The 57,218-nt window shown below is 67.1% G+C and carries 48 protein-coding genes (2 of these 48 running past the window's edge); 15 read left to right on the top strand and 33 right to left on the bottom strand.

What is annotated here, in order from left to right:
• The 4 genes from J2X70_RS03565 to J2X70_RS03580 form a co-directional block, all read left to right on the top strand.
• Nucleotides 1-350: the 3' end of an EAL domain-containing protein gene (locus J2X70_RS03565; RefSeq protein WP_088100900.1), read on the top strand. It extends 2,224 nt beyond the left edge of the window; 350 of the gene's 2,574 nt are visible here — the last part of the coding sequence; its start codon lies beyond the left edge, outside the window; its stop codon occupies nt 348-350.
• A 79-nt stretch (nt 351-429) separates the two neighbouring features.
• Nucleotides 430-1,200, top strand: a complete 771-nt coding sequence (locus tag J2X70_RS03570; RefSeq protein WP_032975499.1) for an SDR family NAD(P)-dependent oxidoreductase — start codon at nt 430-432, stop codon at nt 1,198-1,200.
• A gap of 49 nt (nt 1,201-1,249) precedes the next feature.
• Nucleotides 1,250-1,816 (top strand): elongation factor P-like protein YeiP, encoded by a 567-nt coding sequence (yeiP, locus tag J2X70_RS03575; RefSeq protein WP_006363947.1) that lies wholly within the window; start codon nt 1,250-1,252, stop codon nt 1,814-1,816.
• Nucleotides 1,806-2,339, top strand: coding sequence for a hypothetical protein (locus J2X70_RS03580; RefSeq protein ID WP_309908969.1), 534 nt, complete (start codon nt 1,806-1,808; stop codon nt 2,337-2,339). The genes yeiP and J2X70_RS03580 overlap by 11 nt, the downstream gene beginning before the upstream one ends.
• 73 nt (nt 2,340-2,412) lie before the next feature.
• Here the strand turns inward: J2X70_RS03580 and J2X70_RS03585 are convergent, their stop codons facing one another.
• From J2X70_RS03585 to J2X70_RS03600, 4 genes are all read right to left on the bottom strand, one after another.
• Complete coding sequence (locus J2X70_RS03585; RefSeq protein ID WP_088100901.1) at nt 2,413-3,123, bottom strand: MliC family protein; 711 nt, start codon at nt 3,121-3,123, stop codon at nt 2,413-2,415.
• 83 nt (nt 3,124-3,206) lie between these two features.
• Complete coding sequence (locus tag J2X70_RS03590; RefSeq protein WP_309908971.1) at nt 3,207-3,599, bottom strand: nuclear transport factor 2 family protein; 393 nt, start codon at nt 3,597-3,599, stop codon at nt 3,207-3,209.
• Nucleotides 3,580-6,744, bottom strand: a complete 3,165-nt coding sequence (locus J2X70_RS03595; RefSeq protein WP_309908973.1) for a multidrug efflux RND transporter permease subunit — start codon at nt 6,742-6,744, stop codon at nt 3,580-3,582. Before J2X70_RS03595 ends, J2X70_RS03590 begins: the two co-directional genes overlap by 20 nt.
• A gap of 21 nt (nt 6,745-6,765) precedes the next feature.
• A complete protein-coding gene (locus tag J2X70_RS03600) occupies nt 6,766-7,914 on the bottom strand; it encodes an efflux RND transporter periplasmic adaptor subunit (RefSeq protein WP_059064094.1) in 1,149 nt (382 codons plus the stop codon).
• Between the two features lie 130 nt (nt 7,915-8,044).
• Between J2X70_RS03600 and J2X70_RS03605 the strand changes: the two genes are divergently transcribed.
• Nucleotides 8,045-8,761, top strand: coding sequence for a response regulator (locus tag J2X70_RS03605; protein ID WP_309908975.1), 717 nt, complete (start codon nt 8,045-8,047; stop codon nt 8,759-8,761).
• A complete protein-coding gene (locus tag J2X70_RS03610; RefSeq protein WP_025874770.1) occupies nt 8,761-9,828 on the top strand; it encodes an ATP-binding protein in 1,068 nt (355 codons plus the stop codon). Before J2X70_RS03605 ends, J2X70_RS03610 begins: the two co-directional genes overlap by 1 nt.
• Here J2X70_RS03610 and J2X70_RS03615 read toward each other — a convergent pair.
• The 3 genes from J2X70_RS03615 to J2X70_RS03625 form a co-directional block, all read right to left on the bottom strand.
• Nucleotides 9,806-11,638 (bottom strand): DUF4105 domain-containing protein, encoded by a 1,833-nt coding sequence (locus J2X70_RS03615; protein ID WP_309908976.1) that lies wholly within the window; start codon nt 11,636-11,638, stop codon nt 9,806-9,808. The genes J2X70_RS03610 and J2X70_RS03615 overlap by 23 nt on opposite strands.
• 40 nt (nt 11,639-11,678) lie before the next feature.
• Nucleotides 11,679-11,978, bottom strand: a complete 300-nt coding sequence (locus J2X70_RS03620) for a DUF2388 domain-containing protein (RefSeq protein ID WP_032975508.1) — start codon at nt 11,976-11,978, stop codon at nt 11,679-11,681.
• Between the two features lie 62 nt (nt 11,979-12,040).
• Nucleotides 12,041-13,429, bottom strand: coding sequence for an FAD-binding oxidoreductase (locus J2X70_RS03625; RefSeq protein WP_309908977.1), 1,389 nt, complete (start codon nt 13,427-13,429; stop codon nt 12,041-12,043).
• Between the two features lie 169 nt (nt 13,430-13,598).
• Between J2X70_RS03625 and serA the strand changes: the two genes are divergently transcribed.
• Nucleotides 13,599-14,840, top strand: coding sequence for a phosphoglycerate dehydrogenase (gene serA / locus J2X70_RS03630; RefSeq protein ID WP_032975510.1), 1,242 nt, complete (start codon nt 13,599-13,601; stop codon nt 14,838-14,840).
• Nucleotides 14,841-14,915: 75 nt separating this feature from the next.
• On the opposite strand, the gene J2X70_RS03635 is transcribed toward serA, so the two are convergent.
• On the bottom strand, nt 14,916-15,530 hold the full coding sequence (locus tag J2X70_RS03635) for an NUDIX hydrolase (protein ID WP_099783846.1): 615 nt from the start codon (nt 15,528-15,530) through the stop codon (nt 14,916-14,918).
• Nucleotides 15,531-15,662: 132 nt separating this feature from the next.
• On the opposite strand from J2X70_RS03635, the gene J2X70_RS03640 reads away from it, so the two are divergent.
• From J2X70_RS03640 to mtnC, 5 genes are all read left to right on the top strand, one after another.
• Nucleotides 15,663-17,138, top strand: coding sequence for an amino acid permease (locus tag J2X70_RS03640; protein WP_025874781.1), 1,476 nt, complete (start codon nt 15,663-15,665; stop codon nt 17,136-17,138).
• Nucleotides 17,139-17,235: 97 nt separating this feature from the next.
• A complete protein-coding gene (locus J2X70_RS03645) occupies nt 17,236-18,663 on the top strand; it encodes an amino acid permease (protein ID WP_032975512.1) in 1,428 nt (475 codons plus the stop codon).
• A gap of 430 nt (nt 18,664-19,093) precedes the next feature.
• The gene (locus J2X70_RS03650) at nt 19,094-19,735 is read left to right on the top strand and encodes a methylthioribulose 1-phosphate dehydratase (RefSeq protein ID WP_059064090.1); all 642 of its coding nucleotides are present in this window, start codon (nt 19,094-19,096) and stop codon (nt 19,733-19,735) included.
• Nucleotides 19,736-19,826: 91 nt separating this feature from the next.
• Complete coding sequence (locus J2X70_RS03655) at nt 19,827-20,384, top strand: acireductone dioxygenase (protein ID WP_025874787.1); 558 nt, start codon at nt 19,827-19,829, stop codon at nt 20,382-20,384.
• Nucleotides 20,385-20,387: 3 nt separating this feature from the next.
• Complete coding sequence (mtnC, locus tag J2X70_RS03660) at nt 20,388-21,083, top strand: acireductone synthase (protein ID WP_099842389.1); 696 nt, start codon at nt 20,388-20,390, stop codon at nt 21,081-21,083.
• Nucleotides 21,084-21,232: 149 nt separating this feature from the next.
• On the opposite strand, the gene J2X70_RS03665 is transcribed toward mtnC, so the two are convergent.
• From J2X70_RS03665 to J2X70_RS03690, 6 genes are all read right to left on the bottom strand, one after another.
• Nucleotides 21,233-23,851 (bottom strand): glycoside hydrolase family 2 protein, encoded by a 2,619-nt coding sequence (locus J2X70_RS03665; protein ID WP_309908982.1) that lies wholly within the window; start codon nt 23,849-23,851, stop codon nt 21,233-21,235.
• A gap of 101 nt (nt 23,852-23,952) precedes the next feature.
• A complete protein-coding gene (locus J2X70_RS03670) occupies nt 23,953-25,179 on the bottom strand; it encodes an AGE family epimerase/isomerase (RefSeq protein ID WP_099842387.1) in 1,227 nt (408 codons plus the stop codon).
• On the bottom strand, nt 25,176-26,171 hold the full coding sequence (locus J2X70_RS03675; RefSeq protein ID WP_105163976.1) for a carbohydrate kinase: 996 nt from the start codon (nt 26,169-26,171) through the stop codon (nt 25,176-25,178). Before J2X70_RS03675 ends, J2X70_RS03670 begins: the two co-directional genes overlap by 4 nt.
• Nucleotides 26,172-26,178: 7 nt before the next feature.
• On the bottom strand, nt 26,179-27,492 hold the full coding sequence (gene fucP, locus J2X70_RS03680) for an L-fucose:H+ symporter permease (RefSeq protein WP_025874796.1): 1,314 nt from the start codon (nt 27,490-27,492) through the stop codon (nt 26,179-26,181).
• Between the two features lie 75 nt (nt 27,493-27,567).
• Nucleotides 27,568-28,617, bottom strand: coding sequence for a LacI family DNA-binding transcriptional regulator (locus J2X70_RS03685; RefSeq protein ID WP_025874798.1), 1,050 nt, complete (start codon nt 28,615-28,617; stop codon nt 27,568-27,570).
• 96 nt (nt 28,618-28,713) lie between these two features.
• Nucleotides 28,714-31,152, bottom strand: a complete 2,439-nt coding sequence (locus J2X70_RS03690) for a GH92 family glycosyl hydrolase (RefSeq protein WP_248148789.1) — start codon at nt 31,150-31,152, stop codon at nt 28,714-28,716.
• 1,066 nt (nt 31,153-32,218) lie between these two features.
• Between J2X70_RS03690 and J2X70_RS03695 the strand changes: the two genes are divergently transcribed.
• Together J2X70_RS03695 and J2X70_RS03700 are read left to right on the top strand one after the other, a co-directional pair.
• Entirely contained in the window at nt 32,219-35,296 is a 3,078-nt protein-coding gene (locus J2X70_RS03695; protein WP_059064082.1) for a TonB-dependent receptor, read from the top strand.
• Between the two features lie 163 nt (nt 35,297-35,459).
• The gene (locus J2X70_RS03700) at nt 35,460-35,654 is read left to right on the top strand and encodes a heavy-metal-associated domain-containing protein (protein WP_025874804.1); all 195 of its coding nucleotides are present in this window, start codon (nt 35,460-35,462) and stop codon (nt 35,652-35,654) included.
• A 77-nt stretch (nt 35,655-35,731) separates the two neighbouring features.
• Here the strand turns inward: J2X70_RS03700 and cueR are convergent, their stop codons facing one another.
• From cueR to hisS, 19 genes are all read right to left on the bottom strand, one after another.
• The gene (cueR, locus tag J2X70_RS03705) at nt 35,732-36,184 is read right to left on the bottom strand and encodes a Cu(I)-responsive transcriptional regulator (protein ID WP_025874806.1); all 453 of its coding nucleotides are present in this window, start codon (nt 36,182-36,184) and stop codon (nt 35,732-35,734) included.
• A 12-nt stretch (nt 36,185-36,196) separates the two neighbouring features.
• Nucleotides 36,197-38,698 (bottom strand): heavy metal translocating P-type ATPase, encoded by a 2,502-nt coding sequence (locus J2X70_RS03710; protein WP_309908988.1) that lies wholly within the window; start codon nt 38,696-38,698, stop codon nt 36,197-36,199.
• A 178-nt stretch (nt 38,699-38,876) separates the two neighbouring features.
• Nucleotides 38,877-41,834, bottom strand: coding sequence for a TonB-dependent receptor (locus J2X70_RS03715; RefSeq protein ID WP_309908990.1), 2,958 nt, complete (start codon nt 41,832-41,834; stop codon nt 38,877-38,879).
• A 381-nt stretch (nt 41,835-42,215) separates the two neighbouring features.
• Nucleotides 42,216-42,947, bottom strand: a complete 732-nt coding sequence (locus tag J2X70_RS03720; protein WP_309908992.1) for a copper homeostasis protein CutC — start codon at nt 42,945-42,947, stop codon at nt 42,216-42,218.
• Nucleotides 42,944-43,942 (bottom strand): N(4)-(beta-N-acetylglucosaminyl)-L-asparaginase, encoded by a 999-nt coding sequence (locus J2X70_RS03725; RefSeq protein WP_059064083.1) that lies wholly within the window; start codon nt 43,940-43,942, stop codon nt 42,944-42,946. Before J2X70_RS03725 ends, J2X70_RS03720 begins: the two co-directional genes overlap by 4 nt.
• Nucleotides 43,943-43,994: 52 nt before the next feature.
• Complete coding sequence (locus J2X70_RS03730; protein ID WP_032975527.1) at nt 43,995-45,017, bottom strand: glucokinase; 1,023 nt, start codon at nt 45,015-45,017, stop codon at nt 43,995-43,997.
• An 84-nt stretch (nt 45,018-45,101) separates the two neighbouring features.
• Nucleotides 45,102-45,386 carry a hypothetical protein gene (locus tag J2X70_RS03735; RefSeq protein ID WP_025874818.1) on the bottom strand — a complete coding sequence of 95 codons (285 nt, stop codon included), beginning with the start codon at nt 45,384-45,386 and terminating at the stop codon, nt 45,102-45,104.
• Nucleotides 45,387-45,440: 54 nt separating this feature from the next.
• Complete coding sequence (locus J2X70_RS03740; protein WP_309908996.1) at nt 45,441-47,030, bottom strand: calcineurin-like phosphoesterase family protein; 1,590 nt, start codon at nt 47,028-47,030, stop codon at nt 45,441-45,443.
• A 159-nt stretch (nt 47,031-47,189) separates the two neighbouring features.
• Nucleotides 47,190-47,810, bottom strand: coding sequence for a bifunctional phosphoribosyl-AMP cyclohydrolase/phosphoribosyl-ATP diphosphatase HisIE (hisIE, locus tag J2X70_RS03745; protein WP_025874822.1), 621 nt, complete (start codon nt 47,808-47,810; stop codon nt 47,190-47,192).
• Entirely contained in the window at nt 47,800-48,576 is a 777-nt protein-coding gene (hisF, locus tag J2X70_RS03750) for an imidazole glycerol phosphate synthase subunit HisF (RefSeq protein WP_049464459.1), read from the bottom strand. Before hisF ends, hisIE begins: the two co-directional genes overlap by 11 nt.
• Entirely contained in the window at nt 48,570-49,304 is a 735-nt protein-coding gene (gene hisA, locus J2X70_RS03755) for a 1-(5-phosphoribosyl)-5-[(5-phosphoribosylamino)methylideneamino]imidazole-4-carboxamide isomerase (protein WP_134832459.1), read from the bottom strand. The genes hisF and hisA overlap by 7 nt, the downstream gene beginning before the upstream one ends.
• Nucleotides 49,301-49,903, bottom strand: coding sequence for an imidazole glycerol phosphate synthase subunit HisH (gene hisH, locus J2X70_RS03760; protein WP_025874829.1), 603 nt, complete (start codon nt 49,901-49,903; stop codon nt 49,301-49,303). The genes hisA and hisH overlap by 4 nt, the downstream gene beginning before the upstream one ends.
• Nucleotides 49,900-50,973 (bottom strand): bifunctional histidinol-phosphatase/imidazoleglycerol-phosphate dehydratase HisB, encoded by a 1,074-nt coding sequence (gene hisB / locus J2X70_RS03765; RefSeq protein ID WP_309909001.1) that lies wholly within the window; start codon nt 50,971-50,973, stop codon nt 49,900-49,902. The genes hisH and hisB overlap by 4 nt, the downstream gene beginning before the upstream one ends.
• Complete coding sequence (hisC, locus tag J2X70_RS03770) at nt 50,970-52,064, bottom strand: histidinol-phosphate transaminase (RefSeq protein WP_309909003.1); 1,095 nt, start codon at nt 52,062-52,064, stop codon at nt 50,970-50,972. Before hisC ends, hisB begins: the two co-directional genes overlap by 4 nt.
• Nucleotides 52,061-53,356 (bottom strand): histidinol dehydrogenase, encoded by a 1,296-nt coding sequence (gene hisD, locus J2X70_RS03775; protein ID WP_309909005.1) that lies wholly within the window; start codon nt 53,354-53,356, stop codon nt 52,061-52,063. Before hisD ends, hisC begins: the two co-directional genes overlap by 4 nt.
• Nucleotides 53,353-54,264 (bottom strand): ATP phosphoribosyltransferase, encoded by a 912-nt coding sequence (gene hisG, locus J2X70_RS03780; protein WP_309909007.1) that lies wholly within the window; start codon nt 54,262-54,264, stop codon nt 53,353-53,355. Before hisG ends, hisD begins: the two co-directional genes overlap by 4 nt.
• A 34-nt stretch (nt 54,265-54,298) precedes the next feature.
• Entirely contained in the window at nt 54,299-54,607 is a 309-nt protein-coding gene (locus J2X70_RS03785; protein WP_282280152.1) for a YerC/YecD family TrpR-related protein, read from the bottom strand.
• Between the two features lie 164 nt (nt 54,608-54,771).
• Nucleotides 54,772-55,041: a hypothetical protein gene (locus J2X70_RS03790; RefSeq protein WP_309909010.1), complete on the bottom strand. Its 270-nt coding sequence runs from the start codon at nt 55,039-55,041 to the stop codon at nt 54,772-54,774.
• Nucleotides 55,042-55,064: 23 nt separating this feature from the next.
• Nucleotides 55,065-56,462, bottom strand: a complete 1,398-nt coding sequence (gene hisS / locus J2X70_RS03795) for a histidine--tRNA ligase (RefSeq protein ID WP_025874842.1) — start codon at nt 56,460-56,462, stop codon at nt 55,065-55,067.
• Nucleotides 56,463-56,601: 139 nt separating this feature from the next.
• Here hisS and J2X70_RS03800 point away from each other — a divergent pair, with 139 nt between their 5' ends.
• Nucleotides 56,602-57,218: the 5' portion of a helix-turn-helix domain-containing protein gene (locus J2X70_RS03800; protein ID WP_033830968.1), read on the top strand. The gene runs 136 nt beyond the window's last position; 617 of the gene's 753 nt are visible here — the first part of the coding sequence; its start codon is at nt 56,602-56,604; the stop codon falls past the right edge of the window.

Here is a 57,218-nt window from a genome sequence, read left to right on the forward strand (position 1 = left end):
CCTTCGCCCGCCTGCGCGAAATGGGGGTGATGCTGACCATCGACGACTTCGGCGAAGGCTACAGCGCCCTGAACTACCTGCGGCGCCTGCCCATCCATGGACTGAAGCTGAGCCAGCTGTTTGTCGAAGGCATTCCCCGCAACCGTTCGGATGTGGCGGTGTGCGAGGCGGTCTGCGCGATCGCGCGCAGCCTGGGCCTGGGCGTGGTCGCCGAAGGCGTGGAGACCGAGCCACAACGGCAGTGCCTGCTCGACCTGGGGGTGACCGTCGGCCAGGGTTTCCTGTTCGCCCATGGCCTGCCCGCCGCCGACTTCGAGCGTCGCCTGCGCCGCGCCCGCGAACTGGGCTGAGGCCGGCGGCGCAGTGCACAACGGCGGCTGCCGTCGCTTCCGTTAGAATCGGCGGTTCTTGAACCTGCAGGACCGTGCAATGCAGCTGTCTTCCGTACGTGCCGTGATCACTGGCGGCGTTTCCGGCCTCGGCCTGGCCGTGGCCCAGCACCTGGTTGCCGAGGGCGGCAAGGTCGCCCTGTTCGACCTCAACGACGCCAAGGGCGCGGCCGCTGTTGCCGGCCTGGGGCAGGACAACGCCCGCTATTTCAACGTCAACGTCAGTGATGAAGCGTCCGTGTCGGCGGCCATCGACCAGGCCTGCGATTTCCTCGGCGGCCTGAATGTCGCCATGAACTGCGCCGGCATCCTCGGCGCTGGCCGCGTGCTGGGCAAGGAAGGCCCGATGCCGCTGGCCGGGTTCCAGGGCACGGTGATGGTCAACCTGGTCGGCAGCTTCAATGTCGCCAAGGCCGCAGCCAACCGCATGCAGCACAACGAGGCCGGCGTGGACGGCGAGCGCGGCGTCATCATCAACACCGCCAGCGTTGCCGCCTACGAAGGCCAGATCGGCCAGGCCGCCTACTCCGCCTCCAAGGGCGGCGTGGTGGCGATGACCCTGCCGATGGCCCGCGAGCTGTCGCGCTTCGGCATCCGCGTCAACACCATCGCGCCGGGCGTGTTCTGGACGCCGATGGTCGATGGCATGCCCGAAGCCGTGCAGGAATCGCTGGCCGCCTCGATCCCGTTCCCGTCGCGCCTGGGCAAGCCGGAAGACTTCGCCAGCCTGGTCGGCCACATCCTCGGCAACACCTACATCAACGGCGAGACCATCCGCCTGGACGGCGCCACCCGGCTCGCTCCGAAGTGATTCCCCCCGGGCGCCGGGACGGCGCCCTCCCCCAACGACCAACATCATCATGAAAGCCAACGACATCAAGAAGGGCAACGTCGTCGAGTTCAACAACGGCGTCTACCAGATCCGCGACATCGAGCGCAGCTCGCCGCAGGGTCGCGGCGGCAACGTCCGCTTCCGCTTCATCATGTACAGCGTGCCGGGCGGCAACAAGCTCGACGCCAGCTTCGATGCCGACGACAACCTGGTCGAAGTCGAACTGCTGCGCCGCCAGTCCACCTACTCGTACAAGGACGGCGATGCGTTCGTGTTCCTGGACGACGAGGACTACACCCCCTACACCCTGGACGCGGATGTGATCGGCGATGACGCCGGCTACATCACCGACGGCTTGACCGGCATCTACGTGCAGGTGATCGACGAGCAGCCGGTGGCCATCCAGCTGCCGGCCTCGGTGGTGCTGGAAGTGATCGAGACGCCGCCGGAACTGAAGGGCGGCACCGCCACCAAGCGCCCGAAGCCGGCCAAGCTCAACACCGGCATCGAGATCATGGTGCCGGAGTACATCGTCAACGGCGAGCGTGTGCTGGTGAACACCGCCACCGGCGAATTTGCCGGCCGTGCCGATTAACCGCGCTGCGCTGATCGCCTGCCTGTCCCTGCTCGTGGCGTGCTCGCCGCGGGCAGCGGACAGCACCGGTGACGTCGCGGCGGACGCGGTGACGCAGCCCCCCGCAGCGGACACCGCTGCCGCTGCGGTTGCACCGGCTGCAGATGAAGCAGATGCTGCGGCGACGCTGGCAGGTAGCCCCGAGGAGGAGCAACAGGCGCGGGCTGCGGCCGGTTGCAGCGTCCCCGACGACGTCGCTTTCGTGCAGGACATCCGCATCTACTGCGGCATGCCGGCCGATGTGCAGGCCTTCATCGAACGGGAGAACAGCTGCCAGCATTTTGCCGGCGAAGAACCCTACGACGACGCCCGTCGTCGCGAGCTGGAGGCCGCCATCGCCAGGTTCTGCGACGATCGAGAGAAGATCTTTGCCGACCTGGTGGCCCGCCATCGCGATGACTGCGCGATCCGGCAGGCGTTGATCGGCGTGAACCTGCGCTACGACCTGTCCCCCGCTCTGGATCTGAAGCCCTGCGAGGGCTGACGCAGAAAAGGGGACGGAGGGGATGACGTCGTTCATGGCACAAAACAACGTCATCCCCTCCGTTCCCTTTTTTTTATTTGCCGCCGAAGTTGCCGCAGCCGTGGTACTGGCGCGTGCCCACGGCCAGCATCGCCTTGGCTTCGAATGTCTCGCCACTCATGCCGTCCTGGCAGGTGGTGCGCTGGAAGCTCAGCTTGATGTCGGTGCCATCCGCCGCCTTGCCCACCCAGCCATCCGCACCCTCGGTCGGTTTGGCGACGGTGAAACGGCGCTCGCCGTAATCCACGTCCACCTGCAGGCCCGGCGTATCGCCGTCGACGACGGCAAGCCAGCCCGGCTCGTTGCCGGTGGCACGGAACGCCGCGTTGCCGGCACTGCCATCGCCCTCGGTCGCTTCCACCGCGCCACACTCACGGTCCGCCTCGCCCTTCAGGCTGAGCAGCGCGTCGTCACTGCCACGGGTCCAGAAGCTGTTGCCCTTGCCGTCGCCATACTTCGCACCGGAGGCTGCACGTTCGGAGGACATCGCGAAACTGCGCCCGCCAATCACAACCGTCGCTGCGTCCTCTCCGTTGAAGGTCGCGCGCACATCAAGGTCGCCGCAGCGATAGAGGGTTTCGTTGCCGGCGCCATTGACGCCGCCGTCAGCGTCGGCGGCCACCGGTGCCGGTGCCGGCGTTGCGGCCGCATCGCCTGCATTACTGGCGGCCGGCGTCTGGGCCGGCTGGCAGGCGCTCAGCGCGAGGCCGAGGGAGGCAGCCAACAGACTGGGAATTACACGCATGGCTCGACTCCTTGTCGAAACTACAGAGACCCTGGACCCTACCATCTGCACGCAAACGGGGCCTGAAAGCCGCATGACCCTGTTCAGCCTGCCAGCACCGCCATCGACAGCAGCTGCGCGCCGCTGGCACTGGAAGCGCTTGTCCAGACGCGCAACAGGGGCAAGCGCTGCATGTGTTCGCGTCCCCGCCAATGCACATGCAGCTGAACATCGCCGGACAACAACGCCAGGCGTCCACACAGCAGCGTTTCAACTGCATGCACCTGCAGCGCAAGAATCTGCAGGCGCCCTTGCTGCCAGTCCCTCAACCAGGGCAGCTCGAGCACCCGCCCGCCCTGCCCATCCATCATGAACAACACCGGTGACAGCAGCGCAGTGGCTGCGCCATGGTCGCCGTCCAGCAGCGCATCCCGCAGCTGCTGCTCCAACACGCGCAGCTGCGCCTCGTACAGGCCCTCAGGGTTCCTGCTTTCCATCCACCTGTTTTCCATCCACGCTCCCTCCCGGCGTCGGCCGGCGTCGGCGCAGGCGCTGAGCAAGCCACTGCTGCGCCCCCTGCACCACCACATAGAACACCGGCACGAAGAACACGGCCAACACGGTCGCACTGACCATGCCGCCGAACACACCGGTACCGATGGCCTGTTGCGTTTCCTTTGAAGCCCCCTGCGCCAGCATCAGCGGCACCACGCCCAGCGCGAACGCCAGCGAGGTCATCACGATCGGTCGCAATCGCAGGCGTGCTGCTTCGATGGTCGCCTCGACCAGACCGCGTCCCTGCTGTTGCAGTTGGCGGGCGAATTCGACGATCAGGATCGCGTTCTTCGCCGAAAGTCCGATCACCGTGATCATGCCGACCTTGAAGAACACGTCATTGGGCATCCCGCGCAGCAACACCGCAGCAACAGCGCCGAGCAGGCCCAACGGCACCACCAGCATCACCGCAAGCGGGATCGACCAGCTCTCGTACAACGCCGCCAGCACCAGGAACACCACCAGCATCGACAGCAGCAGCAACCACGGCGCCTGTGCGCCGGACTCACGCTCCTGCAGCGACTGGCTGGTCCACTGCAGGGCAAAACCCGCTGGCAGCTGCTGGGCAAGGCGCTCCATCTCGACCATCGCCTGGCCGGTGGACACGCCGCCGGCAGGTGCACCGGACAGATTCAATGCCGGGAACCCCAGGTAACGCTGCAGCTGCAGCGGCGCCTCGGTCCAGTGTGGGGTGACCAGTTCGGACAGCGCCACCATGCCGCCTTCGCTGTTGCGGACATACAGCTTCAGCACGTCCTCCAGCTCCATCCGGTACGGCGCATCGGCCTGCATGATCACCTGCTGCATGCGCCCACGATTGGGAAAATCGTTGACGTACTGCGAGCCCATTGCCGCCGACAACGTGGCACTGATGTCGGTGAACGCCACGCCCATCGCTTCGACCTTGGCGCGATCGATGTCCAGCCGGACATTGCTGCCCGCCGGCAGGCCATCGGCATTCACTTCGGCCAGCAACGGACTTGCCTCTGCCAGCTTCAACAGCTGCTGCAGGGCAGCGCGCAGCTCGGCCTGGCCCTGTCCGGTACGCGCCTGCAGCGCCAGCGAGAAGCCGGAGGAACGGCCAAGGCTGTCGATGGCCGGCGGCATCACGCTCATCACCTCGCCTTCCGGGACCGTTGCCATGGCCTGCTGCGCCGCCTTCACCTCGTCCGATGCGGTGCTGCCGCCGCGTTCACCCCAGTCCTTCAACATGGTGTAGGTCAGCGCCGCACTTGGGCCGGAACCGGAAAAGCTGTAGCCGAGGATGGCCTGGTTGGACGCGATCGCCGGCCGCGAGGCGACATGCTGTTCGTAGGCTTCGACCACCGCCAGCGTACGCTCGGCGGTTGCTTCGGCCGGCAGCTGGATGGAGGTCATGAAATAGCCCTGGTCCTCTTCCGGCAGGAACGCACCCGGCAACCAATGCAGGCCGATCAGCAATGCCACCAGCAAGGCAGCGAACAGGCCCATCACCCGGCCACTGCGCCGCAGTACGGCCGCCACGCCCTGCTGGTAACGCCCGGTCATGCGCTCGAAGCCGCAGTTGAAAGCACCGAAGACGCCGCCGCGGCCATGGTGACCACGTGTGCCCTGCCGCAGCAGCGTCGCGCAGAGCGCCGGGGTCAGGCTCAGCGCCAGCAGTGCCGAGAACAGGATGGACACCGACATCGCCACGCTGAACTGGCGGTAGATCGCACCAACCGAACCACTGGCCAGCGCCATCGGGATGAACACCGCCGTCAGCACCAGGGTGATGCCGATCACCGCACCGGTCAGCTCACGCATCGCCTTGATCGTGGCCTCGCGCGGCGGCAGCCCCTCTTCGGCCATGATCCGCTCCACGCCCTCGACCACCACGATCGCGTCGTCAACAATGATGCCGATCGCCAGCACCATGCCGAACATGGTCAATACGTTGATCGAGAACCCCAGCGCCAGCATCACCGCGAAGGTGCCCAGCAGCGCGATCGGCGCGACCAGGGCGGGGATCAGCGTATAGCGCCAGTTCTGCAGGAACAGGTACATCACTGCAAACACCAGCAGCATCGCCTCGATCAGGGTCTGCAGCACCTTCTGGATCGATACTTTCACGAAGGGCGCGGTATCGAACGGAATGCTGGATTCGACACCCTGCGGCAGCAGCGGCTGCAGGTCGGCCATGCGTTCGCGCACCGCCGTGGCAGTACGCACCGCATTCGCACCGGGGCGCAGCTGCACGCCGGCGGCCGTCGCCGGATAGCCATCTTCGCGCGTGCCCCAGGCATAGCTCTGCGCGCCCAGTTCGACCCGGGCAACGTCGCCAAGCAGCACGCGCGAACCATCGGCACCGGCGCGCAGCACGATCGCCGCGAACTGCCCGGGCGTGGACAGCTGGCCTTCGGCACTCAAGGGCACGGTGATGCGCTGGCCGGGAACACCGGGCGAATCGCCGATGCGGCCCGGCGAGATCTCCAGGTTCTGCTGCTCGATCGCGCTGGCGACATCGCCCATGGTCAGGCCGTAGCCGGTCAGGCGGGTCGGGTCCAGCCAGATCCGCATCGCCTGTTCGGCACCGAACAGCTGCACGCGGCCGACGCCGTCGATGCGTCGCAGCTCCTCGATGATGTTGCGCGCCATGAAATCGCCCAGCGCCGCTTCGCTGACACTGCCATCGGGTGAGCGCAGGCCCACCAGCATCAGGAACCCGGAGTCGGCCGCCTCCACGAACAGGCCGTTCTGGCGCACGCTGCGCGGCAGGCGCGGCTCGATCGCCTTGATCCGGTTCTGCACGTCCACCTGCGCCAGCTCAGGATCGGTGCCGGGCTTGAAGGTGGCGGTGATCGACGCTTCACCGGAGGTGTCCACGGACGATTCGAAGTACAGCAGATGCTTGACGCTGGACAGCTCGCGCTCGATCAGGCCAACCACCGCATCATTCAATGTCTGCGGGCTGGCGCCGGGATAGCTGGCATAGATGCTGACGCTGGGCGGTGCGACCGCCGGGTAGCGCTCGACCGCCAGCCGCGGAATGGCCAGCACGCCGGCCAGGATGACGAAGATCGCCAGCACCCAGGCAAATACCGGGCGATCGATGAAGAAACGGGCCATGTCGTAGGTTCCTGGAAGGGCTCAGCCCTGGCGTTCGGATGTCGGCGGTGCGCTGGCACTGGCGACCGGCACCTGCCAGTCGCGCGGATCGACCAGCACGCCTTCCTGCAGGCGCTCCTGGCCTTCCACCACCACCTTCTCGCCGGCCTTCAGGCCGTGCCGCACCAGCCATTGCCGGTTGACGCTGCCGTCCACCTCCAGCGTGCGGATCACCGCCTTGCCATCGGCGGCGATGACCCAGGCATAGGCCTGGCCACCGGCGCTGCGCAGCACTGCCTGCTGCGGCAGCAGCAACGCGCTGGCCGGCGCACCACGCGGCACCCGCGCACGCACGTACATGCCCGGCAACAACTGCCGCTCCGGGTTGTCGACCAGGATGCGCAGGATCACATCGCCGGTGCGAGCATCGACATTGACACCGGAGAACAGCAGCCGGCCGCGCTCGGGCAGCGGCGTACCCGCCGCGCCGATGATCGTCACCGGCAACTCGCCGTCCACCGCGCTGCGCTGCAGGGACTGCAGCTGCGAAGCAGGCTGGCGCACGTCCACGTAGACCTGGTCGATCTGCTGCACCACCGCCATCGGCTCGGCATCGGCGACGCCGACCAGCGCGCCTTCGGTCACCAGCGCCTGATCGATGCGGCCATCGATCGGTGCGCTGACCGTGGCGTAGCGCAGGTCGAGCTGGCGTCGCGCAAGGATCGCGCGCGCCTCATTGACCGCCGCCCGGGCCTGCTCATGCTCGGCACTGGCATCGTCGCGGTGCTGCTGGCTGACCGCCTGTGCGGCCGCCAATGCCTGCAGCCGCTGTGACTGCACCCGGCTGCGACCCAGTGCCGCCTCGCTGCGCTGCAGGGCAGCCAGCGCCGAATCGACGTCGGCGCGGAACGCCGCCGGGTCGATCTGGAACAGAGGCTCTCCGGCATGCACCTCCGCGCCCTGCTCGAACATCCGGCGCTGCACGATGCCGCCGACCTGCGCACGGATCTGCGCGGTGCGCACCGCCGCCACCCGACCGGGTAGTTCATCATCGCGCTGCACCACCTGCGGGCCAACGGTGACCACGCTGACACGCGGCACGGCTTCGACGGTGGGTTCGGGGCGGGAGCAGGCCGTCATGGCCAAGGCGAAGGCCGCGACCAGCGCGACCGGAGTCCTGAAGGTTCTCATTGCTGTGCACAGTGCCGCAGACGCGGCTGAGGAATCATGAAGCGCGCAGTGTGCGTGGCGATGATGGGGTTTCGATGGAGGAACTGTGGAGATACGATGGAGGACAAGCACCTTCCGGCCTCGCCTTGCCATGCATGCCTCCCCTGCCCTCGCGGCGCTGGTCCTTATCGTCGAGGACGAAGCCGAGATCGCCGACATCCTTGCCGCCTACCTTGAACGCGAGGGCCTGCGCACCCTGCGTGCGGCCGATGGCCAGATCGCCCTGGACCTGCATCGCAGCATGCGCCCGGACCTTGTGCTGCTGGACGTGCAGCTGCCGCGACTGGATGGCTGGAGCGTGCTGACCCAGCTGCGCCAGCGCGGCGAAACGCCGGTGATCATGCTGACCGCGCTGGACCAGGATCTGGACAAGCTGACCGCATTGCGGATGGGTGCCGATGACTATGTGGTCAAGCCGTTCAACCCGGCAGAAGTGGCGGCGCGCGTGCGTGCAGTACTGCGGCGTACGCTGCGCAGCCCGCGGGCGGATGCGCCCAGCGCCCTGCGCGTGGGCCCGCTGCTGATCGACACCGCCACCCACGCGGTGCATGTGGAGGGCGACGGCTACAGCCACGAGCTGCTGCTGACCCTCACCGAGTTCAAGCTGCTGCATTGCATGGCATTGGCCCCGTCACGGATCTTCAGCCGCAGCGAACTGATGCACGAATGCCTGCCGGAAAGCGAAGCACTGGAACGCACCGTGGACAGCCATGTCAGCAAGCTGCGGCGCAAGCTGGACGAAGTGGGTCTCACCCAGATTCCGGCCAGCGTGCGCGGTGTCGGCTACCGATTGATGACCGACCGCTGATGCGCCGCTCCGGGCTCAGCCGGCACATCATCGTATCGATGTCGCTGATGGTCGTTGGCGTCATCGTGATGGTGATCCTCTCTTCGTGGCTGCTGTACGCCGTACTGATCGAGTTCTTCCCGGCCAGCGCCGAAGAGCCGGAAGGTTGGCTGCCAAGCGGACCGGAGCTGGCCTGGATGGTCGGGGTGATCCTGACCGGGCTGGCGCTGGCGATTGCCGCCTCGTTTCGACTGGCCCACCGCATCCTGTCGCCGCTCAATTCACTGGTGGACAGCGTGCGTGCGCTGGCTGGCGGCGATCTCGGGGCGCGCGCCACGGCTGAGGCCAACTCGCCCGGCGAGGTCGCAGCGCTGGTGGACGATTTCAACGCAATGGCACGCCGCCTGCAGCATATGGAAAGCGAACGGGTGATGTGGCACGCGGCCATCGCCCACGAACTGCGCACACCGGTGACGATCCTGCGCGGCCGCCTGCAGGGCCTGGCCGAAGGCGTGTTCCAGCCCGATGAGTCGCAGTTCCGCAGCCTGCTGGCGCAGGTCGAGGGCCTGTCACGGCTGATCGAGGACCTGCGGGTGTTGAGCCTGGCCGACAACGCGCGCCTCGACGTGCGCCGCGCCCGTACCGATGTGGTGGCCGAGGTGCATTCGGTGATGACCCTGGTGGATCCCGCGTTCCGCAGCGCCGGCTTCGTGCTGGAGCTGGAAACCAGCCGCGAGGAACACCCCGCCCATTGCGACCCGACGCGGTTGCGGCAGGCGTTGCTGGCCTTGCTGGAAAACGCGCGCCGCTATGCCAACCCGGGCAAGGTACGCATCGCCGTGCATGACACCGTGGCCCATGTACAGGTGGCGATCGAAGACGAAGGCCCGGGCATCGACCCGGCCCTGCACGCGGACATCTTCAATCCATTCATGCGCGGCGACGGCTCACGATCGCGCCTGGGCGGTGGCAGTGGCCTCGGCCTGGCGGTGGTCAAGGCCATCGCCGATGCGCACGGCGGCCAGGTCTACTGCACCCCGGGCACCAGCGGCGGCAGTCGTTTCATCATCGAGCTGCCGCGCCAGTAGGCGGCACTGCGGCCGCCTGCTCACGCACGTGCGCACCCAACACAGCGAGATTGCGGTCGATGTCATCCAGCTCGCGCTGCTGTGATGACGGCAACTGCGCGCGCAGCTGCACGCGCAGCGCCTGCCAAGCGGGTACCGCCTGTACGCTGGCAGCGGCCGCTGCCCGTGCCACCTCCGCCTGTTCGTCCGCCTGCGGCAGGCCGTAGCCAGCGTCGGCCAGCAACTGGCCCGGCCGCAACCACTGCCCGCTCTGTTCCAGCAACGCGCGCAGCGAGCGGGTAGCGCTGCTGTCCGGGTTGGCCAGCAACCGTCGCTTCAGTGCATCGCGCGCACGCAGCTCCGCGCGCCGCTGCGCCGCCTGTTCCAGCAGCAACAGGCCGGCACTGGCACGTACATCACCACGCAGCAACCACGGTGCGCGCTGTTGCGCCGGCAGCGCCAGCCATGCGCGCACATCGCGCGCCGGCAGCGCCATCTGCGCGGCGGCAACCGCGAACAACTGCTGGTAGTGGTCGCGCGCAGAAGCAAAGTAGTAGCCCTGCGCCAGGGCCTGCGCGGGATCGGCCAGCACCTGCTCGTCCAGTGCGTGCAGCCGCGCCAGGCGGCGGCGCAGCCCGCGCGGGCTCAGCTGTGCCAGGCCGGCATCGCCCAGGCGCGGAACACCGGCCTGCAGCAGCTTCGCCGTCTCCACCGCGCAGTTGTTGCTGACGAAGTAATAGCGACCGTCATAGCTCCAGTGCACCTGGGCGGTGCGCTCGAGCAGGCTGGCGATCTCGCTGCGGTCCAGCTGCAGCGGCAGCGAGGCCAGTCCGCGCAGCTCGACCTTGGTGTATTCGTCCACCACCTGCTGCAGCGGCAGCACGAACAGGCGCGAAGGATAACCACCGGTCAGCCCGCGCCAGTTGGAGATCTGCACATCGCCGACGAAGGCGCGGAAGGACAGCACCCGATGATGCTCCAGGTCCAGCCTGCAGTCCGGGCCCGGTGCGCGCCCAGGACGGCAGATCACCAGCCGCAGCATGCTGTGGCCCCAGCGGCTCATCGGCTGCGCACTGCCCTCGGCGAACAGGTAGTCCACGGCATACGCCCGCGCCGGGTCCAGTGCGAGCAGCGATGCAGCGCCCTCTTCCGCATCGGCCTGCAGCAGCGGAACGGTGCCCGCACAGTGCGGCGCGGGCAGTGAGGGCGGCGTACCGAAATGCGCCTGGTACCACTGCGCCAAGGCCGGACGGCGGCAGGCGAACTCTGCATCGAGCACGAAGTGTTCGGCGTTCACCGCCAGGTACTCGGCCGGGTCGGTCAGTTCGTAGGCATCGGGACTGCGGTCGCGGAAGGCGTTGTCACCGCGGCCCAGATGCCAGGGCTTGCGCTGCCAACCTGCAAGGTCACGCCAACGGGCACTGCGTGACCAGTGCGCTCCCGTGCGGTCGGCAACATGGGTCAGTTCGTGCACCAGCGCACTGCGCCGTGCGCGTCGAGCACCGGCTACATCGTCGTCCAGCAGGTCGCGGCGCAGCGCGATGCCCCCGGCGAAGGCACGGCCATGCACGTTGGCGGGCAGGTCGTCACGCCAGCCGACCTGCACCTGCGCGGGCAAGGCACGCAGCAGGCCGTCGGGCAGCAACGACTGCACATCAGCCAGTGTCTGCATTGCTACCTGCTGCTGCGCCGGGCTCAGCCCGGCCGGGTCCAGCTGCAGGCGGTCGGCGGCATGGGCTGTTGGAATGACCAGCCACGCCAACGCAGCGAGCCAGCCCATCCGCCTCCGTCGCGTTGGGCCATGCCCGGCAGCGTTCCACGCAGGTGTCATGAGGTTGCCGGCCAGCGGCCGGCACTACCCGGGCGCTGGATCAACGCGCCAGCAGGGCGCGTGCCAGCTGCAGGTCGCTCTGCTGCTGCGCAGCTGCATCCTGCTCACGCAGGTGCACCAGTGCCGCCTGCAGGCGCGCGCCACGGATCTGGCCATCGCTGGCGACAAACGCAGCCGCATCATCGCGGGCAGCCAGCACCACCTTGTCATCGCCGGAACTGCTGCCCGAGGAACCCGAAGAGGCGCCCGTCGCCGAACCGGCCGAGGTGCCGGCAAAACTCGAAGCGACGCCGGCCAGCGGCAGGGACAACAGGGCAAGCAGCAGGAACGGACGGATCATGGTCGGGGAGTTCATCGATTGGGTGGGTGGAGCGTAACGGCTGGGTGAAGACTTTGCCTGTGTCAAAGGTCGAACAATTTGCCGGGATTCAGCCGCCCTTCGGGATCGAATGCGCGCTTGACCGCCTTCATCAGCGCGATCTCGGCCGGTCCACGGGTGCTGTCCAGGTAGCCCTTCTTGACCAGGCCGATGCCGTGCTCGGCCGAAATGCTGCCATTGAAGCGCGCCAGCACCTGCGCCAGCAGCTTGGTGACATGCTCGCACTGGCTTACGAAGTCCGCGTCGCTGGTGCCGTCCGGCTTGAGCACGTTGATGTGCAGGTTGCCGTCGCCGATGTGGCCGAACCAGACTACGTCGAAGTGCGGGTAGGCCTCGCCGATCAGCGCCTGGGTCTCGGCCAGGAACGCCGGCATCGACGAGATCCGCACCGAGACATCGTTCTTGTAGGGCTTGTAGCGCGCCAGCGCCTCGGTGATGCCCTCGCGCAGCCGCCACAGCTGCGCCGCCTGGGCATCGCTGGCACTGATCACGCCGTCGCTGACCCAGCCGTTGCCCATGCAGTCCTCGAAGGCCGCCATCGCCGCCGCTTCCTGCGCCTCGTCACCGGCAGCAAACTCGGTCACCACGTAATAGGGATGCACCTCATCGAACGGTGCCTGCGCACCATAGGCCAGAACATGTTCCAGCGCCCGGTCGGTGAAGAATTCAAAGGCCTGCAGCTGCAGCCGCGCACGGAAGGCGGCGAACACCTGCATCAGCACATCGAAGCTGGGCAGCGCCAGCAGCATCACGTTGCTGGCCGGCGGCGGGTCGGTAAGCTTCACCGTGGCCTCGACGATCACGCCCAGCGTGCCCTCCGATCCGATCAGCAGCTGGCGGAAATCGTAGCCGCTGGAGTTCTTGATCAGGCCCTTGTTGAGCTCGAGCAGTTCGCCCGTGGCGGTAACCACTTTCAGTCCAGCGATCCATTCACGGGTATTGCCGTAGCGGATCACCCGGATGCCACCGGCATTGGTGGCGATGTTGCCGCCGATCGAGCACGACCCGCGCGCCGCGAAGTCCACCGGATAGATGAGGCCATGTTCAAGGGCCGCGTTGTGCAGCGCCTCCAGCGGCATGCCGGCCTGCACCACCAGGGTGCGGTCGACCGCATCGTAGTCCAGCGCCTTGTTCATCCGCTCCAGGCTCAGCACCAGCTCGCCATTGGCCGCTACCGCACCGCCGGAAAGGCCGGTGCGACCGCCGGAGGGAACCACCGCCACGCCCTCGGCCGCGGTCCAGCGCATCACCGCCTGCACTTCTTCAACCGTGGCCGGCAACGCGATCGCCAGCGGCGCCGGTGTCCAGCGCCGGGTCCAGTCGCGGCCGTAATGCTCCAGGTCGGCAGGGTCGGTCTTCAGCTTCAGGCCGGGACAGGCCTGCTGCAACGAGGCGATGCGGGAATCGGTCATGACGGTCCAGCGCGGGGCGTGAAGAACGGGCAAGCGTGCCAGTGGCCGGGCCCAGCGTCCAGCCCTGCAGAGCCTTCAATAGCTGCAGTTGCAACCAATTGCGCACTGCACCATGGGCGTTGCGATCTGGCATAGTGGTCAGCCCCTGTCCCACTGGCCGTGCCGCCCCATGTCGCCGAAGAAGACCTCGTTCCCGAAGCAGGATATCCGCGTGCTGTTGCTGGAGGGGGTCAGCCAGACCGCCGTGGAGGTGTTCAGCGCCGCCGGCTACAGCCAGATCGAGGCGCACACCAAGGCGCTTCCCGAGGACGAACTGAAGGCGCGCATCGCCGAAGCCCACATCGTCGGCATCCGCTCGCGCACCCAGCTCAGTGCCGAGGTGCTGGCCGAGGCCAAGCGCCTGATCGCGGTCGGCTGTTTCTGCATCGGCACCAACCAGGTCGACCTGGATGCGGCCGAGCTGGCCGGCATTCCGGTATTCAACGCGCCCTACTCCAATACCCGCAGCGTGGCCGAACTGGTGATCGCCGAAGCGATCATGCTGACCCGCGGCATCCCGCAGAAGAATGCCGAATGCCATCGCGGCGGCTGGTCGAAATCGGCCAGCGGCAGCCATGAGGTGCGCGGCAAGGTCCTGGGCATCATCGGCTACGGGCACATCGGCACCCAGGTCGGCGTGCTGGCCGAATCGCTGGGCATGCAGGTGATCTTCCACGATGTGGAAACCAAGCTGTCGCTGGGCAATACCCGTGCGGCGGCCAGCCTGGACGACCTGCTGGCGCGTGCTGACATCGTGACCCTGCACGTGCCGGAGACGCCGTCCACGCAGTGGATGATCGGCAGCACCGAGCTGGCGAAGATGCGCCGCGGCGCGCACCTGATCAACGCCGCGCGCGGCACCGTGGTCGACATCGATGCGCTTGATGCAGCACTGGCCAGCGGCCACATCGGTGGCGCTGCACTGGATGTGTTCCCGGTCGAGCCGAAGGGCAACGGCGATATCTTCGAATCGCCGCTGACCCGCCACGACAACGTGATCCTGACCCCGCACGTCGGCGGCAGCACGCTGGAAGCGCAGGACAACATCGGCATCGAAGTGGCGGCCAAGCTGGTGCGCTACAGCGACAACGGAAGCACCCTGTCGGCGGTCAACTTCCCGGAAGTGACCCTGCCCGAGCACGCCGACAGCCTGCGCCTGCTGCACATCCACCAGAACGTGCCGGGCGTGTTGTCCAAGGTCAACGAGATCTTCTCGCGGCACAACGTCAACATCGACGGCCAGTTCCTGCGCACCGACCCGAAGGTGGGTTACGTGGTGATCGACATCACCGCCAGCGAGGAGCAGGCCAGCGCGGTGCGTGACGAGCTGGCGGCGATTCCGGGCACCTTGCGCACCCGCATCCTGTATTGAGATGTACGTCGCCGGGCGTGGCCCGGCGGAATGCGTCCGGCATTGCGTCATCCACGCGTGGCGTGGATGCGTCTTTCAGCGCGCCAGCCAACGGCGCGCCATGCGCTGCATCGATTCGTCCGACTGGGGATCGCTGGCGACCTCGGCCACCGGTCGCCAGGCAAGCTCCAGCGACTCTTCGCTGAGCACGAAATCCTCTCCCCCCAGCGCACGGATCACGAAACGCACGTCGTAGTGCCAGTGCCCCGGCACATCCTTGCGCTCGGGAATCCAGTGCTTGTCGATATCGAAGATGGCCGGGTCATCCAGCACCAGGCCGCTCAGGCCCGATTCCTCCTCGGCTTCCTTCAACGCTACCCGGGCCAGATCGCGGTCGCCGTCGGCGTGGCCACCCAGCTGCAGCCAGCGCTGCAGCTTGCGGTGGTGGGTCAGCAGCAGCCGCTGGCCATCGGCGCTGACCAGCCAGCAGCTGGCGGTGAAGTGGCCGGCCAGGCGTTCGCGGCGGAATGCATCTTCCGCATCGTCGATCAATGTGCTGAATTCGGCAGCAAGGGCGTCGTGGGCGGGTTCTTTGCGCGCATAGTCATGCAGCAGGCCGCGCAAGCGATCGTCAAGTGCGGCAAGGGATTCGGTGGTTTCGCTCATGAATGCGGGGTGCCTGGAAAAATACCTGCCATTATCGCCGTTCATTGTTGCGTTTGCGCTTGTGCGGTGCCTTCAGCATTGGCTAAGGTACAGCGGGCCGTTCGCACGGCTTTCACGATTCCAGGCCGCCGGCAATGTACTGGCGGCCCTCCCAATCCGATCATCAGGAAGTACTGCATGCTGAAAGCTCTGTTGAGGGTCAAGCCGGTCGAACCGGCCGGGCACGTCGATGCCGGCGAACCCATCGAAGGCAGCCTGGATGGCGAAGCCACGTTGAAACGGACCCTCACGGCGAAACACCTCATCATGCTTGGCATTGGTGCGGTGATCGGCGCAGGCATTTTCGTGCTTACCGGCCAGGCCGCGGCCAACCACGCCGGCCCGGCAGTCATGCTGTCGTTCGTGTTCGCCGGCATCGCCTGCGCGCTGGCCGGCCTGTGCTACGCCGAGTTCGCAGCGATGATGCCGGTCTCCGGCAGCGCCTATTCCTACTCCTACGCCACGCTCGGCGAGGGCATGGCCTGGTTCATCGGCTGGTGCCTGGTGCTGGAGTACCTGTTCGCCTCGGCCTCGGTCGCGGTGGGCTGGTCGGCGTACCTGATCAGCTTCATCACCACCACGCTGCACATGCCGTTCCCGGACGCGCTGAGCGCGGCGCCGATCGCCTGGAACGGGCACGAGTTCGCCGCCTCCGGCAAGCTGTTCAACCTGCCGGCGGTGCTGATCGTGGCGGCGGTGACCGGCCTGCTGTACGTGGGCGTGACCCAGTCCGCGTTCGTCAACGCGATCATCGTGGCCATCAAGGTCTTCGTGATCTGCCTGTTCGTGGGCATCGGCGCGGCCCACGTGGACCCGGCCAACTGGCACCCGTTCATCCCGGAAAACACCGGCGTGTCCGGCGAGTTCGGCTGGAGCGGCGTGTTCCGCGCGGCCACCATCGTGTTCTTCGCCTACATCGGCTTCGATGCGGTCTCCACCGCCGCCGGTGAAACCAAGGACCCGCAGCGCAACATGCCGATCGGCCTGCTCGGCTCGCTGGCGGTGTGCACCATCGTCTACATCATCGTCTGCGCGGTGCTGACCGGCATGCTGCCCTACCACCTGCTGGGCACCGACAAGCCGGTGGCCACCGCGCTGGAAGCCTACCCGAGCCTGTCCTGGCTGAAGACCGCGGTGGAAATCGGCGCGATCGCCGGCCTGTCCTCGGTGGTGCTGGTGATGATGATGGGCCAGACCCGCATCGCCTACACCATCTCGCGCGATGGCCTGCTGCCGAAAGTGTTCGGCAAGGTCCACAAGCGCTTCCGCACGCCGTACTGGGCCACGATCGTGGTCGGCGTCATCGCCGCGTCGCTGGCCGGCCTGGTGCCGCTGAACGTGCTGGGCGAACTGGTTTCCATGGGCACCCTGCTGGCCTTCGCCACGGTCTGCATCGGCGTGCTGATCCTGCGCTACACCCGCCCGGAGCTGCACCGTCCGTTCCGCGTGCCGCTGGTGTGGGTGATCTGCCCGCTGGGCGCGCTGTCGTGCCTGTTCCTGTTCTGGCAGGCGTTCGTGGTGCATTGGCACCTGTTCGTAGGCTGGACCGTGCTGGGCCTGCTGATCTACTTCGGCTACGGCATGCGCCACAGCAAGCTGGCCAAGTCGCCCTGATCCTCCCGACGGGCCGGCCCCTGCGCCGGCCCGTCGATATCCGCAAGCATTTCCGCCCGCGCCCGGTCACCGGGCGCATCGCACAAGACCACCACACATGTTCAAGCAACTGTGGGCCACCAAGCATCCGCATGCCGCCCATGAAGACGCCAACGGCCTGAGCCTGCGTCGCCACCTCGGGCCCTGGGGCCTGACCGCACTCGGCATCGGCGCCGTGATCGGCGGCGGCATCTTCGTCATCACCGGCCAGGCCGCAGCCAACCACGCCGGCCCGGCCATCATGCTCTCGTTCGTGCTGGCCGCGATCTGCTGCGCCTTCTGCGCCCTGGCCTATGCCGAGTTCGCGGCGATGGTGCCGGTGTCCGGCAGCGCCTATACCTATACCTACGCCACCTTCGGCGAGCTCTCGGCCTGGTTCATCGGCTGGATGCTGGTGCTCGAGTACGGCGTCTCCGCCTCGGCCGTGGCGGTCAGCTGGACCGGGTATTTCCTCAGCCTGCTCAGCCATTTCGACATCCATCTACCGGCGGCGCTGGTCAGCGCCCCCTTGGATGCGCAGCTGCGGCCCACCGGCGCCATCGCCAACATTCCCGCCGCGATCCTGGTGCTGCTGTTGACCTGGCTGTGCTACGTCGGCATCAGCAAATCCTCGGCGATGAACATGGCCATGGTCATCCTCAAGACCGGGCTGATCGTGCTGGTGATCGTGGTCGGCTGGAAGTACGTGGACACCAGCAACTGGACGCCGTTCATCCCGGCCAACGAAGGCCCCGGCAAGTACGGCATGGAAGGCGTGCTGCGTGGCGCGGCGATGGTGTTCTTCGCCTACATCGGCTTCGAAGCGGTATCGGTGGCCGCGCAGGAATCACACAAACCGCAGCGCGACATGCCGATCGGCATGATGCTGTCGCTGGTGATCTGCACGGTGCTGTACATCGCGATGGCCGCGGTCATGACCGGCCTGGTGCCCTACCAGCTGCTGGGCACCGATGAGCCGGTGGTGACCGCCGTGGCCGCGCATCCGCAGCTGGGCTGGTTGCGCGTGGTGGTGGAAATCGGTGCGTTGATCGGCCTGTCGTCGGTGGTGCTGGTGATGATCATCGGCCAGCCGCGCATCTTCATGATCATGGGCCGCGACGGCCTGTTGCCGCCGGTGTTCACCAAGATCCACCCGAAGTACCGCACGCCACATATCAACACCGTCATCACCGGCATCGGCATCGCCCTGCTGGCGGCGCTGTTCCCGCTGGACATCCTCGGCGAGCTGACCTCGATGGGCACGCTGATCGCCTTCGCGGCGGTCTGCGCCGGCGTACTGATCCTGCGCCGCACGCAGCCCGACCTGCCGCGCCCGTTCCGCATTCCGGGTGCATGGCTGGTCTGCAGCCTGGGCGTGATCAGCTGCCTGGCGCTGCTGTCGGCGATGACGTTGCACAACTGGATGCTGATGGGCGTGTGGACGTTTGTCGGCTTCGTGATCTACTTCTTCTACGGGTTCAAACACAGCCGCCTGCGCGGGAAGTAAGGTTTTCTGCATTGCAGGGCCTGCGGCCCTGCACCCACCGTTGAAGCCGAAGCAACGGCAACAGCTGGGCTGAGGGTTTGGCGGGGCGGGTTGGATTCGCGGGGGACGCCGTGAATCCGTCCCTGGAGGCTTGGCCGCGGCATCCATGCCGCGGACACCCCCGCGAACCCAACCCGCCCCACCTCCGACAGTCTCCTGCCCCGTCCGGTAGATCCACGCCATGCGTGGATGAAGCGTTCCGGGAAATGAATGTTCGGGGACGAATCTACTGTAGAGCGGAGCCATGCTCCGCTCCGAGCACGCGCAGCGAAGCGACCCGCTTTCGCTTTTCCTTCTCCACTCCGTGGCTGGCCCGCCCACCCCATGAACCGCTCTACGCGACCAGCCACGAGGGGCTCAGCCGTTGGCCGAATCCAGTAAAATCGCCCCCATGAACACCCCCACCTTCCCCTACGACACCGCGCGCCTGAGCGAACTGGCCCAGCTGCTGATCGACAACGTCCGCGAACTGGCCCAGGCCGGCTGGACCCCGGCCACCAGCAGCAACTTTTCCCACCGCCTGGACGACCGCCACGCCGCGATCACCGTCTCCGGCAAGGACAAGGGCCGCCTTATTGAAGACGACATCATGGTCGTGGATTTCGATGGCAAGGCCGTCGGCCGCCCGCTGCGCCCGTCTGCCGAAACCCTGCTGCATACCCAGCTGTATCGCCGCTTCCCGGAGATCGGCTGCGTGCTGCATACGCATTCGCCGGTGCAGACCATCGCCTCGCGCCTGTATGCACCGCAGGGCCATATCCGGGTGGAAGGCTACGAACTGCTGAAGGCCTTCGCGGGCAACAGCACCCACGAGATGGCCATCGACATCCCGGTGTTTGCCAACACCCAGGACATGGACGTGCTGTCGGCCCAGGTCGACGCCCTGCTCGACACGCAGACCCTCTGGGGCTACCTGATCGACGGCCACGGCCTGTATGCCTGGGGCCGCGACATGGCCGAAGCACGGCGGCACATGGAAGCGTTCGAATTCCTGCTGCACTGCGAGCTGGAGCTGCGCAAGCTGCGCCGCTGAAGTTTCCGGCACGGCCAGATGCCGTTCTGGAATCAGGCCATCAATGCCACCCTGCTACCCTGTCCTTCCCCGAGACGTTCAAGCTGCCGCCATGAGCCGACTGCGCATCTACGACGATACCCATCCCGAATCGCCGCTGCTGGACACCCAGGACGGCGCGATCATCGCTGCCGAACTGCAGAAGATCGGCGTCACCTTTGAACGCTGGCAGGCCACCGCGCCGGTCGCCCCGGGCGCAAGCCAGGACGAAGTGTTCGCCGCCTACCGCGCCGACATCGACCGCCTGGTTGCCGAACGCGGCTTCAAGAGCGTGGACGTGGCCTCGATCGCCCCGGACAACCCGAACCGCGCCGAGCTGAGGAAGAAATTCCTCGACGAACACTTCCACAAGGAAGACGAAGTACGCTTCTTCGTCGCCGGCTCGGGCCTGTTCACCCTGCACGTGGGCGACAAGGTCTACGAGATCGAGTGCGTGAAGGATGACCTGATCGCCGTGCCCGACGGCACCACCCACTGGTTCGACATGGGTGATGAGCCCAGCTTCGTGGCGATCCGCTTCTTCACCGAACCGGATGGCTGGGTCGGTCACTTCACCGGCACCGACATCGCGCAGAAATTCCCCCGTTACATTCCGACCCAGGCGTCCTGATCAATGCAGCCCCGCGTCATCCTGACCGACATCGAAGGCACCACCAGCAGCATCTCGTTCGTCAAGAACGTGCTGTTCCCGTACGCACGCCAGGCGCTGCCCGGCTTCGTCGCCGACCATGGCCAGCAACCGGAGGTGCGTCGCTGGCTGGATGCAGTCGCCACCGAGATCGGCGGCGCCTGCCAGGACAGCCTGGTGGCCGAGACGCTGCAGGGCTGGATCGACCAGGACCGCAAGCACACCGCACTGAAGGCCCTGCAGGGGCTGATCTGGGACGCAGGCTACCGTCGTGGCGACTACACCGCGCACTTCTACCCGGAGGTAGCGCCGGTGTTGAAGGGGTGGCACGCCTCGGGCCTGCCGCTGTATGTGTACTCCTCCGGATCGGTGCCGGCGCAGAAGCTGTTCTTCGGCTTCAGCGACGCCGGTGACCTGAGTCCGCTGGTGTCGGGCTGGTTCGATACCGAAGTGGGCGGCAAGCGCGAGGCTGACAGCTACCGCCACATCGTGCAGGCCATCGGCGTTCCCGCTGGCGAGATCCTGTTCCTGTCCGACGTGGTCGAGGAACTGGACGCCGCCCGCGAAGCCGGCCTGCAGACACGCCTGATCGATCGCCTGGACGACTACCCGATGCCGCGCATCGGCGACGCCGCCAACGGCCATGATCGCGTCGAGAACTTCCAGCAGATCCAGTTCTAACAGCTATCCGCTGCGCTCGCCGGGCATGGCCCGGCGCTACCGGGGTACGCTGCGGGAAACCGCCTTTGGTAGATGCCAACCTCGGTTGGCATTCGTAATGCCCGCCCAAAGCGTGCCAACCAAGGTTGGCACCTACCAGGGCGCCTCTCTCAACGATCGTTGAGGGTCTTCACCTTCAACGCCTCGCGCAACGCGGCCAGATCCACCGGGCCACGCACGGCGATGTCGCGGGTTTCGCCCGGCAGCAGGTCCAGCAGGTTGTCTTCCACCTGCACGTCGAGCGCGCCGAAATCGATCCAGACTGCGCGCACCAGCGCAGCGCTGTGCAGCCGCAGGCGATAGTGGTCACCGTCGATCGCCAGCGTTGACGTCAACTGCTGGCGTGGCAGCACCTGGTCCTTGGCTTCGACGAAGCCGACCACCTGCCGCGCCGTCACCTTGCCATCCTGCAGCAGCTCGAACACCGCCACCGTCCGCGCCGGATCGGCGCCGGCCAGCAGCTCGGCATCCGCGTAGGTGCCGATATCGGTCACCCCGGCGGCAGCCAGGGTCACCGCCTGCTCGCGTCGGCGCAGCACCTTGCCCTCCACGTCCATCACCCGCAGGCGCCAACGTGCATCCAGCGCGGCACCATCGTTGATCAGGCGCACGCGCGTACTGCCTTCATCACGCAGTGCGGCCACCGCAACCGGCGCGAAGAAGCGCCGCGCGGCATAGTGCAGCGCCTTCCAGCGACCGAAGTAGTCCACGCTCGACCACGATGCTCCCGGCCAGACATCGTTGAGCTGCCAATACAGCGAGCCCATCGTGTAGGGCCGCGAAGCACGATGGTGCAGCGCCGCCAGGGCGATGCCATCGGCCTGCATCACCTGGCTCAGGTAGACGAAGTCCTCGAAGTCCTTCGGCGTGCCGTAGCCCAGCTCGATGTAATGCAGCAGGCGTGTATTGCCCTCGCCGGCCATGAACTTCTGGTGCGCACGGATCACCGGGCTGTCGATTCGCTGTTCGGCACGGGTGGCGATCTGGTCCACCGTCGCCACCGCTGGCCAGGCCTGCAGGCCGTACTCGGACATGAAGCGCGGGGTCTCGCGCAGATACGCCTGCACCGGCAATGCCGGATTGCCCCACACCTGCCAGTAATGCTTGTCGCCACGGGTGGAGTCGTTGGCCTTCTCGTCCAGGTCGTTGCTGGGCGAACTGGACCAGTACGGCACGCCCAACCCATCTTCGCTCACCACCTGGCGCAGGTCGTTGCCGAACAGGTCAACGTAGCCCTGCCAGACCTTCGCTGCGAACGCCGGATCGGCGGACTTCAGGTCGCGGCCGTGGCCCCAGTCCTTCCACGCCGTTTCTTCTTCGTTGTTGCCACACCACAGCACGATGCTGGGATGGTGGCGCAGCCGGCGCACGTTGTCGCGCGCCTCGGCGACCACGCTGGCGCGGAATGCCGGGTCGTAACCCGGCTGCATGCCACCGCCGAACATGAAGTCCTGCCAGACCAGCAGGCCAAGTTCGTCGGCGATGTCGAAGAACGCATCGTCCTCGTAGTAGCCGCCGCCCCAGTTGCGCAGCATGTTCATGTTGGCATCGCGCGCGGCGACCAGTACTTGGCGCAGGCGCGCAGCATCAACGCGCGCGGGGAAGGCGTCGAAGGGGATCACGTTCGCGCCCTTGGCGAAGATCGGCACCCCGTTGATGACGAAGGCGAAGCCCTGCCCTCCCTTGTCGTCCTGCTCGCGGCGCAGTTCGACGGTGCGCAGGCCGATGCGCTGTTCGCGCGCCAGCACCGGATCGGCACTGCCGTCCAGGCGCGCCTGCACGGTGTAGCGGTCCTGCGCACCATGGCCGACCGGCCACCAGCGCCGCGGCTTGGCCAGTTCAACCGGCACCTCCACGCTGTTCCGGCCGGGCTTCAGTTCGACCGTGCGCTGCACCCGTGCGACGCTGCGGCCGTCGGGATCCCGCACTTCAACGTCCACCGCAATCGGAGCGGCGACCGCGTCCTGTTCCACCTGCAGCACTACCGCCAGCTTTGCCTTTTCTGCATCAAGCGCATCAGTGCGTACGGCCACATCGGTCAACCGATGCGCATCCCATGCCTGCAGGTCAACGCCCCGCCAGACGCCGGCAGTAACGTAGCGCGGGCCCCAGTCCCACCCGAAGTGGTACGCCGGCTTGCGCGCGAAGTTGCCGACCATCGCGTCCTTGGGTTCATCACCGTAGGGCGAAGGATAGTTGCCGGCAATCCTGTGCGGCATTGCCTGCACGCCGGGCAGCAGCGTGCGGATCGGCGAACGGAACACGATCTGCAGCTCATTGCCCTTCGCACGCAGGCGACCTTCGACGCGGGCGCGCCAGGTGCGGTGGGCGTTGTCGGCGCGCAGCAGCGGCTTGCCGTTGAGCGTCACCTCGGCATAGGTGTCCAGGCCGTCGAAGCGCAGCTCGGCATGGGCCTTTGCCAAGCTGGCAGCGTCCACATCGAAACGGGCTCGGTACTCCCAGTCGGCCAGACCGATCCACTGCAGCTCGGCTTCGGGCGCACCGACGTAGGGATCGCGGATCAGCTCATGCGCCAGCAGATCGGTGTGCACGCTGCCTGGCACCGTGGCCGCGCGCCACTGCTGCAGGCCAGGATGGGCCGCGCCCTGCGCGTCGCCGGGCAGCAGCCGGAACTCCCATTGCGCCTGCAGCGGTGCGGCGCCTGCCGGGAAGGCGCCAAGGGCGATCAACAACAGCAGCAGACGGACAGCGTTGAAAATGCGATGCACGTGATACTCCTGTTTTTCCGCCGGGTATGACCCGGCGCTACCAATGCCACACGCCACGGTAGCGCCGGACCACGTCCGGCGAGCGCGCAGCGCGGCAGACCTCAACGCACGACGTTCAGCACTTCGTAGCACGCACCCATGGTGTGGTAATCCACCTTGCCGGCCGGGCTCTTCTCATCGCTGTACTTGCGGTTGTCGGCGTCGAGGATGCGGAACCATGCGCCGTATCGATGGTCGACGAAGTGCTCCCACGAGTACGCCCAGATACGGTCGTACCACTGCCAATAGCGGTCGTCGCCGGTGCGCGCGGCCATCAGCGCGGCGGTGGCCAGGGTCTCGGCCTGCACCCAGAAATACTTGTCGTCGTCACAGACGAAGCTGTCACCGCCGATCGGCGCGCCGTCCATGCCCGGCTGCCGGCGCGACTCCGGGGCGAAGCCGTAGTACAGGCCGCCGCGCACCTCGTCCCAGCTGCGCTCTACGGCAACATCGAACAGATGCTGCGCGGTCGGCACCAGCCAGTCGGCCTGCACGTGTCGGTCCAGGATCAGCAGCAGCTTGGCCCACTCGGTCTGGTGCCCCGGCTGGAAGCCCCACGGCCGGAACAGATGCTTGGGATCGTCCAGGTTGTAGTCCCAGTCGATGTTCCAGTTGACGTCGTAGTGTTCCCAGACCAGACCGCCGGCCTTTGCCGCCTGGCGGCGGGTCATGTTGTCGGCCAGCTGCAGCGCGCGCTCGACATAGCGCTGCTCGCCGCTGGCCTCGAACGCGGCCAGCATCGCCTCGCACATGTGCATGTTGGCGTTCTGGCCGCGGTAGCCGGTGAAGTTCCACTGGCCGTCGGCCTCGTCCCTGTACAGGCCGTGCTCGGCCTCCCAGAAGCGCGCCTGCAGCAGCTGCCAGGTTTCGTCCATCCACGTGCGGGCTTCTTCGATGCCTGCCTTCAACGCACAGCTGTAGGCGAGCAGCACGAAGGCCACGCCGTAGCAGTGGTTCATGTCGTCCTCTACCACACCATCGCGCAGGGTCCAGGCGTAGCCGCCGGTGGCCGGGTTGCGGTGAACCTCGCGCAGGTAGCGCACGCCGTGCTCGACCGCGTCGCGATACTCGGCGTTGCCGAATTCGCGGTAGGCCATGGCGTAGTTGAAGACGAAGCGGGTGCTGCTCACCAGATGACGATGGCTGGCATCGTAGATGCTGCCGTCGTCACGGAAGTAATGGAAGAAGCCGCCCTTCGGGTCGATGCAGCGCGGATGGTAGAACGCCATCGTATCGGCGATGTGGGCGCGCAGGAACGCGGGGGAACGGAAATCGGGCGAGGTGCTCATGCGGGGAGATCCTGTAGCTGCAGCAGCTGCTGCACTTCATCGAACGAGGGCATCGCGGCGAACGCGCCCTTGCGGGTCACCGCCAGTGCGCCAACGGCGGCGCCGAAGCGCAGCGTGGCGGCGATCGCCTGCGGGTCCTGGCAGAACGCGGCAAAGCCCGCACCTGCCCCACCCCGCTCCAGCAGGCCAACCAGCACGCCGCCGACGAAGGCATCACCGGCAGCGGTGGTATCCACGGTGGCGACGCGGAAACTGCTGACCTTGCCCTGCGTTTCACGGGTATACCAATGCAGCGTGGCGGCGCCGTCGGTGATGATCACCCAGCGTGCCTGCGCGGCCAGCAGGCGGCGCAGCACCAGCGCCTCGCCGTCATCGCCCAGCGGGGCGGCCAGGTAGTCCAGTTCCTCGCGCGACAGCTTGACCAGGTCGGCGCGCTCCAGCGCCTGCCACAGGCGCGGTGTCGGGTCGACATCGGTCGGCCACAGCGCCGGACGCAGGTTGAGATCCAGGCTGACCACCGCGCCGGCCGCACGCGCACGGTCCATGCCGGCGAACGTCGCTTCGGCGATGTCCGCTTCGGTCAGGCTGTTGGAACAGACGTGGAAACACTGCGCGCCATCGAAGCAGCCCGCCTGGAAATCGCTGTCACGGAACAGCAGGTCGGCGGCAGGCGGACGGTAGAAGCTGAAGCTGCGTTCGCCGCCCGCGTCCAGTGCAACGAAGGCCAGCGCGGTTTTGGCCGCGTCGGTACGCACGATGTAGTCGGTGCCGACGCCGTGTTCGCTCAGGCTCTCCGCCAGGAAGTCGCCGAACATGTCGCGGCCGAGCATGCCGACGAACTGGGTCTTCGCGCCCAGCCGCGCGGCGGCCACCGCGACGTTGGCCGGTGCACCTCCGGCGTACTGCAGGAACGCGCGCGGGGTATCGGCCGAGGCCGGCGGCTGCGCTAGTAGATCGATCAAAATTTCGCCGAAGCAGACGATGGAACCCATTTTCGACTCAGCCTCCCTGCGTGCCGGCAGCCGGCGCGCGGGCGCCGACCAGTCCGTAGAAAATGATGTAGCCGTAGCACAGCAGCGGCAGGATGAAGCTGGCCTGCACACCGATGTGGTCAGCCAGGACGCCCTGCAGGTAAGGCACCACCGCGCCACCGACGATGGCCATGATCAGCAGGCTCGAACCCTTGCTGGTCAGCGGGCCCAGGCGCTCGATGCTGAGCGCGAAGATGGTCGGGAACATGATCGAATTGAACAGGCCGATCGCCACCACCGAGTACAGCGCGACATTGCCGGAGGTCATCATGGTCAGCGTCAGCAGGCCCACGTTGACCAGCGCGAAGATCGCCAGCAGGCGGCTCGGCGAGAAGCGCGCCAGCAGCGCCGAACCGGCGAAGCGACCGATCATCGCCATCGTCCAGTAGGCCGACACATAGTGGGTGGCTTCCTGCTCGCTGAAACCGCCGATGGTGGGCATCGACAGGTAGTTGACCAGGAAGCTGCCGATCGACACTTCGGCACCGACGTAGAAGAAGATGCCGAGCACGCCCAGCAGCAGGTGGCGCTTGCGCAGCGCATCCAGATAGCTGTGCTGATGCCCCTGGTCAGCCTGCTCGGTGGTGTCGTTCAACGCCGGCAGGCGGAACAGGAACACGAACAGGGCCAGCAGCACCAGCGCCACGGCCAGGCCGACGTACGGGCCCTGCACCGCGTGTGCCTCGGCGGTACGGTAGGCGAGCTGCTCGGCGGCCGGCAGCGCGGCGATCTGCTCGCCGCTCATGGCCGTATTGGACAGGATCAGCATGCCGCCGAAGATCGGCGCGATGGCCGTACCCAGCGAGTTCAGCGCCTGCGCCAGGGTCAGGCGGCTGGAACTGGTCTGCTCCGGACCAAGCAGCGCGACATACGGGTTGGCCGCCACCTGCAGCACGGTGATGCCGGTGGCCAGCACGAACAATGCACCGAGGAAGGCGCCATAGACGCGCAGCTCAGCGGCCGGCCAGAAGCCCAGTGCACCGATGCCGGCGATCACCAGGCCGGCCACGATGCCCTTCTTGTAACCCAGCGCTGCAACCAGCCGCCCGGCCGGCAACGACATCAGGAAGTAGGTGCCGAAGAAAGTGAACTGCACCAGCATTGCCTTGGCGTAGTTCAGCTCGAACACCGCCTTCAGATGCGGAATCAGGATGTCGTTGAGGCAGGTCAGGAAGCCCCACATGAAGAAGATGGTGGTGACCACGGCCAGCGCCTTGCCGTTGGTGACGGCAGGCTGGTTGCCCGGGGAACCCGATGGGCGGGGCGTTGCGGAGATCGGCATGCGGTACGCGCCTCGATGCGCGAAAGGTCGTTGGTGCGTGGAAGGGTGCAATCAGTTCAGGAGCGAAGCATCAATTCAATTCGGACGTGCGGCGCTGCTTTCGCGGATGCGCAACTGTACCGGGGCGACCGTGCGCCGTGGTGGCGCATCCGGTTCCTCCAGCCGCTGCAGCAGCAGCGAGGCCGCCTGCCGCCCGCGTTCGCGCGGGTCGGCCGTCAGTGTGGTCAACGGCGGCACGGCAACCGACGCTTCGGAAATATCGTCGAAGCCGGTCACCGCGAAGTCACCGCCGGGACGGATGCCGCGCGAGTTCAGGCCCAGCATCAGGCCCAGCGCGACGGTGTCGTTGTAGCAGACCGCTGCGCTCGGCCGATGGCCGTCGACGAACAGTTCATCGGTGCGCGCGGCCGCTTCCAGGCGGTTGGGTGCAGATTCGATCATCCAGCCCGGCGGCAATGCCAGCCCGGCCTCGGCCAGGGCCTGCTGGAAACCGGCACGACGCTGGTGGCAGGAACTCGATGCCGCGTGGCCGCCGAAGAACGCAATCTGGCGATGACCGCGCTCGATCAGGTGGCGGGTGGCCAGGTAGGCACCATGCTGGTTGTCCAGGGTCAGGAAGTCCCAGTCGGCGCCTTCCAGTTCGCGGTTGAACAGCAGTACGTTGGCGTTGGCGCCCAGCACCTGCCGCAGCAGCGTGGCATCGCTGCCTTCGGCCGGCGACAGGATCAGGCCCGCAGGGGTGTGTTCCATCAGCGTGGACAGCACCGCCTGCTGCCGCTCGGGCGACTCGCCGGTACTGCCGAGCAGGGTCACGTAGCCGCGCCCGCCCAGTGCCTCGTCCACACCGGAGGCGAATTCGGCGAAGAACGGGTTGGACAGATCGTTGATGACCAGGGCGATGCTGGAGGACGTGCGCCGCCGCAGGTTCGCTGCAGCGCGGTTGTAGACGTAACGCTGGCGGCGCAGCTCAGCCTCGACCCGGGCGCGGGTATCGACGTTGACCAGCGGGCTGCCGCGCAGCACCAGCGACACGGTCGCGCGCGAAACGCCGATGGCACGGGCGATGTCGGTCACCGTCACCGCCTTGCCGGAACGCTTGCTGGAACTGTCGCTGTTGTCGTTCATCGTCTTCCCGCACTCCGATGGATGCTCAAGCCTAATGGATCGCGGCCCTGTCGTGCCGTGCCGTTCGCTGGGTTGCCTCGAACGGCACAGCCCGGCTCAGTGCAGCTGGCTGCCCGGTGCCGCGCACCAGGACACCGGCAGGTCCTTGACCGCAGTGCCCCAGCCCTCGGTCGGCGCCCGCCCGTCCAGCGCGAAGCGCAGCTTCGGGCCCTGCTGCAGCTGGCTCCAGCCCAGCCATACCGGGGCATGTGCCTGGCCGTCGACCTGCACGCCCTGCACGTACTGCAGGCGGCGGCCATCGGCGCCAGGTGCCTCGATGCGCAGGGTGCGGCCATTGCCCAGCTCGACCTCGACCCTGGCAAAGCGCGGCGTATGCAGCAGGAACTCGCCGCTGCCCGGCACCGCCGGGTACACGCCGATCGCACTGAACAGGTACCAGGCCGACATCGTGCCGAGGTCATCGTTGCCGGTCACGCCGTTGGGTGCATTGGTGAACAGCTGCTGCGCTGCACGCACCACCGCTGCGGTCTTCCACGGCTGGCCGATCAGCGTGTACAGCCACGGCGAATGCAGGTCGGGTTCGTTGTTGGGGTTGTAGCGGAACTGGTTGTAGTAGCTGTACGGCCCGACCACCCACTCCTTGCGGGCAGCATTGAGCGGGTCGGCCTGCAGAGCGTCCATGGCGAAGAAAGCATCCAGGCGGCGGCCGGCCTGTTCGCGGCCGTCCATCGCTTCGACCAGGCCCGGCACGTCCTGCTGCGCCAGCCACTGGTACTGCCACGCCGTGCCTTCATGGAAACCGTGATGCGAGCGCGGGCTGTAATGGCCATCGGCCGGTGTGTACCACTGGCCATCTTCGGTGCGCGGGCGCGGGAAGCCGGTGAAGCCGGTCTCGGCGTCGCGCACCTGCGGGTCCCATACCTTGCGCCAGTTGCGGCCGCGCTCACGCAGGACCGCCGCATCCTGGGCATGGCCAAGCCCATCGGCCATCTGCGAAAGCGCGCAGTCGGCCAGTGCGTACTCCAGCGTTGCCGAACCACCATGATGGGGATCGACATCCATGCCCTTGGACGGGAACGCACGGTCGTAGACCACGTAGCCCTTGTCCAGGTAGGTCGGGTTGCCGGAGCGACCGGCAGCACGCGAGTTCAGCGGCGGCGTACCGAACGCATTGCGGCGCAGCGCATCCCATGCCTGCCCTTCGCGGCCCTTGAGCGCGCCGAAGCGCCACAGGTCGACCATGAAGGGGGTGACCGGATCGCCGGTCATGATGTTGGTCTCGAAGTTGGCATAGCCCCAGCGCGGCAGCCAGCCGCCCTGCTCATCGATCGCCAGCAGGCTGCGACCGATGTCGCGCGCCACATCCGGGCGCGTCAGTGCCAGCCACTGGTTCTGTGCACGGTAGGTGTCCCACAGCGAGAAGTACTCGTAGTAGGTCCAGCCATCGGCGCGATGGATGCCGTCGTCGTAGCCGCGGTAACGGCCGTCGGCATCGCTGCCGGTGAGCGGCTGCAGCAGCGCGTGGTACAGCGCGCTGTAGAACACGGTGCGGTCATCGCCATTGCCGCCCTGCACGCGCACGCGTGCCAGCTGCTCACGCCACGATTGCTGCGACAGCGCGCGCATGCGCTCGAAGCCCAGCAGCGCCCCGCCCTGCATGCCCTCGGCGCGCAGGTTGGTGCGCGCACCTTCGGCATCCACATGCGAGATCGCGCTGACGGCGGTGACCGACTGGCCCTTGGCCAGGTCGAAGCTGAGCCACGCGCCGTTGGGCTTCTGTTCGCCTTCCATGCTGTGGCGCGCGCCCGGCAGGCCGCCGCCCTCACCCCAGGTGCCATGCGCCTTGAACGGGCGGTCGAACTCAATGCGGAACCAAGTGGTGTACTGGTGCCCACCGCAGAAGCTCTTGGTGACCAGCTTGCCTTCCACCACGCGGTCACCCACCACATCGACCACGCTGCCGATCACCGAGTGGCGCTCGTTGGCCTGACCGACATTCACCAGCACGTGGCCATCGCCCTGGCGCTGGCTGAAGGTGTAACGCTCGGCAGCTGCGCGGGTGCGCGCGGTCGCTTCGGCGTCGATGCCGCCGTAGCTGGTCAGGCGCACCTTGTAGTAGCCGGCCTGGCCGATCTCACCGTCGTGGCTGTAGGCCGACGCATAGGTCTTGTGATTGAAGGCTTTCGCATCGGCGGTATCGAAGTCGCCGCCGGGGCCGATCGAACCGGTCACCGGCAGCACCGAGACCTGCCCACCCTGCTCCCAGCAACCGGCGCCGGACAGGAAGGAGTGGCCGAAGCCGCGGATCTTGTCGTCGTCGTAGCGCCAGCCCGAATAGTGGCTGCCGATCGGGCTGACCTGGATCAGGCCGAACGGTGCCGAGGCACCGGGGAAGGTGTTGCCGTCATCCTTGCTGCCGATGAAGGTATTGACCTCGCGCTCCAGCGCGGCCGGTGCGGCCTGCAGCCAGGGCGTCACCGCCAGTGCCAGCAGGCAGGCGATGCGGGCCAGGGGCCGATGGGACAATGCCGACAGGCGGCGGGCGGGACGACGGCGGGACAACCTGGTCACGGGCAGGACTCCTTGGCGGCAGGGCGGCAGCGAAGAACCGGCCGCACAGGCCGAGCCCTCGTTTCCATCGGTACAAATCCGCACCCCGGCGGATTTAGATCGATTCAAGTAGACCATGGGAATTTCGCCCAATGCATTCTGCGGCGCAGCATGAGCGGGGGCTTCGGCCGGGCTGCGCCCGGCACCCGCAGAGGCCTTCAAGCCAAGAAAACAGCAACAGCAACGGCGGGCTACCGAGCTGGGCGGGGCGGTATGGGCAGGCAGGACACGCCGTAGACCCATCCATGGGGGCTCGATGGCGCCATCCATGGCGCCAACGGTCCTGCCTGCCCATACCGCCCCACCCCTGACAGTTTCCCGAGATCTGGTAGATCCACGCCGTGCGCGAATGGATGTTCCTACCGATTTCGAAATCATCGATTGGATTTCATCCATGCATGGCATGGATCCACGTGTCTACCAAGGTCGACACCCACCAGGACCACGCCATGCCATTCCGACAAATCGCGGGAATCTGTCGAAGGTGGGGTGGGTCCGGTTGCGGGGGCGTGAGCGCCATGGATGGCGCGACCGAGCTTACATGGACGTACTTGCAGCGTCCCCCGCAACCGGACCCACCCCGCCATCCCGCAGGAAACCAGCTGTTGCTGTTGCAGTTGCTGTGCTGTTGCCCTGGCCTGAAGGCCTCTGCGGGTGCCGGGCGCAGCCCGGCCGGCCCACCCCGTCTGCGCATGTAAACGCTTACAGCATTTTTCCGCGAAGGGTCATTTGCACGACACGTCGCTGCCATATTGCGCAGCAACATGCGTCGGCGCGTTGGCCGTGCTAAAAATCGCCCCGCCCATCGCTTAGATCGATCCAAGACGACATCGCGATGGCCCGGGAGTTGGGGAGCAGGACAGGACGTGTCAGGCCATCTGCCAGGCGCTCGTCGCATCTGCAGGGCGAAGGCAAGATCGGCATCACGAATTAGATCGATTCAAGTTTCCGCGTCAGTCAGTCACCGGATCAATCCAGGAGAGAGGGAGAGATGGCAATGAAGCATTCAACACGTACGCAGGGCCACGACGCGTTGTCGCTGGCCATCGCGCTGGCCCTGGCCGCCGCCGTCGCCCCGCTTGGCGCTTCCGCCCAGCAGGCGTCAGCTACGACCGGCACGCAGGACGCCACCACCCTGGACAGCGTCCAGGTCACCGGCTATCGCTACGCGATCGAAAAGAGCCTGCAGCAGAAGCGCGACGCCAACGCCGTGGTCGAAGTGATCACCGCCGAGGACGTTGGCAAGTTCCCCGACAAGAACGTGGCCGACGCGCTGCAGCGCGTGCCCGGCGTGGTCATCACCCGCAGCGGTGGCGAAGGCAAGTCGGTCAGCGTGCGCGGCCTCGCGCCCGACCTGACCCTGACCCAGTTGAACGGCAACTACGTCGCCTCGTCGGAAACCAACAACGAAGCTACCCGCTCGTTCAACTACACCCTGCTGCCGTCGAACATGCTGTCCAGCGCCGAGCTGTTCAAGTCGCCGGAAGCGCGCATCGACGAAGGCGGCATCGGCGGCACGGTGATCCTGCATACCCGTCGCCCGCTGGAGATGGAAGCCAACTCCGGCTACGTCAACCTGGAAGGCACTTCGTCCGATACCAGCCACGACGTCGACCCGCAGGTGTCGGCGCTGTACTCCTGGCACAGCAAGGACGAGCGCTTCGGCGTGCTGGTCGGCGTGACCCAGCAGAAGCGCACCAGCCGCACCATGGAGACCAGCACCGAGGACTACCAGTGGTACGGCAACAACACCACCGCGCGCGATGCCAACGGCAACCTGCTGGAACAGGATGGCATCCACTACTGGTGGGGCCAATCCGGTTTCAACAACCAGACCGGCACGAACTACAGCGAATTCTTCATGCCGACCTCGGTGAACTTCGCGGTGAAGGAAGAGAAGCGCGAGCGCAAGGGCGGCCAGCTGACTTTCCAGTTCAAGCCGATCGACAACCTGACCCTGACCGCGAACTACTTCCGCTTCGAACTGCAGGGTGACTACACCCAGAACATGCTGAAGGTGCCGGAGTGGAACCTGGCCCGCTACAACGGCGATGGCAACTGGGCCGGTGGGCGCCTGCTCAACGGGCTGAGCTTCGATCCCAGTGGCAGCATCGTCACCGGCGCGCAGTACGAAAAGCTTGCCGGCAAGACCTATTACTGCAGCGAAGACCAGGCCGCCGCAGCTGGCCTGCCCCCGGGTGGCTGGGGTCCGGATGACTGCACCATCCCCACTCCGCAGCTGACCGGTGGCTACAGCAAGGAAAAGGCGCTTTCGCAGACGGCCGATCTGACCGTCGACTGGGACATCAGCCCGCTGTGGAAGGCCAGCTTCACCGGCGGCCGCACCTGGTCCAAGGGTGGCCCGTCGATGAATTTCCGCATGTCGGCCAAGCCCCGCCGCAAGGTCGGTGACCAGTGGCAGGCGGGCAACCAGTACACCGCGTGGGACCTGACCGGCACGCCGTCGCTGACCGTCTCGCCGGACATCCAGCAGCAGCTGATGGCCGGCATCGCCGAGGTCGATACCGGCTCCACCGATTCGTCGTGGATGCAGACCGAGGTCAAGCAGAACTACTTCCAGGCCGACGTCACCAAGATGTTCGAAGCCGGCTGGCTGGATTCCATCCAGTTCGGCGCCAAGTACCGCGACGGCCAGGTGCACCGCAATACCGGCAACACCTACTGGGTCTGCCAGGGCCTGGACCCGGCCGACTATGACAACAATCGTTACCAGGCCGGTTGCGATCCGACCGCAGGCAATGCGCAGCCGGGCTTCTTCCTGTCCAACCCGATCAGCAACATCGCCGGTGGCTTCAATGCCAACGTGTTCCCCGGCATCAACTACCCGGCCTACATCGACTACCTCAACCAGACCTACGGTGGCTCGCACAACCGTACCGAGGAAGACTTCGTCTACGACGTCAACGAGAAGATCTACTCGGGTTACTTCCAGGCCAACTTCCGTACCGACCGCGTGCGCGGCAACGTCGGCGTGCGCGTGGTGCGCACCAAGCAGTTCGCCCAGTCCAGCGATTCGGTCGAGCGCTTCAACGACTACTTCGTGGACAACGCCGCTGGTGCGCCGATGAGCTGCGATGACCCGGCTGCCGATCCGAACCTGCGTTGCCAGGGCGGCTTCGTGCGTCTGCCGGACAACCAGGTGCGCGACAAGGTCTATACCCTCAGCTCGCTGGAAAAGACCTATACGGACTTCCTGCCGAGCTTCAACATCGCCTGGGACATCACCGACAACCTGGTGCTGCGCGGTGCCGCGTCGAAGGTGATCGCGCGCCCGGGCTACACCAGCATCGCCTATCCGGGCGGCCTGCAGTACATCAGCCAGGAATACAGCAATGATCGTCGGGTCGCTGGCGGCACCGACACCCCCGGCTGGTACGGCTCGGGCAGCAACAAGGCACTGGAGCCGTTCAAGGCGGTGCAGTTCGACCTTGGCCTGGAGTGGTACTTCAAGCCGGGTTCGGTTGCAGGCGTGGCGTTGTTCCGCAAGAACGTGGACAACTTCACCGTGCCGGTCGTGCGCGACCAGCAGATGAGCGTCGGTGGTGAAACGGTGGTGGTGCAGAAGTACAGCACCGAAGCCAACGGCCGCGACGGCGTGTCGCAGGGCGTGGAGCTGTATGGCCAGTACACCTTCGACTTCGGTCTGGGCGTGCAGGCCAACTACACCTACAACGACACCAACCTGGCCTCGATCGTGCTTGATGGCGAAGAGATCGGTTCGTCGCCGCTGGTCGGCAGCGCCAAGAACCAAGCCAACGTCACCGTGTTCTACGAGAACGAGAAGTTCCTGGCCCGTGCCTCGTACAACCGTCGCGGCGAAGTGGTGGGCGGGCTCAACAACGGCCTGACCACCTACACCAAGCCGTACAGCCAGCTGGATCTGAACGTGGCCTACAACCTCACGCCGGACTGGACGGTCACCGCGGCAGTGCTGAACGCCACCAAGTCCGAGCTGCGCAGCTACATCGGCAATGACAGCCAGGCCCGCCTGCTGTCCAACCTGTATGCCGGGCGCCAGCTGTACTTCGGCGTGAACTGGAAGTTCTAAGGCATTAACCCCCGCCTGCGGGCGGGGACGATCCTCCACGGCAGCCGCGCTGGTACAGGTGGCTGCCGTTTTTCGTGGCCCCTGCGCCGCGGGAGCGCTTGACCCTGCCATCGTTGCAAGGTGCACACTGCCTCCACCCCCAAGTGCATCGAAGGAGCTACAGATGGAATTCCATGTGGAAGGCATGACCTGCGGCGGCTGCGCGCGCAGCGTGACCAAGGCGATCGAGCTGGTCGACCCGGCGGCGACGGTGTCGGCCGACCCGCCCAGCCGCCGCGTGCAGGTGCAGACCTCGGCCAGCGAAGCGCAGATCATTGCAGCGCTGACCGAAGCGGGTTTCCCGCCGCGCCCGGCCTGATCGCCTGAGCCACTGCATGAACGATGCCCGCCCCGTGCAACTGCCGGGGCGGGTATTTTCTTTTCCGTATGTCGTCTTCAGGTCCTGCGCGCGCGCCTGCGTACCGCCCCGGTGGGCGCCGCCACCGGCGCAGCGCCCTCCTCGCCTTCCCCCAGCCGCTGCAGGATCGGGCACTCGGGACGATCATCGCCGGCGCAGCAGCTGATCAGGGATTTCAGCGTATCGGCCATCTGCCGCATGTTCTCGATGCGCTGTTCCAGATCATCGATGTGCTGCTCGGCCAGGCGCTTGACGTCGGCGCTGTGCCGCGAGGTGTCGTTCCACAGGCCCAGCAGGTCAGTGATCTCGGCCACCGAAAAGCCGAGATCACGCGCGCGACGGATGAAACGCAGCCGGTGCACGTCGGCCTGCGAATAGGCGCGATAACCCGCGCCGGTACGGTCAGCTGGCGGAATCAGGCCGATCTGCTCGTAGTAGCGGATCATCTTGGCCGACACGCTGGATGCCTTCGATGCTTCACCGATGTTCATGCCATCACTCCTTTACTGGGCCGCATGGGACGCCTCGACCATCGGCACCTGGAAGCGCCGCAGGCGCAGCGCATTGCCGAGCACGAACACGCTGGACAGGGCCATGGCACCGGCGGCGAACACCGGCGACAGCAGCACGCCCCATACCGGGTACAGCGCACCCGCCGCGACCGGAATCAACGCGGTGTTGTAGGCGAAGGCCCAGAACAGGTTCTGGCGGATGTTGCCGATGGTCGCCTTCGACAGCGCGATGGCATTGGGCACGCCCTGCAGGTTGCCGGACATCAGCACCACGTCGGCCGACTCCACCGCGACATCGGTGCCGGTGCCGATCGCCAGGCCCACATCGGCCTCGGCCAGCGCCGGCGCATCGTTGATGCCATCACCGACGAACGCAATCTGCCCGTAAGCCGCCTTCAACCGGCGCACCGCCTCCACCTTGCCTTCGGGCAACACCTCGGCCACCACTTCATCGATGCCGAGCTGGCGGGCGATGGCCTGCGCGGTGGCGGCGTTGTCACCGGTAATCATGGCCACCTTCAGACCCAGCTGGTGCAGGGCGGCAATGGCGGCCGGCGTACTCGGCTTGATCGGATCGGAGACGGCGATGATCGCCGCCAGGCGGCCATCGATGGCGGCATACAGCGGCGACTTTCCTTCGTTGCCGAGGCGGTCGGCCAGCGCAGCGAACATGCCGATGTCCACGCCCAGCGAACGCATGAAGCGATCGGCACCCACTTCCACCCGCGCACCGTCGACGCTGGCACGCACGCCCATGCCGGTCGCCGACTCGAAATCAATCATCGCCGGCAACGCGATGCCCTCCTCCGTCGCCGCCTCGACAATGGCGCGGGCGATCGGATGCTCCGAGCGCGACTCCACCGCGGCCACCCGCGCCAGTACCTGCGCACGATCGAAACCGTCGGCGATTTCCAGATCGGTCAGCAGCGGGCGACCTTCGGTCAAAGTGCCGGTCTTGTCCACCGCCACCACCTTGGCGTCCTTCAACAGCTGCAGCGCCTCGCCCTTGCGGAACAACACGCCCATCTCGGCGCCACGGCCGGTGCCGACCATGATCGAGGTCGGCGTGGCCAGCCCCATCGCGCATGGGCAGGCGATGATCAGCACGGCCACCGCGTTGACCAGCGCGAAGGTCAGCGCCGGCGACGGTCCGAAGATCAGCCACACCAGGAAGGTGGCCAGGGCCGCCAGCATCACCGCCGGCACGAACCACAGCGTCACCTTGTCGACCACGGCCTGGATGGGCAGCTTGGAACCCTGTGCCTGTTCAACCAGACGGATGATCTGCGCCAGCATGGTCTGCCCACCTACCGCCGTCGCACGCAGGGTCAGCGCGCCCTTCTGGTTGACGGTGCCGCCAACCACGCTGCTGCCGGCCGACTTCTCCACCGGGATCGGCTCGCCAGTGATCATCGATTCGTCGACGTAGCTGCGACCCTCGGCCACCTCACCATCCACCGGCACGCGCTCGCCCGGACGCACTTCCAGCAGATCGCCCAGCAGCACCTCGTTGATCGGGATATCGACGATGCGCCCTTCGCGGCTGACGTGCGCCACCTTGGCCTGCAGGTTGACCAGGCGCTTGATCGCCTCCGAGGTACGGCCTTTCGCGCGCACCTCCAGGAACCGGCCGAGCAGGATCAGCGCGACGATCACCGCCGCCGCTTCGTAGTAGACATTCACCGTGCCCGCCGGCAGCAGGCGCGGGATGAAGGTGGCCACCACCGAATAACCGAACGCCGCCGCGGTACCCACCGCCACCAGCGAGTTCATGTCAGGCGCCAGGCGCAGCAGCGCCGGGAAGCCCTTCTGGTAGAAACGCCGGCCGGGAATGGCCAGGACCAGCGTGGTCAGCACGAACTGCAGGTACCAGCTGGCCTGCATGCCGATCGTGGACATCACCCAATGGTGCATGCCGGGGATCAGGTGCGAGCCCATTTCCAGCACGAACACCGGGGCCGCCAGCACGCTGGCCAGGATCAGGTCGCGCTTCAGCGCCACCCGCTCGGCATCCTTCTTTTCCGCCGCTTCCTCGTCGACCTGGGTACCGCCATCGATCGCGCGTGCCGCATATCCAACCTTGTCGATCGCCGCCACCAGTGCATCGATGCCGGCAACGCCGCGCACGGTCGCACGCTCGGTGGCCAGGTTGACGCTGGCGTGGCTGACGCCCGGTACGGCCAGCAGCGCGCGCTCCACGCGGCCGACGCAGGACGCGCAGGTCATCCCTTCCACGGCCAGTTCGGTGGTCGCGGCGGGTACTTCGTAGCCCACCTTCTCTACTGCCTGGATCAGCGCATCGCGGTCGACCGGACCAGAGGAACGGATGTCTGCGCGCTCGGTGGCCAGGTTGACCGACACGCTGGCGACCCCCTCGACCTTGGCCAGGGCCGCTTCAACGCGGCCAACACAGCTGGCGCAGGTCATGCCTTCGATCGGCAGGCTGATGGTGGAAGCCGTCCCGTGGACGGCTGTGGGGCTGGAGGTGCTCATGGCCTGGTTTCCCTGGTTCCATCTGGAGGATGGCGACCAGCCTAGACCTTGCCATCGTGGGAAGGTCAAATCCACCCCACCCCGCCAATGTTCCATCAAAGCCACAGTAGAGCCACGCCATGCGTGGCTGCCCGTCAAATCGTGGCTGGCGCCGGGCCATGCCCGGCGCCGCCTTCCCTCAGAACGTGAACACATACTCCAGCGCGAACTCGCGTCCCACCGCACCCAGCAGGCGGGTCGGGGCGAAATCGTAGTCGACCTTGTACGGGTCCTTGTGGTTCCAGCTGGTCGCATTGAAAGCGTTGTTCACGTACAGATTGACCTTCATGAACTCGGTCACCTGGTAGCCGACGTTGAAATTCCAGGTAATGAACGGCCCCACCCGCCCGTAGTAGCGCGCCGTCTGCTGCCCCGCATTCGGGTTCGGATTGGCCGATCCATCCGGGCGCGTGGCAGGCTCCAGGCAGTTCAGCGACGGGCTGTCGCTGGGCACGTAGCCATCGGCGAACGGCAGGCAGCCACCGGGGTTGTCCAGGCGGTCGGTGCCCCAGTGGTAGCGCACGCCCGGCACCGAACCGATGCGGTCGGCATACACGTTCGCATTCCAGTTGCCCCCCTGCCACGCCAGGCTGGCGCGCAGCTTGCTGCGCAGGTCACGGTCGCGACGCTCAGGGTTCGGATCGTTGGCGTAACGCTGTTCTTTCGTCGAAATCTGGTTGGTGTAGTTCACCCCCAGCTGGAAGCTGCCCCATGCGGCCGTCTCCAGCCGGTAGCGCACGCTCAGGTCGATGCCGCGCACTTCGCGGCTGGCCAGGTTGAACGGCCCGCGCTCGATCGACACCAGCCGGCCGCTGCTGTCACGGTTCACCCGGGCCAGGATGCCAGCGCAGTAAGCCTCACCCGCCGGGTTCGCCCACGGCGTGCCATCCATGTTCTTGCCGGTCAGGCAGCCGGCCTCGCTGGCCAGCACCTCGTCCGCGCCGACGTCGACGATCATGTCTTCCAGCTTGATCGCCCAGTAGTCAGCGCTCATCGACAGGTTCGGCAGCACGTCCCACACGAAACCGACCGTCCACGAATCGCCGGTTTCCGAGCGCAGCAGCGGCGTACCCCGGCGGTTCACATCGAACGCGTACCACACATCGGTATTGCCCACGCCGCAGTTGTTGACCAGATAAGCGCCGCTCTCGATGCAGCGCAGGCGGTCGTAGGTCAGCACTTCGGAACTGCTGGCCTGGCCCAGCAGGTAGTGCATGTCCGGCGCGTGGAAGCTGGTCGCGTAGGAACCGCGCACCAGCAGCGACTCGAACGGCCGCCATTCCAGGCCAGCGTTCCAGGTGGTTTCCTTCTGGCTGCCGATATCCAGCGCTTCGCCGCCGCCGTCGGCCTTGTAGCTGCCGTACCGGTCGTAGCGTGCCGCCGCGGTGGCGATCAGGCTGTCGGCCAACGGGATCTTGAACTCGACGCCTGCCGAATAACGCGTACGCTCGCCACCGCCGCGATCGACGTTCTGCAGATCGAAATCGATGCCCGCGCGCGGGTCCGGGCTGAGGTGATAGCCCTGCTTGGCCACTTCGGCTACCGCGGCGAACGAGATCGGCCCGGCCCAGCCCTGGAACAGTTCACCGGTGATGTCGGCCGAGGCCTGGTTGACATAGGACGACGCCCGGTTCTTCGCTACCGTGCCCATCTGCCAGTACTGGTCCGGGGTGATCGGGTTCCACCAGCGCGACTCGTTCAAGGCGTAGATCGCCTCGCCATCGCCGGTGGTGCCCAGCCGTGGGCCGAGGAAGAAGTCGTACGACTTCTGCTCGTCGACCACGTTCTGCCGCTCCTCAACGCGGTAGTAGGAACGGCCGACCGTGGCGCTCCAATCGAAACGATCGGCCAGACGCCCGCGCAGGCCTGCGCTGATATCCCACGACAACTCGCGGTTGGTATTGCGCAGCGTGTCCAGGCCACCGACTTCGTTCGGGGTGAACTGGCGCACGCCGAGCACCGGGCGATTGCGGTTGGCATCCCAGTAGTAACCGTTGGCATCGTCGATCAGCGACACGCTCGGCGGATTGGTGCCCCAGATCGCTTCGGAACGGTATACCGCCAGGTTGCTCCAGGCCTGCAGATCGTTGCCGAAATCGAAGGTGGCATACAGGTTGCCCGACAGGTTCTCCGAGCCGCCGGTCAACAGCCAGTTGGCGTAGTCGGCGCTCATGCCGCAGAGGCGGCCGGTGTTGCTCACCGTATTGGCGTTGTAGTTGTAGACCAGGCGGTCGGCGGTGTAGTACTCGCCAGCGAATTTCTCGCAGGTGCCGTCCGGCGGCGCCAGGCGCTGGCCGTTGCTGGGGTCGATCAACGCCAGGCCAGCGGTGGGGCGGAAACCGACCTTGCGCTGCTCCATGTTCCAGGACGGGTACAGCGCATCGTCGGCGTCGTCCATCTGCGGCCGGTCGCGGCCGAACAGCGGATCGCGCTTGGTGTACTGCAGGGCGTAGGTCACGCTCCAGTTGTCGCCGGTCTTGCCGCCCGCCCAGGACAGATCCCAGGTGTCACGCCCGCCTTCGGTGGAGGTGCCGCCGCGCACGCGCACTTCGTCGCCGTCGTAGTTGGTCTTGAGGATGACGTTGACCACGCCGGCGATGGCGTCCGAACCGTAGATCGCCGAGGCGCCGCCAGTCAGCACTTCGATGCGTTCGACCGCCGCCGCCGGAATGTTGCTGTAGTTGGAGAAATTGGTCTCGCCGCCATAGGGCAGCGGATAGTCGGCCACGCGGCGGCCATTGACCAGCAGCAGGCTGCGGTTGGGGCCCATGCCGCGCAGGTTCAGGCCACTCGCGTTGGGGGTGTGCGAGCCCCACTGCGATGCCGCCTCGACCGTGCCGGTCGCCTCGGTCAGGGTCTTCAGTGCGTCGTAGACGGTGACGAAGCCTTCCTTCTGGATCTGTGCGGCCCTGATCACGTTGACCGGGGCCGGGCCCTCGACGCTGGCACGCTTGATGCGCGAACCGGTGACGGTGACCGCATCGAGATCCTTGGTGGGCGACGGGGCCGCGTCCTGTGCGCCAGCGGCGAACGGCAGCAGGGCCAGGGCGAGGGCGTGGGACAGCAGATGACGGCGGTTGCGGACGGACTGAGCCATGGGTGGTTGCTCTTGGATGGTGGACGCGCGGTCGGATGGCGATCCCGGGCGTTGAATCGATCCATCTCGATTCGACCGCCCTCCCCTGTGGATCGATCCAAACTAAAGCACAGCTGAACCACGCCCAGCATGTGGCGGCGCAGCATCCATCCGACACACGTCGTTGTTGCCTGTTGGGGTGCAGATGAATCAATGGGTTGCACGACATCGTTATGGAAGCAGCACAGATGTCGATGACACGATCGCGACAGTCGCGCGCAGAACGGTTTTGTCCGTGATCGGGTTTGCGCGTTCGCCGGGCATGGCCCGGCGCTACCGCGCATGCACCCATCGCGGTGCGGACCCGCCCCGGTAGCGCCGGGCCATGCCCGGCGGATTCGGTCAGCCGTCGAGCGCCTTCCGCAGCGCACTCACCGTGGCGGTGTCTGTCTGGCTCCAGTCCGGGTCCAGCCCGCGCAGGGCCGGGTTCTGGAACTGCATGGCCGAACGTCGTTGCCCCTTGGCCGAGGCATGCAGTTCGAGACAGCCGGTCTGCCGCGCGACGGCGGCGATGTTGCCCGGGCCCAGCCCTGCGCCGGCCATGACGTTGATCCTGCCGGCCGCCTGCGCGACCAGCGCGGCCAGTACATCGGCACCGGCGTCGGCGCTGGCCTGGCCGCCGGACGTCAGCACCCGCTGGCAGCCCAGCCCGATCACCTGCTCCAGCGCCGCCGGCAGATCGCGCGCGGCATCGAAGGCACGGTGGAAGGTCACCTGCAACGGGCCGGCCGCGCGCAGCAGTTCGCGGCACAGCGGCAGGTCGATATCGCCCTGCGCATCCAGCGCACCGATCACCACGCCCTCGCAGCCCAGCGCGCGGCACTGGGCGATGTCGCGCAGCATCAGCTCGGTTTCCAGCGCGTCGTAGTGGAAATCACCTGGACGCGGCCGCACCAGCACGAACAACGGAATCTGCAGCCGCTCGCGGGCGATGGCGATGCTGGCAAACGACGGCGTGGTACCGCCTTCGGCAAGGTTGTCGAACAGTTCGATGCGATCTGCGCCACCGGCCTGCGCGGCCAACGCCGAAGCCACCGAATTGCTGGCGATCTCCAGCGTCAGGCGCGCGTTCACGCCTGCGTGCTCGTATAGATCGACGGTGAGTCGCGCAGGTCGTCCTGGCGCTGCGCATCGCACACCGCGTAGACGAAGCCGCGATGCAGTGCATAGGCACCCACCTCGCCCTGCTTGTTCATGGCAAGGAAGCAGACCTGCAGTGTGCGGCTGGCCTCGGGGCGCTTGCGCACCACCCGGTCGATCGCTTCGCGGCAGGCCTGTGCCGGCGAACGGCCCTGGCGCATCAGCTCGACCACCAGGAACGAGGCCGCGTTGCGGATCATTTCTTCGCCCACACCCGAGGCGGTGGCCGCGCCCACGTCGTTGTCCACGTAAAGGCCGGCGCCGATGATCGGGCTGTCGCCGACCCGGCCGTGCAGTTTCCAGGCCATGCCGCTGGTGGTGCAGGCACCGGCCAGGTTGCCCTTGGCGTCCAGTGCCAGCATGCCGATGGTGTCGTGGTTGTCGCTGTTGCCGGGAAGACCGCGGCGCTCGGCATTGATCTGCGGCGCGTACTTTTCGGTCTTCAGCCACTCACGCCAGGCCGCTTCGGCCTTCGGCGTCAGCAGGTGCTGGCGCTGGAAGCCCTGCTGCACGGCGAACTGCTGGGCGCCCTCGCCCACCAGCAGCACATGCGGGCTGTTCTCCATCACCCTGCGGGCCACCGACACCGGGTGCAGGATGTCGACCAGCGCAGCAACCGCGCCACAGCGGCCGTCACCATCCATGATGCTGGCGTCCAGGCTCAGCACGCCGTCGCGGTCCGGGTTGCCACAATGGCCGACGGTGGGATTGCACAGCTCGCTTTCGGCCCAGCGTGCACCGGCTTCCACCGCATCCAGCGCACTGCCGCCCTGCGCCAGTACCTTCCACGCGGCCTGGTTGGCCGGCACGCCGAAGTCCCAGGTCGAGACCACCTTGGCGCCACCGTGCGTACGCGCCTTCACCGCCGGCAACGCTGCCACGCCTGCGGCCAGTGCACCGGCCTGCAAAAATTGCCTGCGATCCACCATCTTCGCCTCCGTCTGCATGCTGCGCCCGCCGGCCCGATGCCGGCAGCGCCGATCAATCGTGCGCGGGGGTCCGCGCTGCGTGCCAGGCTGCGGCACCGAGCACACCCAGCTGGCCATGTTCGACCCGCCACACCGGCACCTGGCGCAGCACGTCGGTCAGCACCCCCTTGTTGAGGAAGCGCTCACGGAAACGGCCGTCGGCCAGGAAGTCCTGCACATGGGTGGAAATGCCGCCGGCCAGGTACACCGAGCGCGCGCCCACGGCGATCGCCGCGTCGCCGGCCAGGCTGCCCAGCCAGGCGCAGAACACCTGCAGGGTTTCCACTGCCAGCGCGTCGTCGCCTTGCCGCGCAGCCGCGATCAGCGCTTCGGTGCTGGTCCATTGCGGAGCCACGCCGCGCAGTTCGCACAGGCAGGGATACAGGTTCATCAGGCCGCTGCCGGACAGCACGCGTTCGTTGTCCACATGCGGCCAGCGCTGCAGCAGCTGGCCCAGCACATGCAGTTCCAGCGCATTGCCGGCGCCCAACGCAGCGTGGCCGATCTCGCTGGCCAGCACCGGGCGCTCGCCATCGGCGAAGCGCAACGCGGCGCCCAGGCCGGTGCCCGGCCCCAGCACCAGTGCCGGGAAGGTCTTGGCCGGATCGGCATCGCCATTCAGCGGCACCAGCGTGTCGGCCTGCAGGTAGGGAATGGCCAACGCCACTGCTTCGAAATCATTGATCAGCTGCAGGTCGGGCAGGCCCGACTCGCGGCGCGTCGCCGACAGCGACACCGTCCACGGCAGATTGGCATTGATCAGGGTATCGCCGTCGAGCAGGCCGGCGATGGCGACCACCGCACTGGCCATCGGCTGGCCGAGACTGGCGGTGAAATCGGCCAGGATCGCCGCCAGGCTGGGGTGGTCGGCGCAGGCGTAGGTGCGGTAGCTGCCCAGCCGCGGCGCCTGCCCCGGCAGGGTCTCAGCCAACGCAAGACGAGCGAAGGTACCGCCGACATCGGCGACGACCAGGCTGCGGGGGACGCCGCTGCGGGCGGACTCGGATGGCGCCGGGGACACTGCTGCAACGTTCACGCTGGCCTGCTTGGATCGATTGAATCGTGCCGATTCTCAGGCATCGGACGGCCTTTGCCTAGCGCGGCGACAGCGCCGCCCGGGTCACATGCCTTCCTGCTCGGCCACCTGCACACCGTCCACCAGCACCCGCAGGCGCTGCGGGCGGAACCCGGCGAACAGCAGCGGCCGGGTCCGCTCCACCAGCACTTCATGGCCGGCGATATGGCGCTGCCACGACTGTACCAGCGAGAACGAGAAGTGCGTGCCCGGATGCAGCGGATGCTGCACCCAGACCTTCTCGCTGGCGCTCTGCAGCATCATCGCGCCGGTGAACCAGTGGCGGCTGAGGGTGACCGGGGTGGTGCCGGCCATGAAGCGGATATCCATGCTGCGTCCTTTCGTGATGGAAGCTGGTGATCGAAGCCCGGCCCGCGCCCGCGCTCAGGGCTGCGCGGTCTGCAGGCTGTAGCTGGTGCTGGCGGTGAACACCGCACCATCGGGCTGGGTGGAGCGCACCTCGACCTTGTGGTTGCCCACGGCCAGGTCGGTCGGCAACGCGCCACGCCACAGATGCGGCGAGGCAGTGGCTTCCGGCGAGCGGTCGTAACCGCGCAGCGTGGTGGCCAGATCGTCGGCCACGTTCTCCACCAGCAGGCGCGGATCAGGCTGGCTGACCTGCTTCATCGGCTGCCAGCCGCCGCCATCGACGCGGTACTCGACTACGCTGGCGTCCTCGCCCATGTACACGTTGGCATAGATGCCCCACGCCGGGTACGCGCCCTTGCGCAGCACCTTCGGTGCATGCAGGCCGATCTGCTCGCTGGCGGCCGCACCGGCCACCCGGTACTGCAGGCGATAGCTGCCGTTGCCGGCCACGTCCAGCAACGCATAGCCCTTCGGCGTGCCGTCGCTCATGGTGCTGTCCGGTACGCCGGCGGCATTTTTCACGCCCGACCAGAACGCACCGCAGTTGGCACCGACGTTGTACTCGTGCAGCGGCCTGGCGCCCTGCCAGCCGTCAGCCTTGCCGTGGTAGACGTGCTGCTGGGTGTGGCTGTGGCCACTGAGCACCAGCACGTTGCGGAAGTCCTTCAGCAGGTCGAACAGGCGCTGGCGGTCGGCATGGCGGAAGGTCTCGCGCCCCGGTGCCGCATCGAACAGCGGGATGTGCATGCCCAGCACCAGCAGACGGTCCTTGTGCAGGCCCTTCAGGTAGGCAGCAACGAAAGCGAACTGATCCTCGCGCAGGCCACCCACATACCTGGGCTTGGCGTTGGGGTCGTACACCACGTCGTCGAGGAACACGAAACTGGCGCCCCCCTCTTCCACTGCGTAGGTGTCGGGGCCGTAGATGTTGCGCCAGCTGTCCAGCGAATGCGCATCATTGGCCGCGTCGACATCCAGGTCGTGGTTGCCGGGTACGTGGAACCACGGCACGCCAAGTTCGGTGGTGACCTTGTTGATCGCCGGGTACAGGGTCAGGTCGTCGTTGACGATGTCACCCAGGGTGGTGCCCAGGCGGGCCTTGGTCTGGCCCACCAGCGGCGCCACGATGGACTGCCGGTAGTAGCCGATGTCCTGCAGGCTGGCGGTCTGCGAGTCGGTGAACACCAGCATCTGGAAACCACGGCGGCTGTCATGCCGGTCGTTCTGCAGGGCGAAGTCCCAGTTGCGGGCAACGTCACTGGTCGCGGCGATGCCACCGTACTTCAGCGCCGGCGAACCGTTGGGCCGGTAGTGCCGCCAGAACGACGGCAGGCCGTCGGCGGCCTTCGGGAAGGAATACGCATCGGGCTTGATCACGAAGACCGTCTGCCCGTCACGCACCGGCAGGCTGTAGCTGCCGTCCGCGGCGGTCTTGACGATGGTTTCGCCGTTGGACACCTGCACGCCGGCCAGGCCAGGATCGGTCGCACCGCGGCCCGGCTTGCCGTCACGCTCCAGATAGACCTTGCCGCTGACCACGGTATCGGCGGCCCACGCCGGCGAGGTCAGCAACAGGCAGCACAGCCAGGCGGCAGGCAGTTTCATGGGGGCGGTCCGGGAAAAAGAGACCGCCTATTGTAGATTCCGGCGATGACATCGCGCACGCGATTGCCGCTTTTCCTGTCGTGCCGGTCGCTGGCCGGCATTCCACCAGGCGTCCCACGATCATCGGGTTGCCGGCCAGCGGCCGGCGCTACCGCACCTCTAACGATGGCGCTTTTCCAGCACGTCGCGGGCATCTTCCAGCGACAGCCCGCGCGCGCGCAGCAGCACCAGCAGGTGGTACAGCAGATCCGACGCCTCGCCCAGCAAGGCCTCATCGTCCTGCGCCACCGCGGCCAGCGCCGTCTCCACGCCTTCCTCGCCCACCTTCTGCGCGATGCGGCGGATGCCGCCTTCGAACAGGGACGTCGTATAGCTGCCGGAGGGGCGCAGCGCCTCACGCACGGCGACCAGCTGGTCCAGGCCACCGAGGAAGTCCTTCGGCGCGCCGTCGAAGCAGCTTTCCGCGCCGGTGTGGCAGGTCGGGCCTGCCGGGCGCGCCAGCACCAGCAGCGTATCGGCATCGCAATCGACGCTGATCGACTGCACCGCCAGCACATTGCCGGACTGCTCGCCCTTGGTCCAAAGACGCTGCTTGCTGCGGCTGAAGAAGGTCATGTGGCCGATGGCCAGCGTCGCTGCCAGCGACTCGGCGCTGACGTAGCCCAGCATCAGCACCTGCAGGGTGTCGGCGTCCTGCACAACGGCCGGCAGCAGCCCATCGCCCTTGTCCCAGTCCAGCGTTTCCAGCGCCTGCGGCGACGGCCGCACATCAATAGACATCCCGCACCTCGATCTGCTGCTCGCGCAGGTAGCGCTTCAAGTCGGCAATGGCGATGGCGCCACTGTGGAATACGCTGGCCGCCAGCGCACCGTCAACGTCGGCCTGGTCAAAGGCCTGGGCGAAGTGCTCCATCGTACCGGCACCGCCCGATGCGATGAGGGGCACCTGGCACAGCGCACGTGCCTGGCGCAGCTGCTCGACGTCATAGCCACGGCGCACGCCATCGCTGTCCATGCAGTTCAGCACGATCTCGCCGGCACCCCGGCGCTGCGCCTCGACGATCCAGTCCAGCGTGCGCAGCGGCACTGCCTGGGTTTTGTCCGGGTCGCCGCTGAAACGGCGCACGCGCCACTGGCCGTCGTCCTCGCGTACCGAGTCGACACCGACCACCACGCACTGCACGCCGAATTCTTCGGCCAGTTCGGTGATCAGTTCCGGGCGGCCCAGCGCGGGTGAGTTGATCGAGATCTTGTCCGCACCGGCGAACAGCACGCGACGCGCGGTCTCTACGCTGTCGATGCCGCCGGCCACGCAGAACGGGATATCGATCAGGCGCGCGATGCGCTCGATCCAGGCCACGTCCACCGACCGTGCCTCCGGGCTGGCGCCGATGTCATAGAACACCAGCTCGTCGGCGCCCTGGTCGCGATAGCGCTGCGCCAGTTCGGCGATGTCCCCCATGTCGACGTGATCGCGGAAACGCACGCCCTTGACCACGCGGCCATCGCGCACGTCCAGGCACGGAATGATGCGGCGGCTCAGCATGCCAGCGCCTCCGCCAGGTCCATGCGCTGTTCCAGCAATGCCTTGCCGAGGATCGCGCCGCCACAACCGGCGGCCTGTGCCGCAGCCACGTCGGCCACATCACGGATACCGCCTGACGCCTGTACCGCCACGCCCGGCAGCAACGCTGCGAGGTGCTGGTACAGGCTGATGTTGGGCCCGGCGAGCATGCCATCGCGGGCGATGTCGGTGCACAACAGGTGACGCATGCCGGCCTGTGCATAGCGCTCGGCCAGCGCATCCAGGGTCACCCCCGCGTTCTCGGTCCAGCCATGCACCGGCAGCTGCCATTGCCCTTGCGCGTCCTGCCGTGCATCGAGGGCGATGGTCAGCCGCTCCGGGCCGAACTCGCCCAGCCAGCCGATCACCTGCGCCGGCTCGCGCACCGCCAGTGAGCCGATCACCACGCGGCTGGCGCCGGCATCGAGGATGCGTGCCACGTCGTCACGGCCACGCACGCCGCCACCGGTCTGCACCTGCAGCGGGGTCTGCGCACGGATCGCGGCCAACAGCGGCGCCAACGTGTAGCCACCGGCACGTGCGGCATCCAGATCGACCAGGTGCATCCACTGTGCGCCCTGTGCGGCGAATGCCTGCGCACGCGGCAGCGGGTCGTCGCCATAGTGGGTTTCCTGCGCGTAGTCGCCCTGGCGCAGCCGCACGACGCGGCCGTCGCGGATATCCAGTGCGGGGTAGACGATGAAACTCATGCAGCGGTGCCCTCGAGGAAATTGCGCAGCATCAGCGAACCGGTATCGCCGGACCGCTCGGGATGGAACTGGGCGCCGAAGTAGCGGCCCTGCTCGACCACGGCGGTGAACAGGCCGCCGTGATCACAGGCGGCGACGGTATGGCTGTTCAGCGGCGCGGCATAGCTGTGCACGAAGTACGCGCTGGCGCGCTCGGGAACCCCCTGCAGCAGCAGCGACGGGCGCAGCGGCAGCAGCCGGTTCCAGCCCATGTGCGGCACGCGGATGCCACAGGCCGGCACCAGCTTGCGCACCACGCCGGGGATCAATCCCAGCGTATCCACGCCGGCCTCTTCGGAGCGGTCAAACAACAGCTGCATGCCCAGGCAGATGCCCATCAAGGGCACCTGCAGCTGGCGCAGCGGCTCGACCAGGCCCTGCGCATGCAGGCGCTGCATGCCGGGGCCGGCCGCGCCGACGCCGGGCAGGATCACCCGTTGCGCGCCTGCCAGGCCTTCGGCATCGCGGACCAGCTTCACCGTCGCACCAAGCCGTTCCAATGCGTAGCGCACCGAACCCAGGTTGGCACCGCCGGCATCGATCAGCACGACCTCGCTCACAGCGCCCCCTTGGTGGTCGGCAAGGCGGTGCCCTGCCGCGCCAGTGCCGGCCGCAGTGCACGTGCCAGGGCCTTGAAGCAGGCTTCAACCTTGTGGTGGTCGTTGTCGCCACGCACCTGCAGGTTGAGGTTCAGCCCGCTGGCATCGCACAGCGAACGGAAGAAGTGCGGGACCAGCTCGGTCGGCATGTCGCCCACGCGCTCGCGCTTGAACTCGCCTTCAAACACGAAATACGGGCGGCCACTGAAATCCAGCGCAGCGCTGGCCAGGGTTTCATCCATCGGCAGGGTGAAGCCGTAACGGCCGATGCCGCGCTTGTCGCCCAGCGCCTCGCGCAGGGCCTGGCCCAGTGCAAGGCCGGTGTCTTCGATGGTGTGGTGCTCGTCGATGTGCAGGTCGCCCTCGGCGCGGATGTCCAGGGCGAAACCGCCGTGTTTGCCGATCTGCTCCAGCATGTGGTCGAAGAACGGCAGGCCGGTGTGGATGTGCGCATCGCCGGCACGATCCAGATCCAGTTCGACGCGGATCTTCGTCTCCTTGGTATTGCGCTGGACCACTGCCGTGCGTGGTGCATCGGCCAGTGCGTGGGCGATGCCCGGCCAGTCCCACTCGCCGCCGAACTGTTCGGTGCGCAGCTGGAAACCACGGATGTTGAGGTTGTCGGCGAACTGCAGGTCGGTGATGCGGTCGCCCACCATGCCCGAGCGCGCCCAGTCGATGCTGCGGTCTTGCAGGTAGTCCGTCATCAGGCCAATGCCCGGCTTGCGCGTCGGCGCGTTGTCGTGCGGCCAGCTGCAGTCGACCAGCACGTCACGGAAGACGATGCCCTGGCTTTCGAAGATCTGCAGCATCAGGTCATTCGGGCCATCGAAGCTGGCGCGCGGGTAGCTCTCGCTGCCGAGGCCATCCTGGTTGGTGACGATCACGAACTGGTAGCCGGCATCGCGCAGCTTCAGCAGCGCCGGGATCACCTGCGGCACGAAACGCAGCTTCTCGTAGGCGTCGATCTGGAAATCCGCTGGCTCCTCGATGAGGGTGCCGTCGCGGTCGATGAACAGGATCGGCGTCATGCCGCGGCCCTCCGTGCCGACAGGGCCGCAAGCACGCGGTCGTTCTCTTCGGGGCTGCCGATGCTGATACGCAGTGCATCGCCCAGCTGCGGTGCGGCGCGCTGGTCGCGCACCACCACGCCGGCAGCAAGCAGCGCGTCGAACGCCGCCTGCGCATCGGCAAAGCGGACCAGCAGGTAGTTGCCGGCCGAGGCGTATACCCGGCCGATGCCAGGCAGGCCCTGCAGGTCGTGGTGCAGGCGCTCGCGCTCGGTGATGACCGTGGCTACCCGCTCAGCGGTGCGCGCAAGCGCGGCCGGCTGCAGCGCCTGCACGGCCAGCTCGGCGCACGGCGTCGGCACCGGGTACGGCGCCTGGCATCGGCGCAGCACGGCAATCAGTTCCGGCGCGGCGATCAAGGTGCCGATACGCGCGGCGGCCAGTGCGTGCGCCTTGGACAACGTGCGCAGCACCGCCAGGTTGGCGTGCGCGGCAAGCAGCGTGGTCGCCGAAGCGCGCTGCGCGTACTCGACATAGGCCTCGTCCACCACCACCAGCGCCTGCCCGCGCAGGGCACGAGCCACCCTTTCGATCTCGGGCAGCGGAATATCGCTGCCGGCAGGATTGGACGGCGCGCACAGGAAAACGAGCTTGGCGCCCTGCCCCTGGGCCACAGCGATAACCGCGTCCAGGTCCGTGCGCAGGCCCTCACCATCGTCAATCAGCGGCACCTCGATCAACGGCGCACCCTGCAACCGCGCACAGACTGCGTACATGCCGAATACCGGCGGCGTCACCAGCACGCCATCGCGGCCCGGCACGCACAGGGCGCGGACCAGCAGATCGATCGCCTCGTCGCTGCCACGGCCTACCAGCAGCTGTTGCGGCTGCACGCCGTACAGCGACGCCAGCGCATCACGCAGCGCAGCCGGCTGCGGCTCCGGGTAGCGGCGGCTGCCCCCGGCGGCGTCTGCCGGATTGGCCCACGCCGATTCGTTCGCGTTCAACCACACCTCGCCCTGCACAGCGCTGCTGCGCGCCGAACTGTAGCCGGCAAAGGCCTGCAGGTCCGGCCGTACCAGGGCCAGCACGCCGTCGATATCCGCGCTCATGCGGCCACCTCCATGCGCAGTGCCACCGCACGTTCGTGCGCATCCAGTCCTTCGGCGCTGGCGATGATGCGCGCGCAGCCACCGATCGCGGCCAGGCCAGCGGCGGTCGCGCTCTGTACGCTGATCAGGTTCTGGAAGCTGGCCACGCTGACGCCACTGTAGGCGCGCGCAGCACCGGCGGTGGGCAGCACGTGGTTGGTGCCGCTGCAGTAGTCACCCAGTGCTTCCGGCGTGTAGTCGCCGAGGAACACCGAACCGGCCGCCTGCACCTTGTCCAGCCACGCGCGCGGTTCGCGCAGGGCCAGGATCAGGTGTTCGGGGGCGTAGCGGTTGCTGATCGCAAACGCATCGGCCAGCGAATCCACCTGGATCAACTGCGATGCCGACAGGGCCTGGCGGGCGATATCCTGCCGCGGCAGCAGGGCCACCTGGCGTTCAACTTCGGCCTCGACGGCGGCCAGCATCGCCGCGTCATCGGTCAGCAGCAGCACCTGTGAATCCGGGCCGTGCTCGGCCTGCGACAGCAGGTCGGCGGCAACGAATGCAGGGTTGGCACCGGCATCGGCGATCACCAGCACTTCCGAGGGACCGGCCGGCATGTCGATGGCGGCGGCACCGTCCTGTGCCACCTGCTGCTTGGCTTCGGTGACGAAACTGTTGCCCGGCCCGAACAGCTTGTCGCTGGCCGGGATGCTTTCGGTGCCATAGGCCATCGCCGCGATCGCCTGCGCACCACCCAGCTTGAACACGCGTTGCACACCGGTCAGGCGCGCGGCCACCAGCACCGCAGGATCGGCCGTACCGTCGGCACGCGGCGGGGTGCACAGCACCACCTGTGGGCAAGCGGCCAACTGCGCCGGCACGCCCAGCATCAGCGCGGTGGACGGCAGTGGCGCACTACCGGCCGGCACGTACAGCCCAACCCGGCCGATCGGCCGCAGCATGCGCTCGCAGACCACGCCCGGCGCGGTTTCCACCGTATAGCCTTGGCCCATGCCGGCCGCGTGGAAGCGGGTGATGCGTTCGGCCGCTTCCACCATGGCCTGGCGCAGCTCGGCCGGCACCACGGCATCGGCAGCTGCGAACTCGGCTGCGGAAACTTCGAAATCCTGCAGATCCACGCCATCGAAGCGCGCGGTGATCGCGCGCAGCGCGGCGTCGCCCTGCGTGCGCACCTGCGCGATCAGCGCGGCCACCGCATCACGGGTCTGCTGCGCCACGGTCTGCACCGGGCGGGTCAGCGCCGCGCTGCGTGCGGCCTCGTCAAGTTGCGACCAGATCAGACGATTCATGCCAGCGACCGCTCCACGCTCAGTACCATCAGGCCCTGGGCGCCGGCGCGCTCCAGTTCTTCCATGCGCTGCCAGGTCAATGGACCGGGGCACATGGTCTGCAGGCGCAATGCACCGCCATCGGCAGGCAAACGCACCAACGGTTCGGCATCGGCCAGCAGCTGCGACAACGCGTCGACGCGGTCCTCGCTGGCGCGGAACATCAGCAGTTTGCGGTCCTGCCGCTGCACCACACCGTCCAGGCGGCGCAGCAGCATGCTGCGCAGCGCGCCGCGCGCATCATCGGGAACGCGTACCGCACCGGCCAGCACGGCTTCGCTGTCGAGCAGGTTGTGTACCGGGGTGAGCTGGTTGGCACGCAGCGTGGCGCCGCTGGAGACCAGGTCGCAGATCAGGTCGGCGGTGCCCAGGCGCGGCGCGATCTCCACCGAGCCGGACAGTTCCACCACCTGTGCATCCACGCCCTGCGCGGTCAGCCACTGCTTGAGGATCGCCGGGTAGCTGGTGGCGATGCGGGTACCGGCCAGTTGTGCCGGCCCCTGCCATTGCCAGTCTTCCGGCACCGCCAGCATCAAGCGGCACTGGCCAAAGCCCAGCCCCCGCAATGCCTGGTAGGCATCGGCCAGGCCGATCTGGCGACGCGCGGCCGCCTGTTCGTCCAGTTCATTGCGGCCGACGATACCCAGGTCGCAGACGCCATCGGCGATCAGGCCGGGAATGTCGTCGTCGCGCACCAGCAACAGGTCCACCGGCAGCGATTCGCCGTAGCAGAACAACTTGTCGCGGCTCTCGCGCCAGCTCAGGCCACAGGCACTGAGCAGGTTGCGGGCGGGCTCGGCCAGCCGGCCACTCTTCTGGATGGCGATACGCAGCCGGTCTCGCGCCGGCGCTGCCTGGGTTGCACTCATGGGGGAGGTCTCGAAGTCTGGAACGGGGCGCGGATCAGCGCGAAGCAAGGCGGTCGACAGCGGCGGCATAGCCTCGATGGCCATGCTCGAGCGTGCGTGCCACCCGTCCGGTGGTGGTCACGCTGACGCCGGTGCGCTCGTGGATCTCGCGGTAGGGCACGCCCTGCTGCAGCAGCGGCACCACCTTCCAGCGGTCGGCCATGGCTTCCAGCTCGGCTGGCGTGCACAGGTCACGCAGGAAGGCGACCACCTGCTCCGGCTCGCGCAGCGCGGCAAAGGCCTGGGCCAGAGATTCAAGGTCGGCGTGCGGGTCTTTGGCGGCGATGTCGGGGCGGGCTTTCACGGGCGGGGCTCTTGCATCAATGTAATAGCGTGTTAGTACATTAACGCATTCTTGCACGCCGCGTCAAAGGCACGGCCAGGTTCCGCCAGGCCCGTTCAGGCAGCGGAAACGAAAACGCCCACCGGGCGGTGGGCGTTCGGATGCGGCAATGGACAGGGCTTCGATCAGGGCAGGCAGCGGACCTCTGCCTGCAGCGCGCCGCGCCGCAGGCATTCACCGAACAGGCTGCCCTGCCGGCTTGGACGGGACTGCAGGTTCTGCAGCGTTCCTGCCCGGCCCGGGCACGCCCGCTTGGCAAGGGCCTGCAGATCCTGCTCAAGCTGCGCTCGATCCATCACATGGCAGCGATCAGCCACCAGCTGGTAATTCGCAGGGCCGATCCGGGTGCTGCGCAACGCCGGATCGCTCTGGCATGCCGCCAGCAGGAACAGCATCAGTGTTCCTGCAGCGGCACGCGTCACGGCATGACCCGCGACTGCTCCAGTTCCACCTGCAGGGTGCTGGCCAGTTCATCACGGGAGACTTCGAACTGCTGCTCGCGCAGCAGGTCCTTCACCGCCACCACGCCGCGCGCCAGCTCGTCTTCGCCAGCCAGCACCACGAAACGGATACCGGCCTTGGCCGCGTACTGGAACTGCTTGCCGATCTTCTTCGGCTCCATCTGCACTTCGGTGTTGATGCCACCGGCGCGCAGGCGGCGGGCGATGTCCAGCGACTGCGGCATGCCCTGCTCGTCCATCAGCGCCACCAGCGCCTGCACGCTGCTGGCCTCGATGCCCTCGATCAGGCCAGCTTCGCGCAGCTGCCAGAACAGGCGCGACAGGCCGATGGAAATGCCCACACCCGGCAGCTTGGACTTGCTGTAGTGGCTGGCCAGGTCTTCATAACGGCCACCGGAACAGATCGACCCGATCTGCGGGTGGTCGGTCAGCGTGGTCTCGTACACCGTGCCGGTGTAGTAATCCAGGCCACGTGCAATGGAGAAGTTCAGGCAGTACGCGCTTTCCGGCACGCCCAGTGCCTGCACCAGCTGCAGTACTTCGCGCAGCTCGGCCACGCCGGCACGCAGGATCTCCGAGGAACCCGCACCGTCTTCCAGCGCTGCCAGCTGTGCCAGCGCATCGGCATGACCCTGCGAACGCACGGCGACGAAGGCCAGGATCTTCTCGACCTGTTCGGCCGGAATGCCGAAGCCCTCGCCCACCAGCGTCTCGCGCACGTAGTCGGGGCCACGCTTGTCCAGCTTGTCCACTTCGCGCAGCACTGCCAGCTGTCGTTCGCCCTCGGCCACGCCCAGGCTTTCGAAGAAGCCGCGCAGCAGCTTGCGGTTGTTCAACTGGATGCTGAAGTCACCGATGCGCAGTTCGGCAAATACCGCATGGATGACCGCCAGCACTTCGGCGTCGTAACGCACGCTCAGGCTGTCCTTGCCGATCACGTCGATGTCGCACTGGTAGAACTCGCGGAAGCGGCCGCGCTGGGCGCGCTCGCCGCGGTACACGCGCTGCATCTGGTAACGGCGGAACGGGAAGGTCAGCTCGTGTTCGTGCTCGGCCACGTAACGCGCCAGCGGCACGGTCAGGTCGAAGCGCAGCGCCATCTCCGGCAGCGAACGATCGCCGGATTCAGCAGCGTTGGCCAGCGCGCCGGTGGACTGCACGAAATACACCTGGCGCTCGGTCTCGCCGCCGGACTTGGTCAGCAGCACATCGGACAGCTCGAACACCGGCGTCTCCACCGGCAGGAACCCGAAGCGCTCGTAGTTGCGGCGGATGACGTCCAGCATGCGCTGGAACGCAATCTGCTCGCGCGGCAGCAGTTCAAGGGTGCCGGGCGGGGTACGGGGCTTGATCACGGGCGGAGCTCCTGCGGAATCGGGGACGTGGGAGGGGGCGACATTCTAGCGCCCCGCATCGCTCAGCCGCAGATAAGGGGTCCAACGGCCGCTTGAAGTATCATAAAGCCCTCCCCCGCCCGCGATACGCCCACGCAACATGTCCCGGCCTTCCGGCGCTCCGCCCGCCACCAACGACCCCGCCGCGCCGTCCTGCGCCACGCTGGACTGCCTGCACTGCTCGGTACGCCACCTGGCGGTGTGCTCTGCGCTGTCGCCCGATGAGGTGCAGGCGCTGGAACAGGTGACCGTGTCGCAGCAGCTGGCGATGGGCAGCACTCTCGCCCGCAGCGGCGAAGAGCGCCAGCATGTCTATACATTGACCGGTGGCGCGCTGCGGCTGGTGCGCACGCTTGCCGATGGCCGTCGCCAGATCAATGGCTTCGTGCTGCCTGGCGATTACCTGGGCCTGAGCGGCAGCGACCACCATCGCTACGACATCGAGGCCATCGCCGACAGCCGCGTGTGCCGCGTTGCCCTGCCGCAGATGAAGGGCCTGCGCGCCCGCTATCCGCACCTGGAGCGCAAGCTGCTGCAGCGCGCCTGCCAGGAGCTGGACGCCGCACAGGATGCCGCGCTGGCGCTGGCACGCCTGCAACCGGCGGAAAAACTCGCTGATTTCCTGCTTCGCCTGGCCGCGCGCGAGGCCAAGCTGGGCGGAGATGGCCTGCGCGTCTCCCTGCCGATGGGCCGCGGCGACATCGCCGATCATCTGGG

The sequence above is a fragment of the Stenotrophomonas sp. 1337 genome (assembly GCF_031455455.1).
GTDB classification, from domain to species: Bacteria; Pseudomonadota; Gammaproteobacteria; order Xanthomonadales; family Xanthomonadaceae; genus Stenotrophomonas; species Stenotrophomonas indicatrix.

What these genes read in the sequence shown, in the direction of transcription:
- fucP (WP_025874796.1), bottom strand. Translation starts at nt 27,492, where the DNA reads ATGCCGATCTCCGCAACGCCCCGCCCATCGGGTTCCCCGGGCAACCAG.
- J2X70_RS03600 (WP_059064094.1), bottom strand. Translation starts at nt 7,914, where the DNA reads ATGAGAACCTTCAGGACTCCGGTCGCGCTGGTCGCGGCCTTCGCCTTG.
- J2X70_RS03725 (WP_059064083.1), bottom strand. Translation starts at nt 43,942, where the DNA reads ATGGTGGATCGCAGGCAATTTTTGCAGGCCGGTGCACTGGCCGCAGGC.
- J2X70_RS03605 (WP_309908975.1), top strand. Translation starts at nt 8,045, where the DNA reads ATGCATGCCTCCCCTGCCCTCGCGGCGCTGGTCCTTATCGTCGAGGAC.
- cueR (WP_025874806.1), bottom strand. Translation starts at nt 36,184, where the DNA reads ATGAACATCGGTGAAGCATCGAAGGCATCCAGCGTGTCGGCCAAGATG.
- J2X70_RS03670 (WP_099842387.1), bottom strand. Translation starts at nt 25,179, where the DNA reads ATGAGCACCTCGCCCGATTTCCGTTCCCCCGCGTTCCTGCGCGCCCAC.
- J2X70_RS03650 (WP_059064090.1), top strand. Translation starts at nt 19,094, where the DNA reads ATGAACACCCCCACCTTCCCCTACGACACCGCGCGCCTGAGCGAACTG.
- J2X70_RS03695 (WP_059064082.1), top strand. Translation starts at nt 32,219, where the DNA reads ATGGCAATGAAGCATTCAACACGTACGCAGGGCCACGACGCGTTGTCG.
- hisB (WP_309909001.1), bottom strand. Translation starts at nt 50,973, where the DNA reads ATGACGCCGATCCTGTTCATCGACCGCGACGGCACCCTCATCGAGGAG.
- J2X70_RS03740 (WP_309908996.1), bottom strand. Translation starts at nt 47,030, where the DNA reads ATGAAACTGCCTGCCGCCTGGCTGTGCTGCCTGTTGCTGACCTCGCCG.
- J2X70_RS03640 (WP_025874781.1), top strand. Translation starts at nt 15,663, where the DNA reads ATGCTGAAAGCTCTGTTGAGGGTCAAGCCGGTCGAACCGGCCGGGCAC.
- J2X70_RS03790 (WP_309909010.1), bottom strand. Translation starts at nt 55,041, where the DNA reads ATGCTGTTCCTGCTGGCGGCATGCCAGAGCGATCCGGCGTTGCGCAGC.
- J2X70_RS03715 (WP_309908990.1), bottom strand. Translation starts at nt 41,834, where the DNA reads ATGGCTCAGTCCGTCCGCAACCGCCGTCATCTGCTGTCCCACGCCCTC.
- serA (WP_032975510.1), top strand. Translation starts at nt 13,599, where the DNA reads ATGTCGCCGAAGAAGACCTCGTTCCCGAAGCAGGATATCCGCGTGCTG.
- J2X70_RS03585 (WP_088100901.1), bottom strand. Translation starts at nt 3,123, where the DNA reads ATGCGTGTAATTCCCAGTCTGTTGGCTGCCTCCCTCGGCCTCGCGCTG.
- hisC (WP_309909003.1), bottom strand. Translation starts at nt 52,064, where the DNA reads ATGAGCGCGGATATCGACGGCGTGCTGGCCCTGGTACGGCCGGACCTG.
- J2X70_RS03675 (WP_105163976.1), bottom strand. Translation starts at nt 26,171, where the DNA reads ATGGGTTCCATCGTCTGCTTCGGCGAAATTTTGATCGATCTACTAGCG.
- J2X70_RS03655 (WP_025874787.1), top strand. Translation starts at nt 19,827, where the DNA reads ATGAGCCGACTGCGCATCTACGACGATACCCATCCCGAATCGCCGCTG.
- J2X70_RS03570 (WP_032975499.1), top strand. Translation starts at nt 430, where the DNA reads ATGCAGCTGTCTTCCGTACGTGCCGTGATCACTGGCGGCGTTTCCGGC.
- J2X70_RS03610 (WP_025874770.1), top strand. Translation starts at nt 8,761, where the DNA reads ATGCGCCGCTCCGGGCTCAGCCGGCACATCATCGTATCGATGTCGCTG.
- J2X70_RS03620 (WP_032975508.1), bottom strand. Translation starts at nt 11,978, where the DNA reads ATGATCCGTCCGTTCCTGCTGCTTGCCCTGTTGTCCCTGCCGCTGGCC.
- J2X70_RS03635 (WP_099783846.1), bottom strand. Translation starts at nt 15,530, where the DNA reads ATGAACGGCGATAATGGCAGGTATTTTTCCAGGCACCCCGCATTCATG.
- J2X70_RS03735 (WP_025874818.1), bottom strand. Translation starts at nt 45,386, where the DNA reads ATGGATATCCGCTTCATGGCCGGCACCACCCCGGTCACCCTCAGCCGC.
- J2X70_RS03645 (WP_032975512.1), top strand. Translation starts at nt 17,236, where the DNA reads ATGTTCAAGCAACTGTGGGCCACCAAGCATCCGCATGCCGCCCATGAA.
- hisIE (WP_025874822.1), bottom strand. Translation starts at nt 47,810, where the DNA reads ATGTCTATTGATGTGCGGCCGTCGCCGCAGGCGCTGGAAACGCTGGAC.
- J2X70_RS03595 (WP_309908973.1), bottom strand. Translation starts at nt 6,744, where the DNA reads ATGGCCCGTTTCTTCATCGATCGCCCGGTATTTGCCTGGGTGCTGGCG.
- J2X70_RS03710 (WP_309908988.1), bottom strand. Translation starts at nt 38,698, where the DNA reads ATGAGCACCTCCAGCCCCACAGCCGTCCACGGGACGGCTTCCACCATC.
- J2X70_RS03615 (WP_309908976.1), bottom strand. Translation starts at nt 11,638, where the DNA reads ATGACACCTGCGTGGAACGCTGCCGGGCATGGCCCAACGCGACGGAGG.
- hisD (WP_309909005.1), bottom strand. Translation starts at nt 53,356, where the DNA reads ATGAATCGTCTGATCTGGTCGCAACTTGACGAGGCCGCACGCAGCGCG.
- J2X70_RS03700 (WP_025874804.1), top strand. Translation starts at nt 35,460, where the DNA reads ATGGAATTCCATGTGGAAGGCATGACCTGCGGCGGCTGCGCGCGCAGC.
- J2X70_RS03625 (WP_309908977.1), bottom strand. Translation starts at nt 13,429, where the DNA reads ATGACCGATTCCCGCATCGCCTCGTTGCAGCAGGCCTGTCCCGGCCTG.
- hisF (WP_049464459.1), bottom strand. Translation starts at nt 48,576, where the DNA reads ATGCTGAGCCGCCGCATCATTCCGTGCCTGGACGTGCGCGATGGCCGC.
- hisA (WP_134832459.1), bottom strand. Translation starts at nt 49,304, where the DNA reads ATGAGTTTCATCGTCTACCCCGCACTGGATATCCGCGACGGCCGCGTC.
- hisG (WP_309909007.1), bottom strand. Translation starts at nt 54,264, where the DNA reads ATGAGTGCAACCCAGGCAGCGCCGGCGCGAGACCGGCTGCGTATCGCC.
- mtnC (WP_099842389.1), top strand. Translation starts at nt 20,388, where the DNA reads ATGCAGCCCCGCGTCATCCTGACCGACATCGAAGGCACCACCAGCAGC.
- J2X70_RS03685 (WP_025874798.1), bottom strand. Translation starts at nt 28,617, where the DNA reads ATGAACGACAACAGCGACAGTTCCAGCAAGCGTTCCGGCAAGGCGGTG.
- J2X70_RS03590 (WP_309908971.1), bottom strand. Translation starts at nt 3,599, where the DNA reads ATGGAAAGCAGGAACCCTGAGGGCCTGTACGAGGCGCAGCTGCGCGTG.
- yeiP (WP_006363947.1), top strand. Translation starts at nt 1,250, where the DNA reads ATGAAAGCCAACGACATCAAGAAGGGCAACGTCGTCGAGTTCAACAAC.